The organism is Erythrobacter sp. BLCC-B19, assembly GCF_028621955.1.
GTDB lineage: Bacteria > Pseudomonadota > Alphaproteobacteria > Sphingomonadales > Sphingomonadaceae > Erythrobacter.
This window is the reverse complement of sequence record NZ_CP117516.1, coordinates 114785-172149: the sequence shown is the minus strand read 5'-3', so window position 1 is coordinate 172149 and position 57365 is coordinate 114785. Positions and strand designations below refer to the sequence as shown.

The 57365-nt window shown below is 66.4% G+C and carries 48 protein-coding genes (2 of these 48 running past the window's edge); 26 read left to right on the top strand and 22 right to left on the bottom strand.

Translation table 11 applies throughout. The features are described 5' to 3' along the window. The 6 genes from PS060_RS00710 to PS060_RS00685 form a co-directional block, all read right to left on the bottom strand. Positions 1 to 402, bottom strand: the 5' end (the start) of a protein-coding gene (locus tag PS060_RS00710; RefSeq protein ID WP_273984828.1) for a nitrilase-related carbon-nitrogen hydrolase. 660 nt of this gene lie to the left of the window's left edge; 402 of the gene's 1062 nt are visible here — the first part of the coding sequence; the start codon lies at positions 400 to 402; the stop codon falls past the left edge of the window. A gap of 79 nt (positions 403 to 481) precedes the next feature. Then, positions 482 to 2062 (bottom strand): FAD-binding oxidoreductase, encoded by a 1581-nt coding sequence (locus PS060_RS00705; RefSeq protein WP_273984827.1) that lies wholly within the window; start codon positions 2060 to 2062, stop codon positions 482 to 484. After that, positions 2062 to 3366 carry an MFS transporter gene (locus PS060_RS00700; RefSeq protein WP_273984826.1) on the bottom strand — a complete coding sequence of 435 codons (1305 nt, stop codon included), beginning with the start codon at positions 3364 to 3366 and terminating at the stop codon, positions 2062 to 2064. Before PS060_RS00700 ends, PS060_RS00705 begins: the two co-directional genes overlap by 1 nt. Beyond that, complete coding sequence (locus PS060_RS00695; protein ID WP_273984825.1) at positions 3363 to 4184, bottom strand: alpha/beta fold hydrolase; 822 nt, start codon at positions 4182 to 4184, stop codon at positions 3363 to 3365. Before PS060_RS00695 ends, PS060_RS00700 begins: the two co-directional genes overlap by 4 nt. Then, on the bottom strand, positions 4174 to 5244 hold the full coding sequence (locus tag PS060_RS00690) for a VOC family protein (RefSeq protein WP_273984824.1): 1071 nt from the start codon (positions 5242 to 5244) through the stop codon (positions 4174 to 4176). The genes PS060_RS00695 and PS060_RS00690 overlap by 11 nt, the downstream gene beginning before the upstream one ends. A gap of 37 nt (positions 5245 to 5281) precedes the next feature. Next, the gene (locus tag PS060_RS00685; protein WP_273984823.1) at positions 5282 to 7819 is read right to left on the bottom strand and encodes a TonB-dependent receptor; all 2538 of its coding nucleotides are present in this window, start codon (positions 7817 to 7819) and stop codon (positions 5282 to 5284) included. A gap of 191 nt (positions 7820 to 8010) precedes the next feature. Between PS060_RS00685 and PS060_RS00680 the strand changes: the two genes are divergently transcribed. Together PS060_RS00680 and PS060_RS00675 are read left to right on the top strand one after the other, a co-directional pair. Next, positions 8011 to 8691, top strand: coding sequence for a hypothetical protein (locus PS060_RS00680; RefSeq protein ID WP_273984822.1), 681 nt, complete (start codon positions 8011 to 8013; stop codon positions 8689 to 8691). Between the two features lie 166 nt (positions 8692 to 8857). Continuing rightward, complete coding sequence (locus PS060_RS00675) at positions 8858 to 11341, top strand: TonB-dependent receptor (protein ID WP_273984821.1); 2484 nt, start codon at positions 8858 to 8860, stop codon at positions 11339 to 11341. A 75-nt stretch (positions 11342 to 11416) separates the two neighbouring features. Here the strand turns inward: PS060_RS00675 and PS060_RS00670 are convergent, their stop codons facing one another. Beyond that, entirely contained in the window at positions 11417 to 12823 is a 1407-nt protein-coding gene (locus PS060_RS00670; protein ID WP_273984820.1) for a flavin monoamine oxidase family protein, read from the bottom strand. After that, positions 12823 to 13716 carry a DUF1838 family protein gene (locus PS060_RS00665; protein WP_273984819.1) on the bottom strand — a complete coding sequence of 298 codons (894 nt, stop codon included), beginning with the start codon at positions 13714 to 13716 and terminating at the stop codon, positions 12823 to 12825. The genes PS060_RS00670 and PS060_RS00665 overlap by 1 nt, the downstream gene beginning before the upstream one ends. Before the next feature lie 167 nt (positions 13717 to 13883). On the opposite strand from PS060_RS00665, the gene PS060_RS00660 reads away from it, so the two are divergent. From PS060_RS00660 to PS060_RS00640, 5 genes are read left to right on the top strand one after another with little or no spacing between them, the layout of a single operon-like run. Next, a complete protein-coding gene (locus tag PS060_RS00660) occupies positions 13884 to 14720 on the top strand; it encodes an HpcH/HpaI aldolase/citrate lyase family protein (protein ID WP_273984818.1) in 837 nt (278 codons plus the stop codon). Further along, positions 14713 to 15222, top strand: a complete 510-nt coding sequence (locus tag PS060_RS00655) for a MaoC family dehydratase (protein WP_273984817.1) — start codon at positions 14713 to 14715, stop codon at positions 15220 to 15222. The genes PS060_RS00660 and PS060_RS00655 overlap by 8 nt, the downstream gene beginning before the upstream one ends. 26 nt (positions 15223 to 15248) lie before the next feature. Next, positions 15249 to 16436 (top strand): acyl-CoA dehydrogenase family protein, encoded by a 1188-nt coding sequence (locus tag PS060_RS00650; protein ID WP_273984816.1) that lies wholly within the window; start codon positions 15249 to 15251, stop codon positions 16434 to 16436. A 14-nt stretch (positions 16437 to 16450) separates the two neighbouring features. Beyond that, complete coding sequence (locus PS060_RS00645) at positions 16451 to 17680, top strand: CaiB/BaiF CoA transferase family protein (protein WP_273984815.1); 1230 nt, start codon at positions 16451 to 16453, stop codon at positions 17678 to 17680. 27 nt (positions 17681 to 17707) lie between these two features. Continuing rightward, complete coding sequence (locus tag PS060_RS00640) at positions 17708 to 18808, top strand: CaiB/BaiF CoA transferase family protein (protein ID WP_273984814.1); 1101 nt, start codon at positions 17708 to 17710, stop codon at positions 18806 to 18808. A gap of 8 nt (positions 18809 to 18816) precedes the next feature. On the opposite strand, the gene PS060_RS00635 is transcribed toward PS060_RS00640, so the two are convergent. Next, positions 18817 to 19572, bottom strand: coding sequence for a GntR family transcriptional regulator (locus tag PS060_RS00635; protein ID WP_273984813.1), 756 nt, complete (start codon positions 19570 to 19572; stop codon positions 18817 to 18819). A 41-nt stretch (positions 19573 to 19613) separates the two neighbouring features. Between PS060_RS00635 and PS060_RS00630 the strand changes: the two genes are divergently transcribed. From PS060_RS00630 to PS060_RS00585, 10 genes are read left to right on the top strand one after another with little or no spacing between them, the layout of a single operon-like run. Then, positions 19614 to 20843 carry an MmgE/PrpD family protein gene (locus PS060_RS00630; protein ID WP_273984812.1) on the top strand — a complete coding sequence of 410 codons (1230 nt, stop codon included), beginning with the start codon at positions 19614 to 19616 and terminating at the stop codon, positions 20841 to 20843. Further along, complete coding sequence (locus PS060_RS00625; protein ID WP_273984811.1) at positions 20840 to 22138, top strand: MmgE/PrpD family protein; 1299 nt, start codon at positions 20840 to 20842, stop codon at positions 22136 to 22138. The genes PS060_RS00630 and PS060_RS00625 overlap by 4 nt, the downstream gene beginning before the upstream one ends. Then, positions 22138 to 23505: a phenylacetate--CoA ligase family protein gene (locus PS060_RS00620; protein ID WP_273984810.1), complete on the top strand. Its 1368-nt coding sequence runs from the start codon at positions 22138 to 22140 to the stop codon at positions 23503 to 23505. The genes PS060_RS00625 and PS060_RS00620 overlap by 1 nt, the downstream gene beginning before the upstream one ends. 8 nt (positions 23506 to 23513) lie before the next feature. Further along, positions 23514 to 24686, top strand: a complete 1173-nt coding sequence (locus PS060_RS00615; protein WP_273984809.1) for an amidase — start codon at positions 23514 to 23516, stop codon at positions 24684 to 24686. Between the two features lie 4 nt (positions 24687 to 24690). Then, positions 24691 to 24999 carry an REDY-like protein HapK gene (locus PS060_RS00610; RefSeq protein ID WP_273984808.1) on the top strand — a complete coding sequence of 103 codons (309 nt, stop codon included), beginning with the start codon at positions 24691 to 24693 and terminating at the stop codon, positions 24997 to 24999. Between the two features lies 1 nt (position 25000). Further along, a complete protein-coding gene (locus PS060_RS00605) occupies positions 25001 to 25804 on the top strand; it encodes an SDR family NAD(P)-dependent oxidoreductase (RefSeq protein WP_273984807.1) in 804 nt (267 codons plus the stop codon). Then, complete coding sequence (locus tag PS060_RS00600) at positions 25804 to 26691, top strand: polysaccharide deacetylase family protein (protein ID WP_273984806.1); 888 nt, start codon at positions 25804 to 25806, stop codon at positions 26689 to 26691. The genes PS060_RS00605 and PS060_RS00600 overlap by 1 nt, the downstream gene beginning before the upstream one ends. Beyond that, positions 26688 to 27443, top strand: coding sequence for an enoyl-CoA hydratase/isomerase family protein (locus PS060_RS00595; RefSeq protein WP_273984805.1), 756 nt, complete (start codon positions 26688 to 26690; stop codon positions 27441 to 27443). Before PS060_RS00600 ends, PS060_RS00595 begins: the two co-directional genes overlap by 4 nt. Beyond that, a complete protein-coding gene (locus PS060_RS00590) occupies positions 27443 to 28345 on the top strand; it encodes a hypothetical protein (RefSeq protein ID WP_273984804.1) in 903 nt (300 codons plus the stop codon). The genes PS060_RS00595 and PS060_RS00590 overlap by 1 nt, the downstream gene beginning before the upstream one ends. Then, entirely contained in the window at positions 28342 to 28653 is a 312-nt protein-coding gene (locus PS060_RS00585; protein ID WP_273984803.1) for a YciI family protein, read from the top strand. Before PS060_RS00590 ends, PS060_RS00585 begins: the two co-directional genes overlap by 4 nt. Positions 28654 to 28658: 5 nt before the next feature. On the opposite strand, the gene PS060_RS00580 is transcribed toward PS060_RS00585, so the two are convergent. Continuing rightward, complete coding sequence (locus PS060_RS00580) at positions 28659 to 29285, bottom strand: hypothetical protein (protein WP_273984802.1); 627 nt, start codon at positions 29283 to 29285, stop codon at positions 28659 to 28661. Between the two features lie 69 nt (positions 29286 to 29354). Here PS060_RS00580 and PS060_RS00575 point away from each other — a divergent pair, with 69 nt between their 5' ends. After that, positions 29355 to 30113 (top strand): hypothetical protein, encoded by a 759-nt coding sequence (locus tag PS060_RS00575; protein WP_273984801.1) that lies wholly within the window; start codon positions 29355 to 29357, stop codon positions 30111 to 30113. Positions 30114 to 30118: 5 nt separating this feature from the next. On the opposite strand, the gene PS060_RS00570 is transcribed toward PS060_RS00575, so the two are convergent. Continuing rightward, the gene (locus PS060_RS00570) at positions 30119 to 30592 is read right to left on the bottom strand and encodes an Lrp/AsnC family transcriptional regulator (protein ID WP_273984800.1); all 474 of its coding nucleotides are present in this window, start codon (positions 30590 to 30592) and stop codon (positions 30119 to 30121) included. 73 nt (positions 30593 to 30665) lie between these two features. Between PS060_RS00570 and PS060_RS00565 the strand changes: the two genes are divergently transcribed. Then, positions 30666 to 32141, top strand: coding sequence for an aminotransferase class V-fold PLP-dependent enzyme (locus PS060_RS00565; RefSeq protein WP_273984799.1), 1476 nt, complete (start codon positions 30666 to 30668; stop codon positions 32139 to 32141). 683 nt (positions 32142 to 32824) lie between these two features. On the opposite strand, the gene PS060_RS00560 is transcribed toward PS060_RS00565, so the two are convergent. Further along, positions 32825 to 33460, bottom strand: coding sequence for a TetR/AcrR family transcriptional regulator (locus PS060_RS00560; RefSeq protein WP_273984798.1), 636 nt, complete (start codon positions 33458 to 33460; stop codon positions 32825 to 32827). A gap of 100 nt (positions 33461 to 33560) precedes the next feature. Between PS060_RS00560 and PS060_RS00555 the strand changes: the two genes are divergently transcribed. Next, positions 33561 to 34913, top strand: coding sequence for an NAD(P)/FAD-dependent oxidoreductase (locus PS060_RS00555; RefSeq protein ID WP_273984797.1), 1353 nt, complete (start codon positions 33561 to 33563; stop codon positions 34911 to 34913). 45 nt (positions 34914 to 34958) lie between these two features. Here the strand turns inward: PS060_RS00555 and PS060_RS00550 are convergent, their stop codons facing one another. Both PS060_RS00550 and PS060_RS00545 read right to left on the bottom strand, forming a co-directional pair. Beyond that, a complete protein-coding gene (locus tag PS060_RS00550) occupies positions 34959 to 36071 on the bottom strand; it encodes a WD40/YVTN/BNR-like repeat-containing protein (protein WP_273984796.1) in 1113 nt (370 codons plus the stop codon). 223 nt (positions 36072 to 36294) lie between these two features. Beyond that, positions 36295 to 36636, bottom strand: coding sequence for a DUF962 domain-containing protein (locus tag PS060_RS00545; protein WP_273984795.1), 342 nt, complete (start codon positions 36634 to 36636; stop codon positions 36295 to 36297). A 108-nt stretch (positions 36637 to 36744) separates the two neighbouring features. Here PS060_RS00545 and PS060_RS00540 point away from each other — a divergent pair, with 108 nt between their 5' ends. Continuing rightward, positions 36745 to 38430, top strand: a complete 1686-nt coding sequence (locus tag PS060_RS00540) for a ribulokinase (RefSeq protein ID WP_273984794.1) — start codon at positions 36745 to 36747, stop codon at positions 38428 to 38430. Beyond that, positions 38427 to 39941 (top strand): hypothetical protein, encoded by a 1515-nt coding sequence (locus PS060_RS00535; protein WP_273984793.1) that lies wholly within the window; start codon positions 38427 to 38429, stop codon positions 39939 to 39941. The genes PS060_RS00540 and PS060_RS00535 overlap by 4 nt, the downstream gene beginning before the upstream one ends. Positions 39942 to 39954: 13 nt before the next feature. On the opposite strand, the gene PS060_RS00530 is transcribed toward PS060_RS00535, so the two are convergent. Further along, positions 39955 to 41934 (bottom strand): serine hydrolase domain-containing protein, encoded by a 1980-nt coding sequence (locus tag PS060_RS00530; protein WP_273984792.1) that lies wholly within the window; start codon positions 41932 to 41934, stop codon positions 39955 to 39957. A gap of 79 nt (positions 41935 to 42013) precedes the next feature. Between PS060_RS00530 and PS060_RS00525 the strand changes: the two genes are divergently transcribed. Continuing rightward, positions 42014 to 43354, top strand: coding sequence for an MFS transporter (locus PS060_RS00525; protein WP_273984791.1), 1341 nt, complete (start codon positions 42014 to 42016; stop codon positions 43352 to 43354). Here PS060_RS00525 and PS060_RS00520 read toward each other — a convergent pair. From PS060_RS00520 to PS060_RS00510, 3 genes are read right to left on the bottom strand one after another with little or no spacing between them, the layout of a single operon-like run. Beyond that, complete coding sequence (locus tag PS060_RS00520; protein ID WP_273984790.1) at positions 43335 to 44546, bottom strand: threonine ammonia-lyase; 1212 nt, start codon at positions 44544 to 44546, stop codon at positions 43335 to 43337. The two genes, PS060_RS00525 and PS060_RS00520, sit on opposite strands and share 20 nt — an antisense overlap. Continuing rightward, a complete protein-coding gene (locus PS060_RS00515; protein ID WP_273984789.1) occupies positions 44543 to 45853 on the bottom strand; it encodes a 2-oxo acid dehydrogenase subunit E2 in 1311 nt (436 codons plus the stop codon). Before PS060_RS00515 ends, PS060_RS00520 begins: the two co-directional genes overlap by 4 nt. Next, positions 45850 to 48216, bottom strand: coding sequence for a transketolase (locus PS060_RS00510; RefSeq protein WP_273984788.1), 2367 nt, complete (start codon positions 48214 to 48216; stop codon positions 45850 to 45852). The genes PS060_RS00515 and PS060_RS00510 overlap by 4 nt, the downstream gene beginning before the upstream one ends. 123 nt (positions 48217 to 48339) lie before the next feature. On the opposite strand from PS060_RS00510, the gene PS060_RS00505 reads away from it, so the two are divergent. After that, entirely contained in the window at positions 48340 to 50334 is a 1995-nt protein-coding gene (locus PS060_RS00505) for an alpha-amylase family protein (RefSeq protein WP_273984787.1), read from the top strand. Here PS060_RS00505 and PS060_RS00500 read toward each other — a convergent pair. The 4 genes from PS060_RS00500 to PS060_RS00485 are packed head-to-tail and all read right to left on the bottom strand — an operon-like array spanning position 50327 to position 55000. Beyond that, complete coding sequence (locus PS060_RS00500; protein WP_273984786.1) at positions 50327 to 50710, bottom strand: DUF4440 domain-containing protein; 384 nt, start codon at positions 50708 to 50710, stop codon at positions 50327 to 50329. The genes PS060_RS00505 and PS060_RS00500 overlap by 8 nt on opposite strands. Further along, positions 50707 to 52167, bottom strand: coding sequence for a M81 family metallopeptidase (locus tag PS060_RS00495; protein ID WP_273984785.1), 1461 nt, complete (start codon positions 52165 to 52167; stop codon positions 50707 to 50709). The genes PS060_RS00500 and PS060_RS00495 overlap by 4 nt, the downstream gene beginning before the upstream one ends. Next, positions 52167 to 53456: a serine hydrolase domain-containing protein gene (locus PS060_RS00490; protein WP_273984784.1), complete on the bottom strand. Its 1290-nt coding sequence runs from the start codon at positions 53454 to 53456 to the stop codon at positions 52167 to 52169. Before PS060_RS00490 ends, PS060_RS00495 begins: the two co-directional genes overlap by 1 nt. Continuing rightward, positions 53453 to 55000 (bottom strand): ABC transporter substrate-binding protein, encoded by a 1548-nt coding sequence (locus PS060_RS00485; RefSeq protein ID WP_273984783.1) that lies wholly within the window; start codon positions 54998 to 55000, stop codon positions 53453 to 53455. The genes PS060_RS00490 and PS060_RS00485 overlap by 4 nt, the downstream gene beginning before the upstream one ends. A gap of 96 nt (positions 55001 to 55096) precedes the next feature. Here PS060_RS00485 and PS060_RS00480 point away from each other — a divergent pair, with 96 nt between their 5' ends. After that, positions 55097 to 56512 (top strand): N-acyl-D-amino-acid deacylase family protein, encoded by a 1416-nt coding sequence (locus tag PS060_RS00480; RefSeq protein ID WP_273984782.1) that lies wholly within the window; start codon positions 55097 to 55099, stop codon positions 56510 to 56512. Then, positions 56509 to 57365, top strand: the 5' portion of a protein-coding gene (locus PS060_RS00475) for an amino acid deaminase (RefSeq protein ID WP_273984781.1). 388 nt of this gene lie beyond the right edge of the window; the window shows 857 of its 1245 coding nt (coding positions 1-857); its start codon is at positions 56509 to 56511; its stop codon lies off the right edge, out of view. Before PS060_RS00480 ends, PS060_RS00475 begins: the two co-directional genes overlap by 4 nt.

Sequence of the window (57365 nt, the reverse complement as noted above, 5' to 3'; positions counted from 1 at the left end):
CGCACCGGACGGGTCAATGATGAAGCTGGTCTGGAAGTAGAAATCGGGGAAGGCCGCGTCTGTTTCGTAAGCGTTGCCGGCCAGGAACATTCCGAGCCGTTCGGCCACCCCGCCCAGTGCCGCATATTCCGGCCCGTCTGCGGCAAAGCCGACCCGTGCGGCGAAGTCGGGGATGGAAATGCGTCCCGGATAGGAGGTGAAGAGATACTCCGGCAGCACCACCAGCTTCACCGGCTTGCCCGAATATTGCGCCACGAAGATCGCGCTGGTGCGGATCTGGCCTTCGAGTTCGGCGATATGCGCGAGGATCGCCGCGCGGGCGCTGGCGGTGTCGGGCAGGCGTTCGAGCGAGCGTGCGGTCAGTTGCATCGCCATCGCGGAAAATGAGGCAGTCTCGGTCACGGTGTCTCCTTGAGCGAAGGCGAGCGGCGCGCGGGCAAGAACGGCGGCGCCCAATCCTGCGGCAAGCGTGCGGCGGCGGTCAATCAGCGGCATCGCCGCCCAGCCCGAGCGCGCCGGGGTTCATCAGGCCGTGCGGATCGACCTGCCGCTTGAGTGCGCGCAGGATCGCCCAACCAGCCGGATCGTGGCGATTGCCGAGCGGATAGGTCCGCGCGATCTGCAGATGGATCGCCCCGAGGCTCTGGAAAATCGCGATTACCTCGCCCTTGAGCCGCTCGACCAGCGCGGTCGCTGCGGGGCTGTCGGCGAGCTTGGGCAGCCGCGCGAGGTGGTCGGCCTCGACCGCATGGGCGTGAAGCGGATTGTGCTCGCCCGGCCAGAAGAACACCGGCTCGATCAGGCAGGAGGAACGTCCCGTCGCCGCGATCAGCGCCCCGGTTTCGACCTTGAGGCGGGCCATCTCCGCCGCGTTCGCGTCCCACAGCGCCTGCAACCGCTCCCACGCCTCGACCAGCCGCGAATGGGGCAGGAAGCCGTGCACCGGTACCCAGCGCTCGCCGCCCGGGCCGAGCATCGAATTGGGCGGGGGAAAGGGGTTGGCGCGCAGGATCTTGGGGATCGAGTTTTCCACCATGCTCCCGCCATTTTCGCGCACGATCGCCTCGATCGCGCGCATATCGGCATCGACCGCGCCCTGATGTCGCCCCTCGGCGATGCAATGCAGACTGAAGGGCACCCCGTCGAGGAACGAGCGCCCCGCAAGCGCGACCTTCGCGCCTTCCTTCATCGCCTTGAAGATGCCGCCCGCCTTGGCCTCGGCCTTCAGCATATTGCCGAGCTGCTTGGCATCCTTGACCAGCGAATCGCGCTTCATCCGCTGCGCTTGCAGGAAGGGGTCGAAGGCGAAGCTCTCGGACGCGAGTTCGGCCCGGGCAATCGCGCTCATCGCGCGCAGCAGCGCATCATGGCGTTCGAAGCTGAACGAGCCATAGGCAAAAGCGGTGGCCTCGCGCACCAGTTTGAGCCGCACTCGCGCCTTGACCCCGAAGGCACCGCAATCGGCCGCGAACAGCCCGGTGAGATCGGGGCCATAGGGGCGGAAGAATTCCGAGCCGGTCGAGATGATCGTGCCATCGGCGAGCACCACGTCGAAGCTCACCGCGCTGTCGACCGCGCTGCCGCTCCGCGCGCCCCAGAAGATGCCGTTCTGGCTCATCCCGCCGCCGACCGTGGCGCGGATGCCCGAGAGCGTGCCCCAGGCCATGACGCGCAATCCGCGCGGGGCGAGGGCGCGGTGGAGCTTGTCCCAGCTGATCCCCGCTTCGACCGTGGCGACCATGTCGGTTTCGTCGATGGCGATGATTGCATCGAGCGCTTCGGTGTCGACCAGCAGGAACGGCCCGCCATTGTAGAGATAGCCGCCGGTGTAGCTCATGCCCCCGCCGCGCGGGACGATGGCAATCCCTGCGGCGGTCGCCGCGCCGATCCCGGCGGCGAGTTCCGCGACGCTGGCGGGCCGGAACACCGCAAGCGGGCGTGCGCCGCTGGTCAGCACGTCATGGCTGTAGAGCGACAGCGCGGCATCGTCGGTCAGCAACGCGGCGGGACTGACCGCGTGCCTGACCGGGGCGAGCGGATTGTCCTGTGCAAGGCTCGCCATCACGCCGGCTCCATCGTTACCGGGGCAGGTTCATCTTCGCCCGCGGCCTCTGGCAGGGTTTCCGGATAGCGGCCAAGCAGCAGCAGCAAAGCACCCCCGGCGATGAAGGCGCCGATGGCCAGCGTCAGCACCGGATCATAGCTGCCGGTGCGGTCGAACGCCTGCGCATAGATTACCGGTGAGGCGGCCGAGCCGAGGCCAAAGGGCATATACAGCATCCCGTAGATCCGCCCGTAATTGGCCATCCCGAAATAGCGGCCCGTGAGATAGGCGATCAGATCGCTCTCGGCCCCGGCAGCAAAGCCGAGCAGGAAGCCCGCCAGCGCAGCGAGCGGAAAGGTGATCGAGTCCCCCAGCAGGATCCACGCCGAAGCAGCCGGCAGGCACAGCAGCGGGAAGGCGACAAAGCCCTGCCAGAACCGGTCGAGCAAGGCTCCGGTGATGATCCGTCCGGCGAAGATGCCGATGCCGAGTATCCCCATCACGCTTGCCGCTGTCTTGGCGTCGACCCCGCGCAAAGCGAGCATGGTCGGCATATTGATGAAGGCGCCACCGAAGGCGGTGGCGATGCAGGCGATCGACAGCCAGATGATCCAGAAGCGATAATCCGCCAGCGCCTTGCCGAGTGTCACGCCGGTCAGCTGCCCGCTTTCGCTCTCGATCGCGCGGGGGCGTTCGTCGGCCCGGGGCTCGCGAAACAGGAAGAAAGCGACCGCCAGCGCCGCGAGCGGGAACAGCGCCACCGCAGCGAACATCGCGCGCCAGCCCTGCGCCTCGATCACCTCGACCGCAAAGCGCGGCACGACCATCGCGGCAAGGCTGGTGCCAAGCAGCAGGATGCCGAGCGCGAGGCCGCGGTTTGTGTAGAACCACAGGTTGATCGCGCGGCTCCATGTCACCGGGGTCGAACCGATCCCGACAAGGCCGATCACCGACCACAGGGCGTAATAGACATACAAGGCTGTGCGAGCGTCGCCTGTCGGGGTCAGCGCCACGGCGGCAAAGGACAGTGCGAAGGCAAGCAGTGACCACAGCGCGACCGGGCGCACCCCGAAGCGGTCGGCCATCCAGCCGAACACCGGGGCAAGCACGCTGGCGATCACCCCGAACAGTGTGATCGGCAGCACCGCCTCGGTCTGGCTCCAGCCGAACTCCTCGCGCAGCGGGCCGACCGTGAAGCCGATGATGTTGTAGGGGATCGGCGAGGCGCCGCACATCACCCCCAGCACTCCGGCCAGCAGGACTTTCCAGCCCTTGGCGAATTCGCCGCGGGTGTCTGCGGTATCGGTCTGGTCGGCGGTCACGCTGGCTCCTGTGGTGACGGATGATGGGTCATGCCGGCTGCGGGAAAGTGACGCAGGTGCGCGAGCGTGTCCAGCAACAGCCGCGCCGTGGCCTCGGGGCTGGTCAGCATCGCTTCGTGCCCTGTGGCAAGTTCGGCATAGCGCCACTCGGGATCGGCAGCGGCGATGCGGGCGAGGTAGGGAAACTGCGTCCCTGTCAGTGCCGGGGCGGTGCAATGGACATAGGTGCGCGGGATCCCCGCCGGGCCGTCATGCGCCAGTCGGATCGGGTCGAGCCACGTCTTCAGCGGATGCGGGGTCAGCAACGCGGCCACCCGGTCGTGTTGCGGATCGTCCGGAGGGATGCCCAGCATCGACGGCGGAAAGGCCGCCATCGCGATCCCGTCAGGTGCAAGTCCGCGCAATCCGGCCTCGGCGGCGGCAATCGCTTCTGCGGGGCGCGGCGCACCATAGGAGATCATGCTCTCGCCATCGCGGGGCAGGGCGGCATCGAGATAGAGGATGTGGGCGATCCTGTCCTTGAGGACGTCGGCCACCCCGGTGATCACCATGCCGCCATAGGAATGGCCCACCAGTACGAAGCCGGACAGATCGCGCGCGGTGATGTAGTGCGCCAGATCGGCAATGTGATCGGCGAGCGAGGTGTCAGCGGTCAGCTCGTCCGCTCGCTCGGCGAGGCCCGGCAAGGTCGGGGTGTGGACGCGGTGACCTGCTGCCTCGAGGCGTGCGCGCACCAGATCCCAGCACCACCCGCCGTGCCATGCGCCGTGCACCAGCACAAAGTCGCGCGGGGGCTGGCGGGCGGCCTCAGCGGGCATGGTAGAATTCCGTGAGGTTGCCGTCGGGATCGCGCACGGCGATGATGTCGGCGCTGCCGATCCCGGTGATCGCAATGCCCTTTGCCTCGTAGACCGGCGTCACGCCTTTCGCGGCAAGAAAGGCGCGATATCCCGCCAGATCGGCAACCGGGTAGCGCAACGCAAGGATCCCCCAGTTGGGCGGCGCGGCGAATTGCGACAGATCGCGCCCGGCAAAGCCTTCGAACTGCATCACCTCCACCCGGCCCGTCTCGCCCGGGAGCACCGGCTGGGCGACGGCGGCACGGCGCACCAGGGTGGTGGCGAGATTGGCGGGCACCGAGAAATTATTGGGCCGCGCCTCGGGATCGGTGAAGGGCGCATCGAACAGCACCCCAAAGCCGAGCCGGTCGCGGTAGAAGGCGAGCGCGGCGGGCTGATCCTTCACCATCCGCATCGCATTGAAGGCCTGGCTCAGGCGTCCGACGGGAAAGCCGTCAAACGGCGGGGCGTCGCGCTGGTAGAGCGCGTAATTGACTCCGTGCGGGCCGGTGATCACGACATTGACCAGATCCGAGCCGCCGAAGCGGAAGGCATAGGGCGGGCTTTCGGCCCACCATCCGCGTGCGATCGCTGCGTCGAATTGCGCGGCGACATTCTCGCTGCGCAGCATGATAGAGAAGATTCCGCCCGTGTCCCATGGCCGCGCGGCAAGGCGGATCGGGCGCTGGCCTTCGGCATTGTCGAAGCGGAGATAGCGGATGCAGCCGCTATCGGCGGCCGGGGCGCAGATCAGCAGGAAGGCGCCCGATACCGCTGCGGGCAAGCCCCAGTAATCAAGCTCCCCGCGCGACATTCGGCCGCGCACGATCTCGCGCCAGCCGCCATCGCTGACGAGCCATGCCGCGCTCGCATCGAGATCGGCCACACTCACCACCGCCTCGCTCCACGGCGCGACCCCGAAATCGGCCGCCGCCGTCGGCGCGGGTGCGTCAGCGGCGGCGGCAAGGCTGGGGAGGAGAGCCGCCGCCATGGCCAGCATCGCGGCGGGCAGGGCAGGAGCAGCGGTCAGACGCATCATGACGGCCCGAGGCGCCCCTCCTGCATTGCGAGGATCATCAGAAATCGTACTTCGCCCGCAGCACCCAGGTGCGCGGCGGGTTGAGATAGCTGAAATTGGCGAGCGAGCTTTCGACCGCCTCTTCATCGAGGCAGTTGCGGCATTCGGCGACCAGTGCCCAGCCGCCAACATGGCTGAGGGTGAGGCTGGCGTTGAGAATCCAGCGATCCTGGCTGAACGAGCCGGTGATCGGATCGATCAGATTGCCCAGACCCAGCGTGTTCGACGGGAAAACTGTTCCGGTCGGCCCGGTCACGTCCTGATCGTAGAAGGTGACGTTGCTGGTGCCGACCTCGCTCGAACTGCGCCAGTTGGCGTTGACCGAAGGCGTCAGCGTAACATCACCAAGCGCGATGTCGTAGCTGCCGCCCAGCGCGATGGTGAATTCGGGCGTGCGCACCGGCTCGGCAATCGAACCGTCAGGGGCGACGATGCCGACGCCGCAGGCGGGCGCATTGCTGGTGCCGCTCGCATTGGGCAGGCGGCCCGCGGCAAGCTGCGTCAGACAGGCTGCGCGCTGCGCGGCGACCGATTGCACCCCGTATTCGTCCAGCGCCGGGGCATTGGCATCGATGCGGTATTCATCGTCCTGATAGCCGAGCGAGGCGAACAGGTTCAGCCCCTCGACCGGCACGGTGGTGAATTCCACCTCAAGCCCCTTGTTGCGGTAATCGGCGAAGTTGCGCACCAGGAAGGCGAGCGATCCGTCCCCCCGCACGAAGGCCGACGGGGTCTGGAGATCGGACACGTCGAGCCAGAAAGCCGTGACGTTGAGCCGCACCAGACGGTTGAACAGATCGGTCTTGGCCCCGGCCTCGTAACTCCATGCGGTTTCGGGGCCGAAGGGCAGCAGTTCCCCCGGATTGGTGCCGCGAGCGTTCCAGCCGCCGGACTTGAAGCCGCGGGTGGCCGAGGCGAACAGCAGGACATCGTCGCTGGCTTGATAATTGACGGCAAAGCGCGGCGTGAACAGATCGACCGACTGGCGGGTCGGGATGGCAAGCCCGTTGGGGGCGGTGAGGTTGGCGGTGTCGATGCAGGTCGACGGCCCGAACTGCGCCGCCGCCTGACACAGCCCGCTGGCGAGCCGCGGACGGTTGTCGCGGATCGCGAAGGTCTTTTCCTCGTCGGTGTAGCGGATGCCCGCTGTCACCGTCAGCTGGTCGGTGAGGTTGAGATCGGCCTGCACATAGCCCGCCCATGCCTCGGCCTTGTTGTTGATCACGCGGTCGGCCAGCACCAGCGGGAAGGCGTTGCCGAGCGTGAAGATGTCGCCGAAGTCGGTGCGGTTGTCCTCGTGGAAGTAGAACACCCCGCCCACCACGTCGATCAGCCCATCGCCGAGCGAGCCGGTGAACTTGATTTCCTGCGTGAACTGGGTGTGCTCGCCTTCATTGACGATGGTGAACCCGCCGAAGGGGAAGCCGCGCACGGCTGGCACAGGGGTCGCCAGAGCGGGCAGGCCGCGCCCGTCGCCAAAATCGACCGCGAAGTCCTGATTGAGGTCGACAAAGCCGGTGATGATGTTGACGGCCCAGTCATCGCCCAGCTCGAATTCGAAATTGGACGCGATGAAATCCATCGTCGCCTCATTGCCGAGCCCGAAATTGGCCTTGCGACCGGTCAACAGCGCTCCGAGCGTGGGGCTGACGAAATTGCCGCCTCTGGTCAGGCCCGTGGTGGCAAAGCGGCCATTGCAATTGGCCGGATTGGCCGGATCGCAATCGAAATTGAGCGTGTTGCCCGCGCTCGATGAGGTCTTGATGTAGGAACCCGTCCAGCGCGCGCTGTCCGACAATTCGCCGCGCAGGCCCAGCCGCACGCCCCATCCGTCACTCTGGTTGTCGCGCTCGCCGGTGGTGGTGTTGATGGTGTAGCCATCATCGTCCTGCCAGTAGCCCGAAACCTTGATCGCGAAGCTATCGGCCAGCGGCACATCGAGCGAGGCGCGGGCGAGCTTCTGATCGTAGCTGCCGTAGCCGATTTCGGCATAGCCCGCGAAATCGTCGCCCGGCTCGTTCATGTAGACGTTGATCGCACCGCCGGTGGTGTTGCGACCGAAAAGGGTGCCCTGCGGCCCGCGCAGCACCTCGATGCGGTTGACGTCGAACAGCGAGAGGTTGTTGGCGTTCTGGCGCGAGAGGTAGATGTCGTCGACATAGGTGCCGATCGGTGGGTCGAAGGTGGCAATCGATTCGGTATTGCCGATACCGCGCAGGTAATAGGAATTGGCGGTGCCAAGGCCGGTGTTGTTGAGACCGACGAGGTTCGGCACGAACTGCGCAACGTCGAGCGCGCTGACGATGCCGCGCTGTTCGAGTTCCTCCTGACCGAAGGCGGTGATCGCGATCGGAACGTCCTGCACACTCTCCTGACGGCGCTGGGCCGTGACGATGATGTCGCTCACGCCGCCCTGATCGGCGCTCGGGTCAGCGGTGTCGTCAGCCTGAGCCATCGCCGGGGCGTGGGTTGCAAGCAGTGCAATCGCAGAAGTCATGCCGGCCAGCGCCGGAGTCAGCGAGAATCGGGATTTCATCGGGTGGGCTCCTTACCTGTTCCAAGGCTGGCCGCCTGCTGACGATCCAGATGTCCCTGTCCTGCGTGCACCAAATTTGTCCGGACAAAAGCTTGCCTGTCAAGCGCGGAAATGCAATTTGTCCGGACAACCTGCACGATTATTGTCGTGCCGCGTGCTGTTCGCGCAACAGTCTGACCCGGGAGCCTGCTGTGACCTTGTCTGCTTCTGCCTATCCGACACTCGTTTTTGCCCACCTGCTGCTGTTCGTGTTGTGGCTGGGGGCGGATGTCGGGGTGTTCGTGCTGGGCCAGCATTTCCGGCGGCGGACAGTCTATTCTCTCGATCAGCGGATCGCGCTGCTCAAGCTGCTGGTCGAGGTCGACATGGTGCCGCGCAGTGCCTGGGCGCTGATGGTGCCGCTGTCGCTGAGCGTGGCCGATCTGGGCCAGTGGTGGGATGTGCCCGGATGGCTCCTCGCCGGGGCGTGGGCAATCGGGCTGGTGTGGCTGTGGCTGGTGTGGGATTCGCACCATCACGACCAGACCCCGCGCGCCGCGCGCAATCGCCGGATCGAAGGCTGGCTGCGCTGGCTGATCGGCGGGTTCTACCTGTGGCTCGGCGGGCAGAGCCTGATCGTGGGTGCGCCACTCGAGCCTGATTGGCTGGCGGCCAAGGCGTTGCTGTTCGGCTGCATTTTCGTCGCCGCGATCATGATCGATGTGACCTTCAAGCCGGTCGGCGCGCAGCTGGCGGCGGTGCTGACGCAAGGGTCGAGCGATGCCACCGAGATCCCCCTGCGCCGCACCATGGACCGCACCCGCATCTGGGTGTGGGCGGTCTATCTGCTGCTGCTGGTGACGGCCTATCTGGGCAATGTGAAACCGTTCTGAGCCGCTCCGCACCCTGTGACAGCAATGCCACACAGGCCGCTGGCGAGCGACCGCACACCGCCGCGAAAAAATTTGTCTGGACAAATTTCTTGGCTACGTCAGAAATGAAGGCGGGACAAAGTTTGGGGCATCGCAGTTGCGAGGCTCGACGGGAGGCAGATCGATCATGAGACAGTTTGTTCGCACAATCCTGCTGGCAGCCACCATGCTCACGCCGGGCGCTTTGATGGCGCAAGACGCGGTTGACGACAGTGCGCAGCAGTCTGACGATGGCGTGACGCAGGTGAACGAAATCTTCGTCACGGCCCGCAAGACGCAGGAGCGCCTCCAGGATGCGCCGCTGGCGGTTGCGGTGGTGACGGACGAAGGGATCGACCGGCTCGGGTTCAACAGCGTGACCGATCTGACGCGTGCCACCGCCGGCCTGGTGTTCGACGACAGCTTCGGACGCGACGCCAACCGACCGGTGATCCGCGGGCAAGCCAATATTCTCGGGGACTCGGGCGTCGCCTTCTTCATCGACGGCATCTATTTCAACGGCTCGATTGCCGACTACGACATCGACTCCATTTCGCGCATCGAAGTGGTCAAGGGGCCGCAGAGCGCGCTTTACGGGCGCAACACCTATTCGGGGGCGATCAACATCATCTCCAAGTCACCCGCTGACCGCTGGGGCGGGCGGGTGCAGGCCGATGTTGCCGAAGGCCTGACCTACGACATCAGCGGCTCGCTCAGCGGGCCTCTGGCGCCAGGTCTCGGCCTGATTGTGGGTGGACGCCACTTCAAGAACGAAGGGCTCTTCACCAACCAGTTCGACCAGACGCCGATCGGGGTGCAGGAAACAAGCTCGGGCTTCGCGATGCTCAAGTACGACGACGGCGGCGCGCTGCGCGTCGGGCTGCGCGGGAACTACACCCGCACCCGCGACGGCCAACCGGCGATTTTCGCGACCGATGCCAATGAAAACAACTGCCTGCCCGATAACGGTGCCCTCTATGCAGGGCGTGGACGTTACTTCTGCGGGGTGATCCAGCCGCGACCGGTCAGCAGCGATTACAGCCGCCAGTTCGCCGGAGAATTCGTCGGCAATGCGATCGACACATGGAACGCTGGATTGAGCATCGATGTCGATCTGGCCGACAATCTGACGCTGACATCGCTGACGGGCTACAACCACCGCGAAGCCGTCCAGCGCACCGATGGCGACTATTCTCCCAACCGCTTTCAGGGGGTGATCTTCGCCACCATCCCGCTCGGTCCGCCGACGGCTCCGTCGGTGCCTTTCGGTTTTGCCAGCTCGCAGACCGATTTCTCGTTCTCGAATGCCTCCAAGCGCGAGGATTGGTCGCAGGAATTGCGCCTGCAATACACCACTGATCGCGCCCGCGTGCTGCTGGGCGGCTTCTACTGGGATCAGGACAGTGTCTCGCGCGACAATCGCGTGCTGCCCCCGGGTGCCCAGGCCGAGGCCAATGCCAATATGCTGGCCGCCCGCCAGGCGCGCTGCGCGATCACGCCGCGCTGCGGCTCGCTCAGCCCGGCCTTCCCGCTCGGTACTCTGGCCGAGAGTCGCAACAGCGCGATCGACAATATCCGCAACATGGCGGTGTTTGGCTCGATCAGCTACAACCTCACCGACGCGCTCTCGATCAGCGCCGAAGGGCGGTATCAGGAAGAACGCATCCGCACCCTTGCCCAGACTGCCACGGTGGCGGCAGGCAATATTGGTGCAGCCGTACCGGGCGAGGCGACTTTCCGCGAGTTCCTTCCGCGCATCACGGTCGACTATCAGCTGTCCCCGGATCACCTGCTCTACGGGGTCTATTCGGAAGGGCAGAAGCCCGGCGGCTTCAACGGCGCTGCGGCGATTTCGGTCGGCCGCGCAACCTTTGGGGCTGAGGATGTGAAGTCCTACGAAGTGGGCTCCAAGAACACCTTCTTCGACGGCGCACTGGTGGTGAACCTTGCCCTGTTCCACAATGAGATCGAGGGTTATCAGCTGACCCAGCCGGTCGAAGTCATCAATCCGCCGGCAGCCCCGCAGCAGGTGACCGCGATCAACAATGCCGGCGATGTTCGCATTCACGGCTTCGAGTTCGAGCTGACCGCGCGGCCTACGCCCGAGCTGACCCTTACGGCGAATTATGCCTATGCCAACAGCCGCTTCCGCCGCGGTTCGGACGAGAACCAGGGTGTTCTCAACGATGTGGCCGATGACGGTCTCGTCAACTGCTCGACCGGCGATCAGCTGCCCAACATCTCCGGGTGCCAGTCATTGTTTGGCGACATCACCGGCAAGTCTCTGCCGCGCGCGCCCGAGCACACGGTTTTCGTCGATGTCGATTATCGCCGCGATCTCGGCAACTCCGACTGGGAGATCTTCGCGGGGATCAACGCCTACCTGCTCTCGAGCAGCTTTGCACAGGTGCATAATCTTGCCGAAACGGGGGACTCGGTGGTTTCCGATGTCCGGTTGGGCGCGCAAAATGACACGTTCCGCCTGCAGTTCTATGTGCGCAACCTGTTCGACGAGACCGCGGTCAATCAGCTGATCCGCTACGCCGATGCCAATCGCGACCTGCGCCGCAACTTCATCGCCGGGCTGCGTCCGCCGCGTCGCTTCGGGGTGATTGCGGAGGTGCGCTTCTGACAGACCAGAGGGCGCTGCGCGGATAGTCAGGGGCGGGGGCGTTATGCTCCCGCCCTTTGCTTTTGGTGAAGCGGATCAGACCCGCGCAAGCACGGCTTGTGCGGCGGCCTCCCCGCTCTCGAGCGCGGCCTCCATCCCGCTCGCCGCGCGCCCGAAATGTTCGCCGGCAAAGTGCAGGTGTGCGCCTTGATGCGATAGCGCCGCGGCAAGATCGCCAGTCATGCCCGTGCCGATATGATGGTAGATCCCGCGCGCGCCCGGCGCTTTCTGCCAGCTATGGAAGCGCAGCACCCGCAGCTTGCCGCGCGCCGAGGGGCGCATCGCGGCAATGCGGTCGATGATCATTCGTTCGGCATCCTCAGGCACCAACCTGTCGAGCAGATCGGCTCCGGCACCGGTGGTCCACAGCTTGAGCATCGGCGGATCGGAGCCGAGCACGAAGACGCGCCCGATCAACGGGTCGTCCGTCCACAAGGTCTGCGGCAGACCGTCGGTTTCCCAGAACGGCTCGCTGGCTGCGAGATAGGCAAAGCTTGCGCGGGTGTAGGGCAACTCGGCGATCATGCGCGCCAAAGCAGGCGGCATCGCGCATTCGATCGGGATGTGGCGCAAGGCGGCAAAGGGGATGGTGCAGATCGCGCGGGCCGCGCGCAGGGTGCCGCTGGCAAGGTGAAGCGTCACCCCGTCCGCCTCCTCGCGCAGCGCGCGCACGGTTGCGCCCAGCCGCACATCGCCGCGCAAGCTTGCCGCCATGGCTTCGGGCAGCCGCTGCGATCCACCTGCAATGGTCGCAACCGGGCCGGGCTGGCTGGCGTAGATCGCAAAGGTGCGCGCCAGCGCGATCTGCGACATTCCGGCAAGGCTGTTGCCGTTGAAATTGGCCGCAATCAGCCGCAGCGCCTCTTCGCTGGCCCCCGCCTGCCGCAGGGCTGCGAGCACGGAAATGTCGGCCTCGGGCGACACGTTAAGCCAGGCGTCCGGGCTGGCAAGCCGGACAAAGGCGCGGGCATAGTGGCGCAGCAGGGCAGCAGGTTCCACTTTGCGTTCGCTTTCGGCGAGGCGGTTAGCGGCGCTGGTCGGCCAATCGGAAGGCGTGGCTGTCACGCTGTTCACGGCATAGAGATTGCCCGGCGCATCGGCGATCCCCGCGCCTGCGCCCCCGCCGCTCTCCAGTCCGACGCGGAGCGCGTCAGCGACCTTGCGCAGCCTCGTGTATCCCGCGCCGACCTGGATGCCGCCCGCCTCGGGCGCGCCGGGCAAATCGCGCAAGCTATGCAGTCGTCCGCCGATCCGCGCCTCGGCCTCGAGCACGACGACCCGCAGGCCCGCTGCCTCGCAGGCGCGCGCCGCATGGAGTCCGGCAAGTCCAGCGCCGATGATGGCGACATCGGCCTCGGTCCGGCTGCGGGCCAGAGCGGGGGCCGCGCCGGCAAGGATCGCGGCGCTCCCTCTGGCCAGGAAGGTGCGCCGCGTGCCGTTCATCAGTGGCTCTCGCCTGGCTTCTTGCTCCCTGCCGCAGCGCGTTCCTGATCCTTCAGCAGCTTGAACTTCGTCCAGGTCGTCTCGTTGGGCCGCATATCGTCTTTCGGCGGAGCTTGTTCATAGATCGGATAATTGGCGCGGATCTCGTTCTTGAGCACGGCGGGCAGTTCTTCGAACCCGCCGGGCAGTTTCCGGCCCATGGCATTGAACACCATCTGGCCCGGGCGGCTGCCCATCTTCATCCACGGCGCCCAGCCCGAAATCCGCACCCAGCTGACCATCGGATAGGCGGTCGGGGTGGTACTATCGAACAGATCGCTCTTGAGCGCGGCAAAATCGAAAATCTCCATCGCGTGATATTCGCCGCCGATATATTCCTGATAATCGCCCGCCAGCGGGTTGGGATAGAACAGCGGCGCCTCGAACGGCATGAACACGAACGGCCCGGCGTCGCGCATGGTGTCGAGCGTGAGCGGCTTGCCATCGGCGCCGACCGCGAAGTTCGGGCGGCCATTGACCGGGTCATTGTGGATCTGCATCACGTCCACGGTTTCGCCGGTGTAGGGATTTTCCCATTTCCTGAGCACTTCTCCGGTCTTGGGATCGAGCATGAGCATGACTTCGCGGCTGATCAGCCGCCAGCCCTTGCCACGCACCGGATCGTTGACTTCGACGCAGCGCCGGATGTTCATGCCTTCGCCCTTGAACAGCAGCTTGTCGCGGATTCCCGGACTGCGGCCATAGACGTTGCCTGACCAGTGATAGACGGCCGGCTGGTCTTCCGACGCACCGCATTGCAGGCGCTTGGAGATTTCCAGCGCGTCCTGCGGGTTGGCCGGGTCGAGCGTGCGTGCGTCGGCCGGCCCGCTCGCCAGCATCGCGCAGGCGGCCATAGCGGTCGCCAGGAGACCGGATTTCGTCGATGTCATCATTTCCCTCCAAACCAGCGGCATAATCGGTAATTGTCCGGACAATCGTACAATTCCTCCTTGACTTTAGATTTGTCCGGACAAATTGTGAAGCCTCAATTCTGACTGGTGCAATCCACGCCAAAAGGACCATGGAAGCAATCGTGTTCGTCGCTGCCAGCCTGCTCTTCGTTCCCGGATCGCGGCCCGATCGCTTTGCCAAGGCGCGCGCCGCCGGGGCGGGGCTGACGGTGATCGATCTGGAGGATGCGGTCGCCGCTGCCGACAAGGACAGCGCCCGCACGGCTGCGCTTGGGCAGGTGGCCGATGCGACTGCAGGCTGGGGTATCCGCATCAACGCGGTGCGCACGGCGGCCGGGATCCGCGACCTTGCCGCGCTGGTCGATGCGCCCGCGCTGCCCGAGGCACTGCTGGTGCCGATGGTCGAGGAAGCGGGCGATCTGGCGGTCATCGCTGGCGCGCTGGGTGACAGGTGCCCGCCACTCATCCCGCTGATCGAGACGCCGCGCGGCTTGCGCCATGCGCTGGCCATCGCGTCGCACGAGAAGGTCGGTGCGGTGATGTTCGGCGGGGGCGATTTTTCAGGCGAACTGGGCGTCGAACTGGCCTGGGAGCCGCTGCTCGCCGCGCGCCAGCTGCTGCTGCTCGCCTGCGCCGAAGCAAAGAAGCCTGCGATCGACGTGCCCTTCATCCGGCTCGAGGACGAGACAGGCCTTGCCGCCGAAGCCGCCCGCGCCCGCGCGATCGGCTTTTTCGCCAAGGCGGCGATCCATCCCGCGCAGCTGCCCGCGATCCACACCGCCTTCCTCCCGACCGAGGCCGAGCTTGCCGAAGCGCGCGAGGCGCTTGCCGCCTACGAGGCGGGCGGCGGGCGCGCGATCCGGTTCCGCGGGCGGATGCTCGAGGCGCCTTTCATCATCCGCTACCGCGCGCTGCTGGCGCGCCACCAGGAGCACAGCAATGCGTGATTCGTACATCGAGGTATCCTCCGGCCGCTTCCGCGAGGTGCAGGGGCGCTATTTCGAGGATTTCGTGGTTGGCCACATCTACGAACACCGCCCTGGGCGCACCATTACCGATGCCGACAACGTGTGGTTCACGCTACTGACGATGAACACGCATCCGGCCCATTTTGATTACGAGCTGTCCAAGGACACCGAGTTCGGCAAGCCGCTGGTGGTCAGCCCGCTCACCATCGCACTGATGACCGGGATGAGCGTCTCCGACACCAGCGGCAAGGCAATTGCCAACCTTGGCTGGGACGAGGTGCGGATGACGAAGCCGTTGTTCGTCGGCGACACGCTCTATTGCGAGAGCGAGGTGCTCGAAAAGCGCGAGAGCGCGAGCCGTCCCGAGCAGGGTATCGTCACCTTCAAGACCACCGCAATGAACCAGCACGGCGATATCGTCGCCCATTACAAGCGCACCGTGCTGGTATGGAAGCGCGGCTTCGGCGCGCTCGACAAGTAATCAGACCGACCGCAAGGATCATAGCCATGGCCACTGCCGCAGTAATCGCGAACCAGATCCGCAGCATCGAGCCCGAAGAGGAGCGCGCCTTCATGGACGCGATCGACCGCTGGCTCGAACGCGAGGTGATTCCTGTGGTCAAGCATCACGATCACAATGATCTGTGGCCTGCCGAACTGGTCGACCAGATGGCCGAGATGGGCCTGTTCGGCGCCACGATCGGGCAGGAATATGGCGGGCTGGGCCTGCCCGCGACGACCTATGCCAAGATCGTGATGCGCATTTCCAGCTACTGGATGGCGATCACCGGCATTTTCAATTCGCACCTCATCATGGCCGCGGCGGTCGAACGCTTCGGCACCGCCCAGCAGAAGGCCAAGTGGCTCCCCAAGTTCGCGTCGGGCGAGATTCGCGGCGGGCTGGCCCTGACCGAGCCCAATGCCGGCACGGATCTGCAGGCGATCCGCACCGTCGCGCGGAAGGATGCGAACGGGGATTACATCCTCAACGGCACCAAGACCTGGATTTCCAACGCCCTGAATGGCCAGTGCTTCGCTCTGCTGGCCAAGACCGATCCGGCGGCCGAGCCGCGCTACAAGGGCATGAGCCTGTTCATCGCCGACAAGCGCGACGGGCTTTCCACCGGCAAGAAGTTCGACAAGCTGGGCTACAAGTCGATCGACAGCGCCGAGCTGATCATGGAGGACTATCGCATACCGGCCGACCAGCTGATCGGCGGAGTGGAGGGGCAGGGCTTCTTCCAAGCCACCGGCGGACTGGAGCTGGGTCGCATCAACGTCGCAGCGCGCGGGGTCGGTCTGGCCGAGGGCAGCCTCCGGCTCGCCACCGAATATGCCCAGCAGCGTCATACGATGGGCAAGCCGATTGCCGAACATCAGGCGATCCAGCTGAAGCTCGGCGAGATGGTCACCCGCGCACGCGCCGCGCGGTTGCTGACGCTCGATGCCTCGGAAGCCTATGACCGCGGCGAACGCTGCGACAAGGAAGCGGGCATGGCCAAGTATTTCGCCAGCGAGGCTGCGGTGGAAAACAGCCAGGAGGCGATGCGTATCTACGGCGGCTATTCCTATTCCAAGGAATACGACATCGAACGCTATTATCGCGACAGCATGCTGATGTGCATCGGCGAGGGGACCAACGAAATGCAGCGCATGATCATCGCCCGGCAGCACCTCAAGGAAAACCCGGCCTGAGCGGGCGGCGCGCGATGGAACCGGCAACCGATCTTCCGCTCCGGGGCTTCCGGATCATCAGCGCCGAGCAATATGGCGCGGGGCCATACGGGACAATGTTCCTTGCCCAGATGGGCGCGGAGGTGATCAAGATCGAACCGCCCGGCAAGCCTGGTCCCGATGGCCAGCGGCGCGGCGGCGGAGACACCGCGCGCGCGGTCGGGCCGCATTTCCTGCGGCCGGGCGAAAGCGTCTATTTTCAGGCCTTCAATCTCAACAAGCGGTCGTTGACGCTCGATCTGGGGACAGATGGCGGGCAGGAAGTGCTGCATCGGCTGGTGGGCGAAAGCCATGCTGTGGCCAACAATATGCGCGGCGATCTGCCCGCGCGTCTTGGGCTCGATTACGCCGCGCTCGGCACGATCAACCCGGCGATCGTGTGTGCCCATCTGTCCGCCTATGGCCGCGACAACGCGCGCGCCAAGTGGCCGGGCTATGACTACCTGATGCAGGCCGAGGCCGGCTATTGCCAGCTCACCGGCGAGCCCGGCGGCGACCCGCAGCGCATGGGCCTGTCGATGGTCGATTTCATCACCGGCACGATCTTCTGCATCGGTCTGCTCGGCGCGCTGGTCGATGCGCAGCGCAGCGGCAGAGGGCGCGATGTCGATACCGACCTGCTCTCCGCCGCTGTCCACCAGACGAGCTATCCGGCGCTGTGGTACATGAACAATGGTGACGAAACACAGCGCACCCCGCGCAGCGCCCATCCCACCGCCACCCCCAGCCAGATGTTCCGCGCCGCCGACGGCTGGATGTTCGTGATGTGCCAGCTGCCAAAATTCTGGGACATCCTCCTCACCCGCATCGGGCGCGAGGATCTCGCCGCCGATCCGCGCTTTGCCACCAATGCCGACAGGCTCGCCAACCGCGAGGCCTTGACCGAAACGCTCGATGCCGAGTTCGCGCAGCAGCCAATGTCCTATTGGCAGGAGTTGCTCGGTGGACACGTGCCGGTCGCCCCGGTGAACCAGCTGGGCGCAGCGCTCGACAATCCCTGGCTTGAGGAAATTGGCATGCGCGACACCATCGCCCATCCCGATGCGCCCGCGCTCAAGGTGCTGAGGAGCCCGATCAAGTTCGACGGCAAGCGCTTGCCCAACCGCGCGGCGCCGCTGCTGGGGGCGGACAGCGACGATATTCTCGCAGGCCTCGGCTATGATCCGGACGAGATCGCCCGCCTGCGCGCCGCCGGCATCGTCTGACGCGCGCGGGGGAGGGAAGGCAGCACCATGGGCAAGCTGAGCGGCATCCGGGTTATCGACCTCTCGCAGTTCCTGCCGGGGCCGATGCTGACGGTGATGATGGCCGATCACGGCGCCGAGGTGATCAAGGTGGAACCGGCGGCGGGCGATCCGGCGCGCGAGCAGGCGCCCTTTGCTACCTATGACGGCGCGCGCCATTCGGTGTGGTTTGCCAATCTCAATCGCGGCAAGCAGAGCGTCGTGCTCGATCTCAAGAGCGAGGCGGGCAAGGCCAGCTTGCGCGAATTGGTCGCCGGCGCCGATGTCTTTGTCGAAAGCTTCCGGCCCGGCGTGATGGCACGGCTGGGGTTCGATTACGAAAGCGTCAGGGCGATCCGCCCGGACATCGTCTATTGCTCGATCTCGGCCTTCGGGCAGGACGGGGCACTCTCGCATCATCCGGCGCATGACATGGCGGTGCAGGCGCTCGCCGGTTTCCTTGCCGTCAATGATGGGGCTGACGGGACGCCGGTGGTGCCCGGCGCGCCGAGCGCCGATCTCGCCGCGGGCCTCACCGGATTGTCGGCAGTGCTGATGGCGCTGGTCGGGCGCGAACGGACAGGCGAGGGTGCCTATATCGACTGCGCGATGTTCGATTCCATGCTGCCGTGGTGCGCGCATATCGCCGGCAGCGCGATCGCGGGCGGGCCATCCCCGCGCTCGGCGCAGCAGCGCAGTCTCGGCGGGGCGGCCTTCTATCACGTCTATGCCACCGCCGATGGCAAGCACGTGGTGCTCGGCGGGCGCGAGTTGAAATTTGCACGCAACCTGCTGGGCGCGCTCGAACGCGAGGATCTCTATCCGCTGGCCGATGCACCAGCGGGTGAGCAGGGCGAACTGATCGCCTTCCTCTCTGAAACCTTCGCAACCCGCACCCGCGGCGAGTGGGAGGAATGGTTCGCCGACAAGGACGTCGCCTTTGCTCCGGTGCTCGATTTCCGCGAGGCATTCGACGCGCCGCACGTGGCTGAGCGCGGCTTGCTGGTGACAGGCGCTGCGGGGGGCAGCTTCATCGCGCCAGCGATCCGTTTTGCCGGTGAGGCGTGGACGCCGGGCCGGGTGCCGGGATTGGGAGACGGCGGCGCGTGATCCCCGCTTCAGGCCTCGACGTCGATATGCATCGCGTAGGCGAAGCGGTCACCGGGGTGGTGGCTGACCGAGATCTCGAAGATCCGTCCCTTCGGATCGAAATAGCAGCGCAGGATGCGCAGCACCGGGCTGCCTTCCTCGACTTCGAGCGCGGCGGCCATGGCCGCGTCCGCAGCAATCGCCTGAATGTCTTGCGTCACCTTGCCGATCTGCACACCGGCAAGCTGCTCGATCTGGCTGAACAGCGTCCCCGCGCCCAGATCGAGCGCGTCGACCGCCTCGCCGAGCATTTCATGGAAATAGGCCGCAGTGGCCGCAATCGGCGGGGCATCGCCGGCGTGGCGACGCACCCCGCGAAAGACCGTCCATTCGCCACCCGTCGGCTCGGCCAGCTGCACCGCGACTTCGGCCGGCAGCGGGCCGTGGCCCTGCCGCTCATACACCACCTCGCTGTCGCGGGCATATTGCAAGAGTTCGCCGACGTTGGAGAGCGGCTGGTGCAGCGCACCGCCCCGCGCCGCGGCAGGCTGCACCGTGGTGCCCGAACCGCGCCGCCGCTGGATCAGGCCTTCCGCCTCGAGCCGGCGCAGCGCCTCGCGGATGGTGTAGCGGCTGACATCGTATCGGGCGCACAACACCGTTTCGGTCGGAAACTGCCGTCCGCCTGCGAACTCGCCCTTCAGAATCGCCTCGCGCAGTTCGCCTGCCAGTTGCAGATAGCGCGGCAGACGCTGCGTCTTTGCCTCGGTGGCTTCAGTTGCCAAACTATGCTCCAAATCTCTCCCGGGCAGGCGGCGAGCGTGTGATGACCAGCCCGCTCCTGACCATGCTTGGCGCAAGGTTAGCGCGCCCTGTGACAAAAGGCGAGCGTCAGCGTGCGCGGTTGCACCTGCTCGACTGGCTGGCCTGCGTGGCGGGCGCGCGCGGCACCGAGGCGGCGGCGCTTGGGGCGACGATTTCCTTCAATGGCTGGGAGCGAGCGACCTACCTCGGCAACGTGCTGGAGATGGACGATGTCCACCGCGCGGCATTGCTTCATCCCGGCCCGGTGGTGTGGCCCGCAGCGCTCAGCATGGCGAGCGCCCCCATGGAGGCGCGGCTCGATGCGGCGGTGCGCGGTTACGAGGCGATGATCGCGATAGGGGTAGCGATGGATGCCCACCACTACGCCCGCTGGCACCCGACCGCGACCATGGGCGGTTTTGGTGCAGCGGCGGCGTTCGGCTCGCTGATCGGTTTTGCGCAGGTCGAGTACGCCCATGCGCTCGCCAATGCCGGATCGGTCGCGGGCGGGTTGTGGCATATGCGCCATGCGCCCGGCGTGTTGACCAAGCAGTGGCACATCCACCACGCGGTGCGCACCGGGCGCGATGCGGCGCTGCACGTCCACTACGGCGCGACCGGGCCGCTCGAATTGCTCGAAGGGCCGCAAGGCCTGTTCGCGGCGATGACGCAGGTGCCCGGCACACTGGGGGGCGGGGACGAGGACTGGCTGATCCATGCTGTCAGCTTCAAGCCCTTTGCCGCCTGCCGCCACGCCCATCCCGCGATCGACGCGGCGATGGAACTGCGCGCGCAAGGCCGGCTCGATGCCCCCTTCACGGTCGAAACCTATGCCGACGCGCTGACCTTCTGCGACCGGCCCGACCCGCAAACCGAACTCGAGGCGAAGTTCTCGCTCCAGCACGCGGTTGCGGTGGTGGCCGACGGGCGCAAGGCCGAACCGCAAGACTTTACGCCTGAAGCCATCGCCACGCTTGCCCCCTTGCGCGCACAGGTGAGCGTTACCGAAGACTCCACCTTCACCGCCCGCTACCCCGCCCATTTCGGCGCGCGGGTCAACGGGCTGGAACTGGTCGACACGCTGGGCGATCCCGAAAGGCCGGTCAGCGAGGCGCACATCGTCGCCAAGATGCACAGCCTCGCGCGCTGGGGCGGTCTGGCGGCGGGCGAGGCGGAGCGCGCGGTGCGGCTTGCGCTGGAGGGCGATGACGGCGCGGCGATCGACGCGCTGCTGGAGGACTGGATCCGGTGAAAGCGACCCGCGCCATCCTCGATTTCGCCGCTGCCGACCACCGGCTGCCCGCCAGCGTGCGCGCCGATACCGTGCGGCTGATCGCCGACACGCTGGCAAGCGGCGCGGCCGGAGCGCAGTCGCCCGAGGCGCAGAAGCTGAAATACGCCGTCCGAGCGCTCGGCACCGATCCCCATGCGCGTCTGCTGTGCGGCGGGGAGGCACCTGCCGCCTCGGCCGCCTTCTTCAATGGCTTTGCGATCCATTGCCTCGAATGGGATGCCGTCCATGAAGGCGCAGTGGTTCACGCGCTCTCGGCGGTGACCGCAGCGGTGATGGCGCAGGCACATGACAGGGGCGGGATCGGCGAGGAGAACGTGCTTGCGGCGGTGGCGGTCGGGGTCGATATCGCCAGCGGGCTGGGCCTTGCGGCCACCGGGCCGATGGCCTTCTTCCGCCCGGCAACCGCAGGCGTGATCGGCGCGGCGCTGGCGGCAGCGCGGCTGACCGACATTCCGACTGATCGCTATGCCGACGTGATGGGCCTTGCCTATTCCTTCGCCAGCGGGACGATGCAAGCCCATGTCGAGGCCTCGATCGCGCTCCCGCTCCAGATCGCTAACGCCGCGCGCGCGGCGATCACCGCGGTCGCGCTGGTCGAGGGCGGGATGACCGGCCCGCATGACGTGCTCGAAGGCCCGTTCGGCTATTCCCGCCTGATCGAGCCGCTCGACCTGTCGCGCTACACCGCCGATCTCGGCAAGGTCTGGCGGATCAGCGAGGTCGCGATCAAGCCGTTCCCCTCGGGCAGGGCGAGCCACGGCGCGCTCGGCGAGCTTGAGGCGCTGCATCGCGAAGGTCTGCGGCTCGGCGAGGTGGCGCGCATCGAACTTTACGCGCCGCCGCTGATCGAGCGCCTCGTCGGGCGGCCTTATCGCGCAGACATGAGCCCTGCCTATGCGCGGCTGTGCCTCGCGATCCTCGCGCCGCTGATGCTGCGCGACGGGGTGATCGACCCCGATCTGTTCGACGCCGCTGCGCTCCACACGCCCGAGCTGGTTGGGCTGGCGGGCGCGGTTGTGGTGCGGCTCGACGACAATCCCGATGGCAATGCGATGGCCCCGCAGCGGCTCGTCGTCACGCGGCGCGATGGCGGCGTGATCGAACGCACGATCCCCGTCAATCTCGGCAGCCCGGCCTCGCCGATGAGCGCGGCCCAGTCCGCCGCCAAATACGCCCTGTGCCGCCGGCTGGCTGGCCCCGCTGCCGACCCGCGCATCTTCGATGATCCTCTCTCGTTCATGGCGAATTCCTGATGACCTACCCGACTTATTTCGAAGCATTCGATCACCAGCAGCTGCTCGCCGACTATCCTATCGGCGAGGCCTTCACCGCGCGCTATTCGGGCATGAGCCGCGACGAATTGTTCGCCATTCAGGACGCGCAATTCCGCAAGCTGATGGTGCGCGGCTGGCAGGTGCCGTTCTACCAGCGTCTGTGGGGCGCAAAGGGGATCGAGCCGGGCGACATTCGGGGCCTCGCGGACATCACCAAACTGCCGGTCTACGACAAGAGTGACCTGATGGCCTCGATCGCCGACCATCCGCCCTTCGGCGACTTTCACGGGATGGACCCAGCCGAAAGCCGCGCACCCAGCATCTTCCACACCACCAGCGGCACCACCGGCAAGCCGCAGACGCTGATCTTCGGGCCCAAGGGGCGCGAGGTCGGCAATCTGCTGGTGGGACGGATGTATCGCTGGATGGGGCTGCAGCCGACCGATGTCGTCCATTCGGTCTATGGGCACGGCATGATCAATGGCGGTCACTATATCCGCGAGGCGGTGACGCACTTCACCAATTCGGTGTTCCTCTCGGCGGGCACGGGGATCGAAACCCGCTCGGTCAATCAGGTGCGGCTGATGGCGGATTTCGGCGTCACCGCGATCGTCGGCTTTGTCGACTACATCCGCAAGCTCGCCGAAACCGCCGAGGCCGAAGGGCTGTTCGATCGCATCAATATCCGCATGATCATCGGCCATCTCGGCACCGAGGATCGCGCCAGCACCGAAGCCGCGTGGCACGGGGCGAAGGCCTATGACTGGTATGGCGTCGGCGATACCGGCTCCATCGCGGGCGAGGGGCCGGAGCGCGACGGGATGTATGTCTGGGAGGACGCGCAATATCTCGAACTGCTCGACATCGAGAGCGGCGCGCCGGTGGCCCGGGGCGAGACTGGGGACATGGTCGTCACCTGTCTCTACAAGGACGACATTGCGCCCTGCATCCGCTTCAACACGCATGACATCACCCATGAGCTCGATGGCCGGGGCGAGATCGTGTTCAAGCGCATCGCCGGGTTCAAGGGCCGCAGCGACAACATGGTCAAGCTGCGCGGGATCAATGTCTTCCCCCATGCGATCGGGGCGATCATCGAGAACCGGCCCGACCTGACCGGCGAATATGTCTGCCATCTGCGCCGCGATGCGAGCCAGAAGGATCACATGACCGTGACGCTCGAAAGCCGAGGCGGGAGCGACGCGGGGGAACTCGCTGAATTGCTCCGCCGCGGTCTGGGGGTCGAGGTCGAGGTGGCGCTGGTGGCCCCGGGCGAGACCGCCGCTGCGACCGAGATCGACACCCGCCAGAAGCCCTTGCGGCTGATCGACAGGCGCGGGGTGTGAGCGGCCGCATGATCGACTTTGACGCCCTCGAAGCGGCCAACGCCCCGCTCAACGCCTTCACCGATTTTGACCGCGCGGCCAGCTTCGGCGAGGGGCCGCTCGCGGGAATGACCATCGGGGTGAAGGCCAATATCGCTGTCGCCGGGATGCCGTGGCACGCCGGGCTTGCCGCTTTCGAGACCCGGCTGGCCGAGCGTGATGCCGATACCGTGGCGCTATTGCGGCAAGCAGGAGCGGCGATCATCGGCGTGCTGGGCATGGAGGAAGGGGCGCTCGGCGCGAAGAGCGACAATCCGCATTTCGGCCCGGTTCACAACCCGCACCGCCTGGGCTTCTCACCGGGCGGCTCTTCGGGCGGCAGCGGAGCGGCGGTGGCGGCAGGGCTGTGTGAGGCGGCGCTCGGCACCGACACGATGGGATCGGTGCGCATCCCTGCGAGCCATTGCGGGGTCTACGGCTTCAAACCCGCCACCGCGAGCGTCAGTCAGGAGGGGTTGGAGCCGGCTGACCTGACGCTTGATGCGATCGGGCCGCTGGCGCGCGATCTTGCAACACTGGAGCGGGTCGCGCGCGTGATTTCGGGCTTCGGAGACGATCCGCTTGAAGGCGCGGGCGCGACGCTGGTCGAGCATGGGGTGGACGTGCATCCCGAGGTCGCGCAGGCCTTTGCGGCGGCGCTCGCTGCACTGCCGATGCCGCCCGTGCAAGTTGCGCTCAGCCACCCGCAATCGCGCATCCGCTTCGCCGGGTTCATCGGCGTCTCGCGCGAGATGGCAGCGCATCTGCGCGGCGTCGCCACTTCCGACAAGTTGGCCAAGCTGCTCACCTATGGCCCGCGCCGCAACCTTGCCGACTGGGCGGAGGACCGCGAAATCCTCGCCCGCACCCGCGCCGAGGTGCAGGCACTGGTCGAAGAGCACGGCTTCCTGATCCTGCCGACAGTGCCCAATCCGCCGTTCTCGCACAGCGATCCCGAGCCGCCCGCGCAGGCCGATTTCACCTGCCTTGCCAATATTGCCGGCCTGCCCTCCATCAGCTTTCCCGCGGGATGGACAGCGGACGGTCTGCCGATCGGGGTGCAACTGGTCGGCCCGGCGGGCGCAGAGGGGGCGCTGTTCGCGCTCGCGCGCCAACTCGATGAACATTTGCGGGCCTATCGCCCGCCCAGCCAAGGAGCCTGAAGCCATGCGCATCATCTGCCTGTTCAATCTGAAGCCCGGCGTCGATGTTTCCGAATACGAGGAGTGGGCCAAGACCCGCGACATTCCGACGGTCAACGGTCTCGGCTCGGTCACCAGCTTCACCGTTCACAAAGCAACCGGCGTGTTCGGCGACGACAGTGCGACGCCCGCCTACCAATATATCGAGGTGATCGACATCACCGGCATGGACGCCTTCATCGCCGATATCTCGACTGAGGATTTCCAGGCCGCAGCAGCGCCGTTCCAGGGCTTTGCCGACGCGCCGCAATTCATCCTGACCGAGGATCTGTAAGGTGGCGGGGGCGTTTGCGGGCAAGACCGTGCTTGTCACCGGATCGGGTAAGCAAAAGGGGCTGGGGCAGGGCATCCTTCAAGCCTTTGCCGACGAAGGGGCGAACTGCGTTGTCTCCGACCTTGTGATCGACGAGGAGGCAGAGAGTGTCGCCGAAGACCTGCGCGCCCGCGGAGCTGCGGTCGCGCTGATCGCCTGCGACGTGTCGAAGGCGGACCAGTGCCGCGCCCTGATCGAACAGACGGTCGAACGCTTCGGGGCGGTCGACATCCTCGTCAACAATGCCGGGATCGGTTTCAAGATGAAGCCGCTGCTCGAAGTCGATACCGCCGACGAATGGGATCAGGTGATCGCCGTCAACCTGTCGGGCGCGTTCTACTGCACCCAGGCCGCGGCGCGGGCGATGGTCGAGCGGGGGCAGGGCGGGCGGATCATCAACATCGCCTCGCAGGCCGCCAAGACCGGCTTCCCGCACCTGCCTGCCTATGTCTCCTCCAAGCACGGCATGGTCGGGTTGACCCGCGCGAGCGCAGTCGAGCTCGGCAAGCACGGCATTACGGTGAACGCCGTGTGCCCCAACCATGTCACCACCGGCCTCGGCGCCCAGCAGAACGAATACTTCAGCAAGTTGCTCGGCTTCGCGACGGTCGAGGACTATCTCGCCAACATGGCCGCCAAGAACCCGATGGGCCGCCCCGGCCTGCCGTCCGACACCGCCGCCGCCTGCCTGTGGCTGGCGAGCGATGCGGCCTTCTATGTCACCGGCGAGGCGCTCAATGTCTCGGGCGGGGAGGAGATGCACTGATGGCGCTCACCGAAGAACGCATCGACTGGCCGGGGGCTGCGAAGCTGGCGCTGTCGGTTGTCGTCAATGTCGAGGAAGGCAGCGAAATGACCATTGCCCGCGGCGATCGCGGGATGGAGCCGGTCGACGAGCTGGGCGTCTTCATCAAATCGAAGATGCGCAATTATTCCAATGAATCCAATTACCTCTATGGGATCAAGGCGGGTGCGCCGCGGATTGTGAAGCTGCTGAAGCAATACGACATCATGGCCAGCTGGACGGTCGCGGCGATGAGCCTCGAGAACCACCCGGAGATTGCTGCGGCGATCCGCGAACTCGGCCATGAACCTGTCAGCCACGGCTATCGCTGGGTGCACCAGTTCAAGATGGACGAAGAGCAAGAGCGCGACTTCATCCGCAAGGCTGTCACCAGCATTGAGGCGACCTGCGGTGTGCGCCCCTATGGCTGGCTGTCACGTTATCTGCTCACCGACAACACCCGGCGGCTCTTGTCGGAGGAGGGCTTCACTTATCACATGGACGATTACAGCGGCGACGTGCCCTTCTGGGATCGCGACACCGGGCCCGGCAAGCCCCCAGAAGGCAAGCCAATGTGCATCGTGCCCTATCAGCTCGACAGCAACGACATGAAGATGTGGACCGACCCGGCGCTGACCCCGCACCAGTGGCTCGACTATGCCAAGGCGAATTTCGATCAGCTCTATCGCGAGGGCGAAGAGGGCAATCCCAAGATGATGAGCTTAGGCCTGCACCTGCGCATCATCGGCCGGCCGGGGCGGATCTGGGCGCTGGAGGAATTCTTCCGCCACGTCCGCGCGCATGAGGGCGTGTGGGTGACGACGCGCAAGGCGATCGCCGATCACTTCATGGCGACGCACCCGGCATGAGCCTTCGCCTCACCCGCGAGGGCGCAGTGGCGCGCCTGCTGATCGACCGCGCGGACAAGCGCAATGCCTTCGACATGCAGATGTGGGAGGCGCTGCCCGTGCTCGTCGCCGAGGCGGTCGCCGATCCGGCGGCCAAGGTGCTGGAAGTGCGCGCGGCCGAACCGGGCACCGCCTTTTGCGCGGGCGCGGATATCCGCGAACTGCTCGCCAACAAGGATGACGCCGCATGGCGCGCGGCCAATCAGGCGGCGATCAACCGCGCGCAATATGAACTCGCCCGCGCCGATATTCCGACCATCGCCTTTGTCGAGGGCGACTGCGTGGGCGGGGGCTGCGGCATTGCCATGGCCTGCGATATCCGCGTCGCGACCCCGGCGGCGCGCTTCGGGATCACGCCTGCCAAGCTCGGCCTCGTCTATCCGCTGCACGACGTGAAGCTGCTGGTCGATCTGGTCGGGCCGGGGCAGGCCAAGCGGATGCTCTACACCGGCGAATTGCTGGGTGCCGAGGAGGCGCAGCGGATCGGGCTGGTCGAAATCATCGCCGACAGTCCCGAGGCGTTGACCGCACAGATCACCGCCGCTTCGGGCAGCAGCGCGCGGGCGATCAAGGGCTTCGTGCGCCGCGCGCTCGACGGACAGGTGGCCGATGATGCCGCAACGCTGGCGACCTTCGCCGCCGCCTTCACAGGCGCGGACTTTGCCGAAGGGACGGCGGCCTTTGTGGAAAAACGTAAACCGGAGTTCGGCTGATGACCCTCCCTCATGGCACGATCATGGGCGGGCTATCGGCTGTCCCCGATCTGGCGCAGTCGATTGCCGCCTATCGCGATGTGCTGCGGCTGGAACTGGTCGAACAGGGCGTGCTCGATGCCGGGCTCGCGGCCAGCTGGGGGTGTCCGGCGAGCGCGGGCGCGTCTCATGCGGTGCTGCGCCCGGCCAGCGGCGCGGCGTGCTGGTTCCGGCTGGTCGAACAACCCACGCACCCCGATTTCCGCCCCACCACCACCTATGGTTGGGCCGCGTTCGAAACCACGGTCGAGGATGTGTGGCGCTGGCCCGAAGCCTTGCCGCACGAGTTGTGGGAGATTGTCGGCCCGCCGAAGAAACTCGAAAACGTCGCGCCCTCCTTCATTCCGATGCAGGCGCTCGGGCCGGGACGCGAGATGATCTATCTCAACCAGGTGCTGTCCGACATGGGTGACCTCGATCTGCCGCGCGCCGCCGCGCCAGTTGACCGGATCTTCATCACCGTCCTCGCCGCCCCCGATCGCGAGGCGGCGCTGGCGTGGTATCGCAATGCGCTCGGGCTGGAGCGCGGGGCGGATTACACGCTGCCCTATTCGATGATCAACAAGGCCTTCGAATTGCCGGCCGAAACGCTCACGACCATTTCGATGGTGAGGGCTGGCCGGATGCCGATTGTCGAGGTCGACGATTACCCCCCCGCTGCCACCCCCCGCGCGCGCCATGCGGGGATGCTGCCGCCGGGCAATGCGCTGGTGACGCTGGCGGTGCGCGATCTCGACGCCTGCACGGCGAAGTGGATCGCGCCGCCCGCCGCCCGCGAGGGTGCCCTCTACGAAGGCCGCCGCGCCGCCACCGCGATCGGTGCGGCGGGCGAGCTGGTCGAATGTGTCGAGGTCGGCGCGTGAGGCTGTTCGCCTTCCGCTGCCGCGATAGCGAGAACGGCGCGGCCTTGCGGGCCGAGCTGCTGGCGGCGCACCTCGCCCATGTCGAGGCGCATATCGATTACTATGCCGTCGCCGGGCCATTGAGCGACGGGGAGCGCACCGTCGGCTCGCTGCTGGTCATCAAGGCGGAGGATGCGGGTGAGGCCCGCGCACGGCTCGAAGCCGATCCCTATTTTTCCGGCGGCGTCTGGGCCGCGATCACCTGCGAGGAATTCCGCGCGGTCGCCGGGGACTGGGTCGGCGGCGCGGCTTGGAAGGCTCCGGCCTGATCCGCCTAATCGCCGGTACGGGTGCAGCTGCCCTGCATCCAGCGCAGGTTGATCCCCACCAGCGTGGCATCGGGCGAGGCCCAGCTGTAGCTTTCGGCGCGTTCGGGATCGTCCTTGTGGACATAGAGCACCAGCGAGGGCTTGTTGCGGCTGCCCTTGGCCCAGGTGACATTGCGCAGCCGAATGGTCAGGTCGGGTGCCTCGCCGTTGCCGGGAATGGTGATCCTTCCGCCCTGATCGAAGCTCGTCAGGTTGCCCGCAAATGTCCAGTCAGGCGTTCCGTCGGGCTTGGCGGCGAACTTGCGCACCGAGACCCAGCAGGAGAACGGGCGGGCGCGGCGGATCTCGCTCGCGCCGATCTGCCAGCCCGACCCGTCCGCGCGCGCGGAGAGGCCGGGGATCGCGCCCGCCTGCCATTCTCCCTGCGCTGCGCCGAAGGCGTCGATAGCGCGCCAGCGGCCATCCGCGCCGACTTCGATCATCACCGTTGCAGGCTTCTCGCGCCCTTCCTCCTCGGCGAAATAGGCGTCCTCGGTGTTCGTCCAGATACCTGCGGGCAGGGTGTCCTGCGCGGCAGCGGCTATGGGCGCAGCGAGAAGGAAAACAGCGGCGAGCGGGCGGTAATGGTGCATGGTGCTTGCCTAGAGCATGGCGGCGTGGTTGAAAAGATGTCCGGACAAATTGCAGGCGGGAGACGGGATATGCGCGGGATCATGGCGGCAGCGATCATCGCTCTGACCGGGCTGTGGGCCGGGGCGGGCCATGCCGAACCGGCTGCGCCCGATCCGCGGGCGGTGATCGAACGTGCGGTCGCGGCGCATGGCGGGGCGCTGTGGCTCGATCCCGGCACGCTCGAACTGGCGGGCACCGCGACCTTCTACGATCCTGCCACCGGCGCGGTGCGCGCGCAGGCCGATGATTACCGGATGTGGCGCACCTTCGAAGAGGGGCGCACCGCCGCGCATGAAGCTTCGGGCAAGGTGCGGATCATCGCAAAGGCTGGCGACAAGGTGATCTTCGAGGTCGGCTATGACGGCGAGACCACCTGGACCGAGCGCGGCATCATGCCCCGCGCCGAGGCGGACGCCTATTGGGCGAGCAATTTCGGCTTCGGCATCATCCGCTCGGCGCTGGAAGATGGCTTCGCTCTGCACAATGCCCCGCCGCACGATATTGGTGGGCGACCGACTGCGATCGTGCGAATCCTCGATCCCAAGGGCGCGCAGACGCTATTCGGCTTCGACAGGGAAAGCGGCTTTGTCACCTATATGGGCTTCACCACGCCGCGCGGCTTTCACGAGCGGTTCTATGGTGATTTCGTCCGGCTCGCCAACGGCTGGGTCCAGGCGCGGCGGGTTACGCTGGCCTATGACGGAGTGATCGCCAACAGCGTGTTCTGGCGCGAGACCCGGGTAGGCGCGCCGCTCGATCCCGCGCTGTTCACACCGCCCGCGCCTTGACCGGTTCAGACGAGCGTGACCGGCCGCGAGGCGATCATCTCCTCCATCACGAAATGGCCGGTGACCACCGACAGATCGAACCCGTCAACCAATTGCTGGTAGAACCGGTCATAACCGCTGATCCCCTGGGTCACGACCTTGATGAGATAATCCCATTCGCCGCCGATGCGGTAGAGATCGACCACGCCCGGGATGCGTTCGACATGATCCTTGAAGGCGATGGCCCAATCTTTCGAATGGTGGGATGTCTTGATCATCACGATCACCACCAGATCAAGACCGAGCCGCGCCAGATCGACCACGGCCCTTTGCCCACGCAGCACGCCTGCGATTTCCAGCCGCTGAAGCCTGCGCCAGCAGGCGTTCTGCGACAGCCCGACCGCTTCGGCGAGCGACCGCTGGCTCAATGAGGCGTCGGCCTGAAGCGCCATGAGAATCTTTCGATCAATCGTGTCGATTTCGAGTGTTTCAGTGGTCATATGAACGATAATATAGCCAAATATTCTCAAGATCGGTAATGAAATCCCGCGCTGACTGGGCGAAACACTGCACATGATCAGTGCGCATCCCTGCTCCGACTCGACCGAGGCTCAAGGCCTGTTCGACGCCTTCCGCGCCGATGTCCGCGCCAAGCTCGCGCAAGGCGCGCTGGCGCAGTCGATCATTGGCAAGGGCAGGGTGGTCGAAGGCCCGCTGGGGCCGCAGCCGATGCTCTATGCCGATTATGCCGCATCGGGCCGGGCGCTGCGCGAGGTCGAGGATTTCGTGCTCGAACACGTGCTGCCAGTCTATTCCAATCCGCACACGCAGGCGTCTTACTGCGGACGGTCGATCAATGCCCTGCGCCGGGCGGCGCGCGCGGAAGTCGCCCGGCTATGCGGGGCGGGGGCGGGTGATGCGGTCATCTTCGTCGGTTCGGGTGCGACCGCGGGTCTTCAGAAGCTGGTGCGCCTGTTCGGGGCCGATCAGCGCGATGGCGCAGGGCAGCGTGCGCTTGTCTTGCTTGGCCCGTACGAGCATCATTCGAACTTGCTCCCCTGGCGCGAAAGCGGGGCCGAGGTGATCGAACTGCCCGAGGACGCGGCGGGCGGGCCCGACCGTGCGGCGCTTGCCGCGCATCTCCAGCGCGCGGCAGGCCGCCGGATCGTCGCGTCCTTCTCCGCCGGATCGAACGTCACTGGCGCGCTGACCGATATTGCGGACGTCTCGCGCATCGTTCAGGCCGCGGGCGGCAAGGTGATCTGGGACTATGCCGGAGCCGCGCCCTACATCACGATGCAGATGCGCCCGGCTGCCGACGTGCATATTGATGCGCTGGTGTTCTCGCCGCACAAGTTCGTCGGCGGCCCGGCATCGTCAGGCGTGCTGGTTGTGCGCCGCGACGCGTCCATGATCGACAAGCCCTCCTCGCCGGGCGGCGGCACGGTCAGCTTCGTATCGCCGGGCGGGCATGATTATCTCCCTGATCTGGCTGCGCGCGAAGAAGCCGGTACGCCCAACGTCATCGGCGACATCCGCACCGCTTTGGCGTGTATCGTGCGCGCTGCTATGACCGAGGCGGGTCTGGATGCCCGCGCAGCAACAAGGAGCCGCGCGGCGCTCTCTCGCTGGCGCTCGAACCCGCGGATCGAGGTGTTGGGCCGCGCGATGGAAGCACACCTGCCGATCGTCTCCTTCCGTATACGTGATGGCGAGGGCCGACTGGTCCATCACCAGCTCGTCACCCGTATCCTCAGCGACTGCTTCGGCATCCAGGCGCGCGGCGGCTGTGCCTGCGCCGGGCCTTACGTGCATCGCCTGCTCGGCATCGACGATTTGCAATCGCAAGCTATCCATCAGGCGATCCGGTTTGGCGCAGAGCTCGACAAGCCCGGCTTCGTGCGGGTCAATTTCTCGCCGCTGATGAGCGATGCCGAGCTCGAAACCCTGATCGCAAGTGTCGAACAGGTGGCTGAAAAGAGCGAAAGCCTCTCACGCCATTTCGTCGCCAATCCGGCCGCCGCTGTGTTTGAGCCGGTCGTCGCCTGAGCGCGCTTCCGGCACCGCCTTTTAGGGCACCCGCGTGCCGCGCGGCGAGACCCGAAACCGCACGTAGATGTCGTCAGTCCGGAATGAAGTGGGTCTAGGCGAGGGGCTGGAAGGATTCGAATGGGCCGCTCAGAAAATGTGTTGGAATGCAACTCAATGGAACCCCTTTCAGGAACACTCCTGCTACCCGAAATACGATTCTATATACTTCTTTGACCGATATGAAACTTGAAGGTGCGAATAGTTTTGCCGAGGCAATTGGTAAGATCGCCAGGCGCTGCGGCCGCCGCTTCTTCTGGTATGCAATGACGATCGCTGGAAGGTCACGATCATCGATGGTCCCCCTGCAGTTTTTGTCCATATCTGTCCGCATCAAGCCAATTGATTTGGGGGCAAATTAAGGGGCATATCTGGCAAAGGTGGGCAAATCTGTTTCTATAAAACAATCAGATAGGACGATTTTTCGAATCTCACCCTCCGCCAATCAATATTGATAACATTGAAAAATTTTACTTTTGACGCCGGCGCTCCCTAAACCGGTCCCCTATAGGGACCGCGCTCACGGTATCTCGCAATTGCCAGATCGCGATTGAACAACTCTGAAGATCGCCATTTCTTTCGCTGATGACAGGATGCCAGCGCAACCAAAGTCACAATTACTAATCGCCGTGCCTGCATGATGATTAACGTCGGAAGAGAGAGGTCAACAGTTTTACTAATTCTTGCGGCTCAGTCCAAGCCAGTTCGCTGATTGTGATACCATTGAGAGCAATTCCGTTCAGGCCGCCGATAAGGACTTGCAGGAATAGAACCGGATCGCCTTCGACGATTTCGCCATTTGCCTGCCCCTCCTCAAGCGCGGTCAGTAAGGGTTGCAGCCGATGAGTTATGTTGAAGCTCTCGACAAACAGGGCCTCTCCCCTTTCTGATCGATCCTCATTGAGAAACACCATCCGAAAATGGTCGGGGTTTTCCAACCAGTAGCCCGTGTATGCGCTCGCCATGGCGCAAACGGCTGCATGGCCTCTCTCCTTCTCGCCAGCCGCCTGAACCCGGCTGAGCAAAAGCTCAAATATGTCGGCCCAGATGTGCCTCAGGATATCGATCTTCGAAGGGAAGTATTCGTAGATCGTTGCCGTTCCAACGCCAGCATCCGCCGCGATTCGGCGCATTGATACGGCACCGAAGCCGGCATCCCTGAAAAGCGCCTTTGCGGCATCGACGATCCGCGCTCTCGTCTGGGCGACAACTTGGTCACTGAGCGTCGGGCGTCCGCGTGTACGCCTCGTGGTGGGCCTGTCTGGGGGCGTCGCATCCATGCTGACCGCTACCACGCCCAACCTTCGCTTGACAATTGCCGAACGCGTTCGGATAAATAAGTCGCGCTGATGTGCGCGGAGCGGTAAGGAGCAGTTTGCGGTGAACGATAATGTCCAATCATTCTGGCAATCCAAATTTGGCGCCTATCAGGCAAATGCACCTCTGGCGCGAGATCTCGATGTCGATGTCGTCATTATCGGAGGTGGCTTCACGGGTCTGACGGTCGCGCGCGAAGTCCTTCGCGATAGCCCGGGCGCAAGCGTGTGCGTGCTCGAAGCGGGTGTGGTGGGGTCTGGTGCTTCCGGCCGCAATGGCGGCTTCAGCATGACACTCTTCGGGGTCGAGCCAGAGATTACCGTCCTGCGCTGGGGGATGGAGCGAACCAGGCAGGCGCAGGCGTTTATGCAATCGGCTGTTCGGTATGTGCGCGATCTGGTCGAAACCGAAGGCCTTCAGTCGGACTATGTGCATTCCGGCATGTGGCGGGTTGCTTACTCAGATCGGCAGCTGCGCCGTTTGCGCAAGACCATGGCGCTTCTTTCGGATCTGTCCGGACCGTCGAGTTTCAGCTTTCTCGAGGCGGACGAACTGAGGCAGCACATTCACAGTCCGCGCATACAGGGCGCGATTGTCGAACCCGAGACAGGCATTCTTGATCCTTGCAAGCACGTGCGCGAGCTTAAGCGGCTGGCGCAGGCTCGCGGTGCACAGATCTACGAAAACACGCCAGTTCTCAGCATTTCTCAGCGCACGGGCGGGATCACAGCGCATTGCAGCAGTGGGAATGTTCGTGCCGCGCGCATGGTCGTCGCTACAAACGCCTGGAGCCACTGCCTTAACGGACTGCCCAAGATCAGAAGCCGTCAGCGACCCGCATGGACCTACCAGATCGTCACAGAACCATTGACCGAGGAAGAGTGGGCGATGATTGGCTGGCGTGGCCTCCAGTCGATCGAGGATAATCGGCAACTCGTCCATTACCTGCGCGTTACCAGCTGCGGGCGAATCACAGTCGGCGGCGGCGATGTCGTCACCAGCTACGGGACCAATATGGCCCGGGATTCAAGCGAGGAAATCTGGAAGAAACTTCACGCTCATCTGGGCTGGCTGTTTCCGGCCTTGAAGGACAAGCCCGTGCATTACAGGTGGGGCGGACCGGTATCAGTCAACTTGGACATGACGCCGGAGATTGGTTTCATTGGCGACGAGCGGATAATCTATGCCACCGGCTGCCAAGGACATGGCGTGTCGCTCACCCAGCTCAACGGCAGACTGATTGCCGATCTTCTCGCTGATCGCTCGACCGAACTCACCGACTTCTGGATCGTCAATCGCAAAGCGGTGCCGATACCGGGAGAGCCGCTTGCCTATCTCGGGCAGCGACTTGTGACCGGCATCCTTCGGGGCATCGACAGATGGGAGGAACGCCAGCTCGATCAGGCGAAAGCCTGACTCGCACTACGGCTCTGTGCTCTCGGATGCACTGACAGGCGATACTCAGTCGGTTGGCGGCGCGGCCAGATCAATTGCCTGTACCTCGGTGCCGATAGCGTAGAGGCGCACGCCCTTGTCCGTTGGCACTGCTTGGAACTTGTTCGCCGCCCTCGCGATGGGCGCGCGCTCCCACGTCTTGCCGCCGTCCTTCGTAGCAAAGCCGCCTGCTGCGGTGCCGACGAATCCGACATCCTTGCTGACGAAGCCGATCCCGAACTGGCGCGCGGTCTTGTCCTGCGCCATTTCGATCTCGCGCCAAGTTTTGCCCTTGTCGTCGGAGCGGATGACGAGCTGCGTCGCTCGTTCAGGATCGTAGCTTTGCACCGTGGCATAGCCGGTGTCGCTGCTCTCGGGAAAACTCGCTTTCCAGATCAGCTCGAGCTTGCGGCCCGAGCGGTAGACTTCGCGCCACGTCTTGCCGCCATCCTCGGTGCGCAGGACGAGACCCTCGGCCTGTGCGGGATCGGGGTGGGTGGCTGCAAACACGAGACCAGTGTTCTCGTCGAAGAACTTGACGTCGAGGATCATGCCGGCGTGCGGGGCCATGTCGATGACGCTCCAAGTGTCACCCCCATCTACAGAACGCAGGATGCCCGTTGGCCCGCCGACGCGCCCGGCGGCGTGGATCACGCTGCGCGGGACGAGTGTGCCCTGATAGATGCGGCTGACGCGCAGGATGTCGATGGCGCAGACGCCCTTGATGGTCTCCGCGCCGGTATCGACCGCCTCCCACGTCCGCCCGCCGTCACGGCTGCGATAGAGCGGCGTCGTGTCGGTGACGCCGGGGTAGTAGTCGGTGCCGATATTGCCGATGAAGCCGTTCTGACGGTCGACGAAGCCGACGGCGCGCACGAAGGTGCCGGGGCGGCTGGCGACCTTCTCCCACGTCGTGCCGCCGTCTGTCGTGGCGAAGAGATCGCCCGCCCCCGTGCCGTACCAGCCGTGGCTGTCATCGACGAAGCTGACAGAATCGCGCTTGCCGCGATAGGCCTCAGTGGTGAAGGTGCGCCACTCACCCGAAGCCGCTGCCGCTGTAGCGGGTGCGGGAGCATTTTCAGCCGCGAGCGGCGCGGTGATGGCTAGCACGGTGAGCGCAGCGGCAAAACGTTCAATCATGGTGAGCGATCCCTCGAATATGGCGCCGTCCGCCGGCAGATTTCCTGTCCGCCTTCGGGCATTTATCCATCTCTGCTGAAGCGATAGGCCAAGCTCGCTTCGTCTTGGCCTGGTCCTTCGACAAAGAGCTTTGTGACCTCTGCGAAAGCCGTGGAGCTCCGGCTGGTGCATCGGCTGGCACCAAGTCCGGCTTCGTGCCTATCGCGATGCCTTCGGCCTTTGATTAGCGCTGGCTGGCGACAACGCCCGCGCGCTCAAGCTGCGGGCCCAGCCTACCTGTCAGAGCGCAGAAGAACATCCGGTAGTCTGCAGCCAATGAATAGAGCGGGCGGGTGAAGGCGAGCGGCGTGTTGCCCTCGACGAAAAAGTGCCCGATCCAAGCCAGGCCATAGGCGCCGACAAACCCTGCCAGCAGGGCGAAGGGGTTGCCCGTGATTGCCAGAGCCGCAAGGCAGGCGATAGCCCAGCTGGACGCGGCGTAGTGGAAGCCCCGGCACACGGGATTGGCGTGGGCGCGCAGGTAGCGCAGCCAGAACTGGGCGAAGTTTTCCTCGGTGGCTTTCATGGGTTCCTCCATCCTCTGTTCGCCCTCTGACAAATTTCTGAACGGAACGCAATAATTCCGATTCGACTTTTGCGCTTCCATTCTGCTAGCTGCGCTGCGGGAGGGCCAATGGTGGACAACAAGGCGCAGCAACAGGCGGTTCTCGGGATCGATCTCGGCTCTTCGGCCGCGCGCGCGATGATTGTCGCGTCGGGCGATGGCCGGATCCTCGGGGAAGGCGAGGCCGCCTATGCATCCGGGATCGACGGCGTACTGACCGATCCCGGCGACCCGGATGTCGCGCGGCAGAACCCGTCCGACTACTTTGCGGCAGTCGCCGATGCCGTCGGCATGGCGATGACAGCGGCGGGAGCGGTCCGGGTCGCGGGCATTGGCGTGTGTGCCACCGGATCGACGCCCGTTCCGGTCACGGCGCGGATGCAGCCGGTCGCTTCCCTTCCCGGCATGGACAATCGCCCGGCGGCGCAGGCGTGGATGTGGAAGGACCACTCTGCCGCAGCCGAAGCCGAGGAATTCGCCGCCGCGCTGACCCGTGACGATCCCGCCCGGCTGGCGGCAACGGGCGGGGCGACGTCGTCCGAATGGTTCTGGGCCAAGCTGCTGAAGCTGCTTTGTGCCGATCCCGAGGTCGGGGCGCTCACGGAGGCCTTTGTCGAGTTGCAGGACTTCGTGCCCGCCGTGCTGTGCGGCCTTGGCGATGTGGCGGGGCTGGTGCGCGGGGTGTGTGCGGCGGGGCACAAGGGGCATTGGGATCCCGCGCAGGGCGGCTGGCCCGATGGCGCCATCCTCTCGAGCCTGCATCCCGACCTGCTTCGCGCCGCAGGGCCACTGGGCGAGCCATCCAGCCACACGCGGCCCGCCGGGGCGCTGAGTGCCGAATGGGCGGGTCGGCTCGGGCTCGAACCCGGCATCCCTGTCGCCGCCGGCCTGCTCGATGCCCATGCCGGAGCGTTGGGCGCCGGGGTGGCGTCGGGCCGGCTGGTGCGGATCATGGGCACGAGCAGCTGCGACATCGCCGTGGTCGGCGGCGCCGCGCGCGCGGTTCCGACCAGCGGTCTGGCAGGCGCGGTCGACGGTTCGGTGGTGCCGGGCCTTGTCGGCGTGGAAGCAGGACAGGCCGCGGTCGGTGACCTGTTCGCCTGGGCCGCGCGTCTGCTGCGACCCGGCGAGCCGACCGGGGCGGCGATTGCCGACTTGTCGGCTCTGGCCGCGCGCCTTGAGCCGGGCGAGAGCGGCCTCGTCGCGCTCGACTGGAACAACGGCAACCGCTCGGTGCTGATGGACCCGGCGCTTTCCGGTCTGGTGATCGGACAGACGCTGGCGACAAGGCCGGAGCACGTGTTCCGCGCCATGCTTGAAGCGAGCGCCTTCGGGGCGCGGCGGATCCTCGACCAGTTCGAGGCGGCCGGAGTGCCGGTGAAGGAGATCACCGTCTCGGGCGGGGTCATCACCCGCAATGATCTCGCCCGGGCGATCCTGGCCGACGTGCTGGGCGTTCCCATCGCGGTCTCGGGCGCCGGACAGGCGAGCGCGCGCGGGGCGGCGATCACCGCCAGCGTCGCGGCCGGTCTCCATCCCGATATCGCCGCAGCCCAGGCCGCCATGGTTCCGCCGCCCGAAGCGACCGCCGTGCCCGATCCGGCGCGGGCGGCAACCTATGCGCGGCTCTACCGCCATTACCTGTCCCTGCACGATGCCTTCGGGCGCGGTGCAGGACCGCTTTCCGGTGTGATGCGCGATCTGCGCGCGCTCCGGCAGGCGGCGACGTCATCCTCGCAAGGAGCACAAGCATGAGCGACACGATCCGCATCTTCTGGCCGGGCGATTACCGTGATCTGCCCAACCAGCTGGCCTTGCCGTTGCTGGAGGCGGCAACGGCGCAGCTCGAACGCGCGCTCGACCGGCTCGGGCACCGGCACGCGCGCGTCGAGGGCTTCCTGTCGCGCCCGCACGAGGCCATCGCGGCGCTCGGCCCGATCGACGAGCCGCTGATCGGGCTCTATACCCACTGGGTCTACGGCCCGCACACGGTCGACGGGGTGGTCGGCAAGACCAACCCGCTGCTGATGTTGTCCAATTTCTCGGGCACCTGGCCGGGATTGGTCGGCCTGCTCAACACCGGAGCGTGCCTGTCCGCCGAAGGGCGCGCGCACAGCCGGTTGTGGACCGCCGAGCCCATCGACGCCGATGACGAGACCATGGCCCGGCTTGAGGCGTGGTGCGAGACCGGGGTGATCCACCATCCCGATGCCTGCGTCCGCACCCCGCCGCCCGTGAGCGACGCCGCCGACACGCTGGCCGCGGAGGTTCATGCCGCGATGCAGGCCAAGCGGCCGCTGGTGCTGATGCTCGGCGATACCTCGATGGGCATGACCAATGGCTATTTCGGCGTGCGCACGCTGCACCGCCTCGGCTTTTCCGAGCACAAGGTCGATCAGGCGTGGATCATCGATTACGGTCGCCGCGTCAGCGACCGGCGGATCGAGGACGCGCTTGCCTTCGTCAAGGATCGCGGCGTCACCTTCCACTACGGCGCGGCCAATGCCCCCGACTTCACCGAACACGCCACGCGCGAGCAGTTGCGTGATTACCTCGCGGTGCTCGACATGGTGCACGAATTCGGCGCGGATGCGATCGGCTGGCAGTACCAGCTCGGCCTCATCCACCAGCGCCCGCCTTCAGACTTTGCCGAGGGGCTGTTCAACTCGACCTGCCGCCCCGAAGGCAATGGCGACACCATCGTCGATGCAACGGAAGCCGATCAGGGCAATGTCCTGCCGATGGAGATGATGAAGCGGCTGCTGAAGGCCAAGGGCCTGCACCAGAGCGTCGCTTTCCACGATGTGCGCTGGGGGATCGAGCACGAGGGGCGCTTCTTGTGGGTGCTGCTGAATTCGGGGTCAGCGGGCGCCTATGCCTTCAACCACGATCCCGCCACGCTTCAGGGCGTGCACAGCTTCCGCCAGCCTGCGCAATACTTCCCCACCCCCGGCGGCAGCTTTGCGGGCGAGAGCCTGCCCGGCGCGGTCACCTGGGCGCGGGCATGGCTCGATGATGGCGAGCCGGTGATGGATGTGGGCCAAGGCGAGGTGGTGAGCCTGCCGCCCGACACGCTGCGCGCGACGTGGGATGCGACCACGCCCGAATGGCCGATCATGATGGCCGATCTTGGCATCGGCCGCGACGGGCTGATGGCGCATTACCAGTCGAACCACATCGCGGTTTGCTATGGCGACATCCTCGGCGAGATGATCGCCCTGTCACGCCGGCTGGGGTTCCGCGTCCGCTACCTCTCCGACAGCTGAGCGGGGCGGGACGTCAGCTGACGTTCCACCCGATCAGGCCATAGCTCCAGAAGGCGAACAGCAGCGGGATCGCGCCGAGGCCGAGCAGCCGGAGGTGCCAGCGGCCGAGACCGCCGCGCCATCCTGCGATGGCAGGCTGCCGGAAGCCGAGCACGGCCAGCACAGCCAAGGCAAGCGCGCCGAGGGCGACGAGGTTCATCCAGATCTGGAACGGCACCAGATCCATGCTGGTGGTCTGCACATATTTGAGCGGTTCGACCGGCGCGCTGGCCCATGACCGGAAAAACAGCACCGGCGAGGCGATCAGCGCGAAGGGCATCCCCACCGCCAGCCAGCGCCCGCGGCTGCCCTTGGCCCAGAGCAGCGCCAGCAGGCCGGTCAGCAGCACCAGCGCACCGATCACCAGCGCCTTGTTCCACAGGGACGGGGCGGCCAGACCTTCGGCCTTGTGATAGACCGCGTCGGTGTATTGCAGGCTTGCGCGGGTCGGTTTGCCGTCCTCGTCGGGCAGGAACACGATCACGTCGCTCCAGCCGGAAGGCTTGTCGGGCTGGAGCGCCTCGCTGCGCCAGAACACGTTGTCGCCATGCGGCTTGAAGCCCTTGCTCGACCCCAGTTGCAGCGCGCCGTCGCCCGGCACACTCACCGGCATGGGGCCGCCGAGGAAGTTGGCCGAAAAGATCTCGCTGACCGAACGGACTTGGCGGCGCTGGCTGATGTAATCGCCGGCATAGGGGGCGAGGTCCGATGCCGGTGAGCCGACAGCGGCCGGTGCCCGCCAGCGACCGAGCAAAGCCTCGATCCCTGCGGAGCGGATGCCGCTCAGCGTGGGCAGGGGGCGACCTGCCTGCGCGGCGTCGGGTGCGGGGGCGGGGGGCAGGCCGAGCAGGCCAGCCAGCGGCAGCGTAACCCCGCCTTCGCCCGTGACGGCAACAAAGATCCCGGTCTTCCGGTCGGGCAGCAGGGTCATGTAGCTGCTTGTCCCGATGGTGCGGCCACCGTGCTCCGCCAGCCGGGTCCCGTTCCAGTCGTTGATCATGAACAGCAGGCCATAGCCCTGCACTGCCGGATGCGTGCCACCCTGCCGCGCGAAGGCGAGCGCGCGGCCCTGCTCGCCGAGGATGTCGGCGATGCCGAGTTCGGCGCTGCCGCCCATCAGCGCGATCATGTAATGCGCGGCATCCTCGCCCGTCATGGCGAGGCCTCCCGCCATGCGATTGATCGGATGGTTGGCCCAGGTATCGGGCAAGGGGCGCGTGCCGCCGTTGGCGTAGATGACCTGCGCCTGCGCGGCGTTCGGGATCGGCTCCGGCCCCTTGACCACCACCGCATTCGCCATCCGCGCCGGGCCGAAGACGCGCTCAGCAAGGTAGCGGTCGATCGGCATCTTCGCTGCGTCTTCGGCCATGAAGCCGAGCAGCCCTGCGCCGAAATTGGAGTAGTTGCTGCCGGTATTGGCGGCCACGATGTAGCCCGGGAGATTGTCGTCGAGATAGCCCGCGTCGATGGTCGGGAAGACGTCGCCCGCGCGCATGAACGGCTGGCGGCGCTCGGCAAAGCCGGCCTGGTGGGTCGCCAGCATCCGGATCGTGATCGGCGTGCCGCGATTGTCGGGCACCTTCCAGCGGGTGAGGTAGGCGTTGACCGGATCATCAATCGAGCGGATTCGCCCCTCGCGCATGGCCTGCGCCACGGCAACGCCGACGAGTGTCTTGGTGATCGAGCCGGTACGGAAGCGGGTGCGTGCGGGATCGACCGGGGTCTTGCCTGCAGCATCGGCATGACCATAGGCCTTGAGCGTCACGATCCTGCCGTCTTGCACCACGGCAATCACCGCACCGGTGTGGCGCACCGTGCCGCGCGGGCCGAACATCCGGTCGAAGGCGGCTTCCATCATGCCGATCCCCGCGGGCTGCGCGGGCGCTTGGGCGAAAGCCACCAGACTGCCTCCCAGCAACAAAACCCCGGCCATGACGCTCGCAATCCAACGCATCGTGCTCTCCTCTCGCTGGACAAAGGCGTAAAGTTATGTTCAGCAATCGACAAGAAGTTTCGGATTGGAAATTATTCTCGTGACCACCGCTCCTGCCAGTTCGGCCCTGCCGCAGCCGGCCATCACCCCGCTGCGCGCGTGGCTGACCGTTTTAATCCTGCTGACGGCGGCGATCATCTCGTTCATCGACCGCCAGCTGCTGAGCCTGCTGATCGATCCGATCAAGCAGGATCTGGGTGTCAGCGACTTCCAGATGGGACTGCTGGTGGGGCCGGCCTTCGCGCTGTTCCACGCGCTGGCGGGCATCCCCTGCGGATGGCTGGCGGACAGGGCAGGGCGCGGCAAGGTGGTGGCCGGGGGCATAGCTCTCTGGTCGGCCCTCACCGCAGCGAGCGGCTTTGCCGCGTCATACCCCCAGCTGTTCCTCGCGCGCATGGGCGTCGGCGTGGGCGAGGCGACGCTCGGCCCGAGCGCCCATTCGCTGATCGCGGACAGCTTCGACAGCAAGCGCCTGCCACTCGCGATGTCGGTCTATTCGACCGGCGTGGCGCTGGGGGCGGGGCTGGCCTTTGCTTTTGGCGCGCAGGCGGTGAGCCTGGTCGGCCATCTGCCCGACGACCTGCCGCTGGTGGGTGGCCTGCGCGACTGGCAGCTTGCCTTCGTGGTCGTCGGCCTGCCGGGACTGGCGGTTGCGCTGCTGGTGCTACTGGTGGTTCGCGATCCGCGTCCCAAGGGGCAGCAAGCCGATGGGAATGCGATCTTCGCGGGCCTCGGGCCGCTGTGGCGCGAGAACCGCCGGCTGATCCTCACCTATCTCGCCGCGATCAGCGCGCTGACCGGATCGGGTTACGCGAGCCTAACCTGGCTGCCAGCGCATTTCATCCGCAACTTCGGCTGGACGCCGCAAGAGGCGGGGCTGATGCTCGGGGTGATGCTGATGGTGGCGGGGGTGGCGGGCGCGCTGGCGGCCGGGGCGGCGGGATCCTTCCTCGCGCGGCGCGGAGTGCTGGATGCGCCGCTTCGCGTGATCCTTGCCGCGGCGCTGCTCCATGCGCCGCTGACAGCGGCCGTCACGCTGGTGGGATCGTCGACGCTTGCTGTCGTGCTTATGGCCCCCGCAACCTTCCTTTCGAGCGCCTTCGTCGCGCTCGGCCCTGCGGCGGTGCAGGCGGCAACACCGGTGGCCCTGCGCGGACGGGTGGCGGCGATCGTGCTGATGGTGACAAGCCTTGCCGGAATGGTGGCCGGCCCGGTCGGCGTGGGCGCGCTGACCTCCTTCGCATTCGGCGACGACAAGGCGGTCGGGACCGCTCTCGCGATTGTCGCGGGGGCGCTCTCGCTGGCCGGAGGTTTGTGCCTCCTCGCTGCGCTCGCACCCTATCGCGCGGCGATCGGGCGGATCAGAACCGCGACGGGTTGAGCCCGAGCTCCCCAAGCCGCGCGAGGATGCGCTCGGCCGCTTCGGGCTCAGGCACCTCGATTTCGAACTCGACCCGCGCCGATCGCGCCGCGATCTCGCCAAAGGCGCGGTCGTGCGTGACAGCATTGATGTTGCCTGACAGCGCCCCGATCTCGGCGCACACCGATGCGAGCGCACCAGCCTGATCGGACAGGTCGGCCCGCAGCCGGATCAGGCGCCCCTCGCGCGCCAGCTGGCGCTGGAGGATCGCGGTGAGGAGACGGTTGTCGATGTTTCCGCCGCACAGCACCAGCCCGACCTTGCGCCCGCGATAGCGTTCCGGCTGGGCCAGCACCGCGGCAAGCCCAGCAGCGCCGGCGCCTTCCACCAGGGTCTTCTCGATCTGGAGCAGCAGCGCGATGGCATTCTCGATCAGTGCTTCGGAGACGACCTCGATCCGGTCGACATGGGTGCCGACATAGTCGCGGGTGCGACGCCCGGGCTCGATCACCGCAATGCCTTCGGCAATCGAGACGCCCGGCCCGGCGGGCACGGGCCAGTGGCCGAAGTGGTGCGCCATGCCCGGGAAGCGCTCCGACTGCACCCCGACGATCTCGATTCCCGGCGCGAGGCCTCGTGCCGCGACGGCGATGCCCGAAATCAGCCCGCCGCCACCGATTGCGACGACCAGCACGTCAAGATCGGGCTGGTCGGTCAGCATCTCGAGGCCGACCGTGCCTTGACCGGCGATCACCACGTCGTCGTCATAGGGGTGAATGAAGGTCAGCCCGCGTTCCTCGACCAGCGCGGGGATTGCGGCGGTCGCTTCGGCAAAGTCGCGGCCGGTCAGGATCACTTCGGCGCCGAAGTCACGGGTGCGGTTGGCCTTGATCGCCGGGGTCGAGGTCGGCATCACGATGGTCGCCGGAATGCCGAGCTTGCCTGCGTGATAGGCGATCCCCTGCGCGTGATTGCCCGCCGAGACAGCGATCACGCCGCGCGCCCGCTCGTCCTCGGTCAAACCCAGCAGACGATTGAGCGCGCCGCGCTGCTTGAACGAGGCGGTGAACTGGAGGTTCTCGAACTTCAGCCAGATATCCGCGCCGGTCACCTCCGACAGGGTCGCCGAATGGAGGAAGGGCGTGCGGTCCACTTGCCCTGCGATCCGCGCGGCTGCCGCGTTGATGTCGGCTAGCGTGATCAGTGGTGTCATGCCAGCATCCGCCACGGGTTCTCGACCAGCGCCTTGAAGGCCGCCATGAAGGCCGCGCCGACTGCGCCGTCGATCACGCGATGATCGAAGCTGCCGGTCACGCTCGCGACCGTTGCAACCGTCACCGCGTCGCCAACCACCTGGGCCCGCCGTTCACCGGCCCCGATCGCGAGGATCATCGCTTCGGGCGGGTTGATCACGGCGTCGAATTGCTTGATCCCGAACATCCCGAGGTTCGACAGGCTGGCAGTGCCGCCGGTGTACTCGTTCGGCTGGAGCTTGCCCTCTTTGGCCCGCGCGGCAAGATCCTTCATCTCGGCCGCGATGGCCGAGAGCGACTTGCTCGCGGCATCGCGGATCACCGGGGTGATGAGGCCGCCGGGCACGGCCACCGCCACCGATATATCGGCGCGCCGGTATCGGCGAATGGCATCGACGGCCAAGCTGACATTGGCATCGGGCACCTGCATCAGCGTGATCGCCTGGGCCTTGAGCAGCATGTCATTGACGCTGAGCTTGCCCCCGTCCGCAGCGAGCGCCGCGTTGAGTTCCGTGCGCAGGGCCAGCAGCGGGTCGAGCAAGACGTCGACCGTCAGGTAGAAGTGCGGAACCTGCTGCTTGGATTCGGTCAGCCGCCGCGCGATGGTCTTGCGCATATTCGTGAGCCGCTCGATTTCGAACGGCGCATCGGTCGCGGACGGTGCGGGAGCCGCTGCCGCTTCAGGCGCGGCGACAGGCGGTGCGGGGGCTGCGGGCGTTGCCAGCACGGGCGGCGGCGCTGCGGGCTGAGCGGGGGCTAGCCCTGCGGCAGCGCTCACATCGGCCAGCGTCACCCTGCGCGCGGCCTGCCCTTTCGCAAGCCCCGCCAGATCGACGCCAAGAACGAGCGAGAGCTTGCGGCCCAGCGGCGTGGCATCGACGTGCGCGGCCTGCGGCGCAGGCGGCGGGGTCGCGCCGCGCTCGGGCAGCGGCTCGGACGGGAGCGGGGACATTAGGGCAGGGGAGGGTGCAGGCTCGGGCTTCGGCTCAGGTTCCAATGCCGGCGCAGGCGCGGGCGGTGCGGCTTCACCCTCCGCCGCCAGTCGCAGGATCACTGCACCCACGGCGATATCCTCGGTCCCGTCAGCGACGAGGATTTCGGCAACGATCCCCTCGTCGGCCGCCTCAAGTTCCATCGTCGCCTTGTCTGTCTCGATCTCGGCGATCACGTCCCCAGCCTTCACCGCATCGCCAAGCTTGACGTGCCATTTGGCGAGCGTGCCTGCCTCCATCGTCGGGGACAGGGCAGGCATGATGATTGCGGTCATCGCGCACCTCCGATCAGGCCCGCCGCGGCCTCGACGATAGCTTCGGCATCGAGGCGATATTCGCCATAGAGATCAGGCAGCGACCCGGTCTGCCCGAAACGGTCTGTTCCCAGCGGGTTGATCCGGTGACCGCGCACCCCGCCGAGCCATGAAAGAGAGGCGGGGGAGGCATCGCACACCGTCACCAGACCGGTCGAAACGGGCAACGCCGCCAGCAGCGTCTCGATGGGAGAGGTGGCATGGGCGCCCCGCTTCCAGATCGCCGCGCGCGCATCCGACCAGTCGCGGTGAAGCTTGCCCGGAGACGTGACTTGCAGCAGCCCGAGGCCCGGCATGTCCTCGGCCAGCATCGCGTGAGCCTCGAGCGCCTCGGGCATCATCGCGCCCATCGCCACGATAGCGACCGGCTGATCGGCGGTCGGCGCGATCCGCCAATAGGCACCGTCGATCGCGCCCTGCTTCCAGCTGTCGTCCGCACGGGCGGGCTGGTCGATATTGCGGGTCGAAAGACGCAGGTAGATGCTGCCGCCATCGGGAGCCTGAAGGTGCCGGAAAGCGTGCTCCATCAGCAGCGCGAGTTCATCGGCGGTGGCGGGCTCGTAATGGGTGAGGCCGGGCTGACCCATCGCGATCAGCGGCGGATTGATCGACTGGTGCGCACCCCCTTCGCCGCCCAGCGTCAGGCCCGAAGGCGTCGCCACCAGCAGGAACCGTGCGTCCTGATAGCAGCCGTAATTGAGCGCATCCAATCCCCGCGCGATGAAGGGATCATAGACCGTCCCGATCGGGATCAGCCGCTCGCCGAACAGCGGTCCGGCAAGCCCGGCCGCCGCCAGCATCAGGAACAGGTTGTGTTCCGCGATCCCGAGCTCGACATGCTGGCCTGCCGGATTGCCCTGCCACTTCTGCGGACTGGGCACGTTGAGTTGCCGGAACACATCGGGCAGATCCTGCCGCCGGAACAGCCCGCGGCTATTCACGAAGGCGCCGAGATTGGTCGACACGGTGACATCGGGCGAGGTCGTCAGGATCCGGTCGGCCAGCGGCGAGCGCCCCTTGGCGAGTTCGAAGAGGATCTTGCCGAAGGCGCCCTGGGTGGATTGCGACGCACCCTCGGGCACGGGAATCGCAGGCACGGGCACGCGCTCGGGCGCATGATCGGCGGTCTTCGTGGCAATCGGGCTCGTCTCGACAAAGGCGCGCAGTTCGGCAGCGGCATTGTCCCCGAGGCCCGCCCAAGGCTCCCATTCCTCGCCCGCCGCGATCCCGAGACTGTCGCGCAGTCCCTCGATCTGCCCGGGGGTCATCAGGCCGGCGTGATTGTCCTTGTGCCCCGCCAGCGGCAGGCCGTGGCCCTTGATCGTATAGGCGATGAACAGCGTGTTGCGCTCGTCCCTGGCGGCATCGAAGGCGGCGGTGAGCGTTTCGATGCAATGGCCGCCGAGCGTGGTCATCAGCTGCTGGAGCTGGGTGTCGTCATGCGCGGCGATCAACTTGAGCGTCTCGGGGTGATCGGCCAGATCGGCATTGAGCCGCTCGCGCCAGGCCGCTCCGCCCTTGTAGGTGAGGGCGGCATAATCGGCGTTGGGACAGGTCTCGATCCAGTCGGCAATCGCTTGGCCGCCAGGACGCGCGAAGGTTTCGCGCTGGAGCTTGCCGTGCTTCAGTGTGATGACGCGCCAGCCGCAGGTCTCGAAGATGTCGTCGAAGCGGCGGAACATGCGGTCGGCGGTGGTCGCGTCCAGTGACTGGCGGTTGTAGTCGACGATCCACCAGCAGTTCCGAAGATCGTGCTTGTAGCCCTCGATCAGGCACTCGTAGATATTGCCCTCGTCCAGCTCGGCATCGCCCATCAGCGCGATCATCCGCCCGGCCTGGTCGTGGCCGAGCAGGCCGTGGGCGATCATCCAGTCCTGCACGAGGCTGGCGAAGGCGGTGATCGCCACGCCGAGCCCGACCGACCCGGTCGAGAAGTCGACCGGGATCGCGTCCTTGGTGCGGCTCGGATAGGACTGCGCACCGCCGAAACCGCGGAAAGTCTTGAGCGCATCGAGGCTCTGCTGGCCGAGCAGATAGTGGATCGCGTGCAGCAGCGGGCCGGCGTGGGGCTTCACGGCCACGCGGTCATTCGGCCCCAAAGCATGGAAATAGAGCGCCGCCATGATCGCCGTCATCGATGCGCAGCTTGCCTGATGCCCGCCGACCTTGATGCCGTCAACGCTCTCGCGCAGGTGGTTGGCATTGTGGATCGTCCACGCGCTCAGCCACAGCAGGCGCTGGTCGAGCGCTTCGAGGTGGGCAAGCCGGTCGCGCGCCAGAGGCGCAGCTTCGGGCGTGGCGGTAGGCGCAGGTGTGGTGGGCATGGGCCCGGTCTCCATCTAGCTCTTTTCAGGCTGGGTGCGGCCTGCTAGCAGAATTCCAATCGGAAACGAAAGTATCTTTTTCGAAATAGACGGGAGAGGTCTGCCATGGGTCACGCGCAACAAATGGTCCTGCCTTGGCGGCAGGTCCATCTCGATTTTCATACTCCGGCCGCAGCCGGTGTCGTGGGGGCCGGGTTCGACGCTGACGCTTTTGCCGAGACGGTCTCTGCCGCCCAGGTGCAATCGGTCGTCCTATTCGGCAAATGCCATCATGGTTGGTCCTATTACGACAGCAAGGTCGGCGAGCGGCACCCGGGGCTCGGGTTCGATCTGCTTGACGCGCAGATCGCCGCACTGAAGCGCCGGGGGGTCGAAACGGTGCTCTATCTCTCGGTCGGCTGGGACGAGCGCAACGCGGCCGCCCATGTCGACTGGCGGCAGGTCGGGGCGGACGGGCAGTTCTTCTGCCTGCTCGGCAATCACCTCGATGCGGCGTGGAAATACATGTGCCTCGGGACGCCCTACCGCGATCACGTGGTCGCGCAGGTCGCCGAAATGCTGGAGCGTTATCCCGATGCCGACGGGCTGTGGCTCGACATCATCAAACAGGAGCCTTGCGCCTGCGTCCATTGCCAGCGCGCGATGACCGAGGCCGGGCTCGACTGGACCGATCCCGCCCACCGTCTGATCCATCGCGGCACGGTGCTCGAAGGCTACTTCAAGGCGATTGCCGAGGTGGTCGGCGACCGGCCGATCTCGCTGTTCCACAACACCTCGATGGTGCCGCGCGGGGACCGCAGGTTCTTCTCCTACCAGAGCCACGTCGAGATCGAGGCCCTGCCGACCGGGGGCTGGGGCTATGACCACCTGCTGATCTCGGCGCGTTATGGCGAAACCCTGGGGCTTGACCGGATCGCGGTGACCGCAAGGTTCCATCTGATCTGGGGCGAGCTGGGATCCTACAAGCACCCCGATGCGCTGCGTTACGAGACCGGCGCGATGCTGGCCAACGGCGCGAAGGTGTGCATCGGCGACCAGCTCGATTCCACCGGCGTGCTCGATCCGGCGGCATGGGATCTGATGGGCGAAATCTTTGCCGAGACCGCCGCCAAACAGCCGTGGTGCGAGGGATCGCAGGGCGTGGCCGAGATCGGACTGCTATCGAGCGTCGGGGTCTCGCAGCCCGGAGCGATCAGCCGCGAGGCGCGGCACTGTGTCGAGGATGAGGGCGCAGCGCGGATCCTGTCGGAATGCCATTTCCAGTTCGACGTGATCGACACCGAGGCCGATTTCAGCCGCTACAGGCTGCTGGTGCTGCCCGACAAGGTGCGCCTCGATCCGGCGCTGGCCGATAAGCTTCAGGCCTATGCCGACGAGGGCGGGCAAATCCTGCTGACCGGCGAGAGCGGCCTTGCCCGCGACACGGGCGCGCCGCTGCTCGACTGCGGCGCGCAGCTGCTAGGCCCGGCGAAATCCGACCCGCGCTTTGTCCTGCTGCGCGAGGATTTGCGGCCCAGCTGGACCGGCACGCAGCCTTTCGTGATCATGGCGCCCTCGCTGGCGATCAGGCCGCTCGAAGGGGCCGAGACGCTTGGCGAAAGTTATGATGCACTGTTCAACCGCCGCCCGCAGCACTTCTACGGGCACGTCCATGCCCATGCGGCGGCCTCGCCGTCAGGCCTCGCGGCGGGCGTGCGCAAGGGAGGGATTACCTGGCTCCCGTTCCCGCTGTTCACGCTCTACCGGATGATGGGCCATTCGACCCTGCGCCACTTCGTGATGGCGGCGATCCGCGATCTTCTGGGCACGCCGTTGATCACCGCCGAAGGCTTGCCGCCGACAGCGACGCTCAACCTGCGCGCACAGCCGGGCGAGGGGCGGCATGTCGTGCATCTGCTGCACGGCGAACGGCGGCTGAAGGGGAGCTATGTGCTCGGCCCGATCGAGGTGGTCGACGCGCTGCCCAATATCGGCCCGGTCGACCTGTCGCTGGCGCAACAGGTGAGCCGCGCCGAACTTGTGCCGCAAGGCATTGCCCTGGAGGTGCGGGAAGAGGGCGGGCGCTGGCACATCCACGTGCCCTCCTTTGCCGGGCACCAGATGATCGCGGTCAGCTAGGCGGACGGAGAATTTCGGCGAGGTTCTCGTCCTCCAGCCGGATTCTCCAGCCGCCGTCCACCGCCAGCAGCATGCCGGTATAGCTGATCAGCTCCTGCTGCCCGTTCGCGCGTTCCCACACGAACTGCCCGATGGCGAGGGCACCTTCGCTCCCGACCGGTTCGATCCGCAGGTCGCGCCAGGCGAAGCTGGTCGGGGGCTGCCACGCCGGGCCAAGATAGCGCTTGGTCAGATCAGCAAAGCTCAAGAGGCGCGGCACGCCCTTGCGCACCATCCATGCGCCCTCCGGGTGATAGCGCGCGAGGATGGCGGGCCGGTCGGCCGCTTCGAGATCGCGCGCATAGGCGGCGAACCAGTCGTGCAGAGCTGTCGTCATGGGTCGAGCGGCCATAGGGGGCGGGTGATGTGGCGGTAGGGCAGGCGGCGCGGGTCGTGATCGAGCACGCCCGGCGCATCGACGATCATGATCTCGTCGGCGAGGGGCTGGAAGGCGGCATAGAAATGCTGCGATGATTTGACGAGGATCACCCGCCGTGCGGCCGGATCGATGCCGAGCCGCGCGAAGGCTTCCGGAGCGAAGCACTGGGTCCGCTGCGAGCTGACCACCAGATACAAGTCCAGCGCCGGAATGTGCAGGCCCGCCGCCTTGCCCATCGGCCACTCGCTGCCCGCAAACGGCACGCTTGCCTTGTCCGATGTGGCCAGAACCGTGGCGGTCACGTCGAGCGGCTCGCCCGACAGGGCGCAGGCCTTGCCGCCGATGCGCAGGTCGATCCGTGCGCCGGGGCCAGCGGCCAGCGCGAGGTCGGTTGCGACCGGATCCCAGATGATGCCGGCGGCGAGGTTCCCCACGCCAGCGTCGCCAAGCGCCCGGAGCAGCCACGTGGAATCCGACGGTGCCCCGCCGCCCGGGTTGTCGGCGGTATCGGCCAGCAGCAGCGGCTTTGCCCCCCGATGCTCCGCCGCGCGCGCCACCGCCGTCTCCATCGCCACCAGCGGCGCATGGGTGGTGCCTGCCAGTGCACGCAGGGCCGCGCCAACCTCGGCAGCGATGCGGGCAGCGGCCGTTGCGTCATCATTGGTCGTGACGATCACCTTGGCGGTCGTGTCGGGCGTGTCGGCCCAGATGAAGCCGTGGACGATCGCAATGTCGAGCGCCTCGCCCCGCTCCTCGCGCGCCCGGCAATCGGCGATGAGTGCCTGCATCGGGCCGTGCATCGTGTGATAGACCGAGATCATGCGGCAATCATGGACCGCAAGGCGCGATATGATCTCGCCGCGCACCGTCGCCATCGCCAGCCGGACCAGCTTTTCAGCGCATTCGGCAATGTCGGTGTGGGGGTATTCCTTGTAGCAGACCAGCAGATCGGCCCCGTCCAGCATCGCCTGCGACAGGGTGCCGTGGCTGTCGAACAGCACGGCGATGGTCGCACGCGGACCCACGATCGCGCGCACGCGGGTGATCAGATCGCCGTCGCAATCGGGCAGGCCCTGCGCGCTCATGGCTCCATGTAGGCCGAGCACCACCAGATCGACCGGCCCCGCCTGCGCCAGATCGCCGAGCAGTTCGCCCGCCAGCGCCTCGTAGGTTGCCCGCGTCAGCAAGCCGCCGGGCTGCGCGCCTGCGACCATTCCCTCGACCAGAGTGATCTCGCCGGCTGATGCCATGGCGCGCAAGGGCGCCATCGGGGCGGCGATTAGGGGAACGTCGGCACCCAGCGTTCCTGCCGGATGATAGGACAGCGCAGCGAAATCGTGAAAGCCGGTCGCCAGCGGAGAGAAGGCGTTGACCTCGACGCCGAAGGCGGCCGCGAACACGCGAGGGCGAGACATCAGACACACCTCCGGAACAGCCGCCCGCGGAAGGCGAGGAAGGCCTCGCCGTCAGGAGCAAGGTGCAGCTGCTGGAGGGTGGGTATGCTGGAGCCGGGCAGCAGCGTCGCAAAGGCCCCGCCGCCGACAGGATGGAGCGCGACCTCGTAGGTCTCGGTCTGATCCCCGGCATCGGCGGCCGGGGCGAAGCGGGCAATCGCGTGACCCTCGCCGCGGCGGACCGAGATCCGGTAGCGCGGCGCGCGCCATTCTCCGAGCACCGGGGCAATGTCTTCGGGATCGGCGGGAGCGTCCGGGATGCGCGGCGGATCAGGCAGCGTACTACCCGCCAGCGCCGCGATCATCGGCGGCAGGAGCGTTTGCGCGGCGAGCCGGGCGTCGCCGCCCGCCACCATCAGCGCGACCGCGACACCCGCTCCCGGCGCGATCCTGAGAAAACTCGCCTGTCCGGGCACAGCTCCGTCATGGCCCCACACCGCGCCATCCGGGCTGAAGCGCATCAGGCCCGCCCCGAATCCGAGCGCGAAGCTGGCCGAGGGGGAGGGGCCCTCCGGCCGGGTCATCGCATCGAACAGGCCCAGCCCGTCCGGCGCGGGTTGCCACAGCGCCTCGGCCCAGCGGACCAGATCGCCGGCGCTCGCATAGGGGGTCGCCCCGGCGGGGCCGAGCGCCCGCAGGGCCGGATCGCCGGCCGGAACGCTGTCGGCCGGAGTGACCATCACATCCGGCCCGGATGCAGTCCGCCGCGCCATCGTGCTCGCAAGGCCGAGGGGCCCCGCAAGCCGCTCGGCAAATAGGGTTTCCCAGTCTTGCCCCAGCGTCACTTCGGCCAGCCTTGCGGCCAGCACGATGCCGGCGTTGCAATAGGAGGCCAGCGTTCCGGGCGGCACGGTCTGCTCGGCTCCGGCAAGGCGCAGAACATAGCGTTCGATGGCATCAGGCGCGGTGCCTTCGTCATCGAAGATGTCGCCGAAGAAGCCTCCCTGATGGATCAGCAGATGCCGCGCGGTCAGGCGCTCTGTCGCCTCGGGATCGGCGAGCCGGAAGCCGGGAAGATAGCGCCACACCGGCCGATCGAGATCAAGGCGCCCCTCGTGCGCAGCCAGATGAACCAGCGCGGCGGTGAAGGTCTTGGCGATCGACCCCATGCGGAACGGCAGGTCGGGCCGCGCAATGCCGAAACCCGCCTCGATAATGCGCCCCTCTGCCAGCACCGCCAGGCTTGCCGCTGTGACGCTCGCAGCCTCGCATGCCGAGGCGAGGGTCTTGTCCAGTCCGTCCAGCGTCACTTGCCGCGCTGCATCTGGCCGACAGGCAGGTTGAGGGCATCGAAGGGATCGATGGTGATCCCCTTGATATTGGGCCGCGCGGCGATCGTCATCACGGTTTGCGAAAGGTAGACATAGGGCACGTCGGCATGCGTCAGCCGCGCGGCCTGCTCGATCAGCTGGCGGCGGCGAGCGGGGTTCATTTCGCGCTCCGACTGGCGGATCAGCGCGGTCACCTTAGGGTTGCTGTAGCGCGCGGGGTTGGAAATCCCTGCGCGGGTCGGCTCGAACCAGGCGTTCATGATTGCCGAGGGATCGTTGAAATCAATCACCGCACCTTGCAGCACCATGTCGTAACTGCCGCGCGACATGCGGTCGAGATAGGCAGGCACCGACAATCGCTCGATCCGCACATCCAATCCGAGCGGCTTGAGTGTCGCCTGAATATATTGCGCGATGGTATCGGTCTCGGGAGAGACGCCGGGGTAGATGAAACGCAAGGGCCGCCCGGTCTTGTGCGACTGCGCGGCCAGACGTCGTGCCATGGCAAGGTTGTAGGCAAAGCGGCGGCCCGTGGCATGGCCCGGCATCGACGGCGGCACCGGCCCGGCAAAACCGAGCGCCGTTCCTCCGCGGATGTAGCGGATAATCCCTTCGACATCGATTGCGTGGCCGATCGCGCGCCGCAGCCGCACGTCCTGCATCGCCTTGCTCTGAAGGTTGAAGGCAAGGTTGTTGAAGGCAAGGATCGGGGCGCGGTGCAGCACCCCACGGCGCGAGCGTTGCAGTCGTTTCTGCTCCTGGCTGGGCAGCAGGAAGGCAATGTCGATCTCGCCTTTCTCCAGCGCCAACCTGCGGACGGTCGGATCGACGATTTCGCGATAAATGAGCCTGTCGAAGCCTCCGGCGCTGGGCCGCGGATCACCCTTCAGCGGTTGCCAGTAGGGCTGCTGCGTCAGGATGTGGATGCCGCGCTGACTGCCCGGCTGGAGCTGGAAGCGCCCCGATCCCGCGGTGCGGGTCGCCAGCCACTGGCTCCCCCAGCGGTCGCCCCGGATGCGGTTGGCGATCGAGGGGTCGATGATTGAGGTCATCCGGTCGCTGAGCAGCGCCAGCAGCGCGGGCGAGGGGTGGGTCAGCCTCAGCCGGACGGCATTCGTACCAGCAGGCTGAGCCGAGGCGATCAGATCGTTGAGCATGCTCGCATTGCCACGCCCGATCGCCCGCAAGCGGTCGAGCGTGAAGATCACCGCCTTCGCATCAACCGCCCGCCCGCTGGCAAAGCGGCGGCCGGGCTGGAGCTGGAATGTCCACACCAGCCCGTCGCGCGAGGTTGTCCAGCGGGCAGCCAAGCCGTTCCGGTATCCACCCCCCGGCGCGCTGCGCACCAGGGTTTCGTAAGCGGCGCGCACGGCAAGTGTCTGGTCAGCGGCAGGGGCGATGGCGAAGTCGAAGGGGCCGGCACGCGTGCTGAGCCCGACCCTCAGGGTATCCGCAGCGGCAACGCCGGGCACGAACGCAACCAGAGCTGCAAACAGCAGGGCAAGGAAGCCGGAACGAGCCATGTCGCTTGCGTAGCGAAGCACAATCGTTATGGAAATAGCGTTTCGTATCGGAATTATTCCGAAGGGGAGGAATCGTTGCACGCAGACCGGATCATCATGAATGCTGTTCTGGTCGATGGCACGGGTCAGGCGCCTTTCCACGGGTCGCTCGCGGTTACCGGCGACAGGATTTCCGCGGTCGGCAGGCTCGACGGGTGGACGGCCGACCGGGTCGATGATGCCGCGGGCAAGGCGCTCGCCCCCGGCTTCATCGATGCCCATACCCATGACGATGCAGCGCTGCTCGAAGGGCTGCTGGAACCCAAGATCAGCCAGGGCGTGACCACGGTTGTGACCGGCAATTGCGGGGTCAGTCTCGCGCCCTTGGCGCTGGCCCCCGGCGATATTCTGCCGGCGCCGCTCGATTCCGTTGCCGACCGCAGCTGGTTCCGTTTCGATCGCTTCGCCGATTGGCTCGCAGCGCTGTGCGATACCGGGACCAGCACCAATGTCGTCCCGCTGGTCGGGCATGGCACCTTGCGGGTCAAGGTGATGGATGACCTCTCGCGCCCCGCCAGCGACGCCGAAATCGCCGCGATGGAAGCTGAGGTCGACAATGCCATGGCGGCAGGCGCCTTCGGCGTGTCGAGCGGGCTGTTCTATCCTCTGGCTGCTGCTGCCCCCGCCGCGGAAGTCGTCCATCTTGCGCGCCGCGCGGCGGCGGCAGGCGGGCTTTACACCGCCCATCTGCGCGACGAAGCCGATGAGGTCATTGTCGCGCTCGAAGAAGCGATCGCGATCGCGGCCGAGGCGGGTCTGCCGCTGGTGGTGTCGCATCACAAGGTGTCGGGCCAGCGCAACCATGGCCGCAGCATCGAGACCCTTGCCCGCATCGCTGCGGCGGCGCGGCAGCAGCCGGTGTTCCTCGATGCCTACCCCTACACCGCCGGATCGACGACGCTCAACGAACGCTCGTGGGCCGCAGCCAGCCGGACCCTGATCACGTGGTGCGCCAGCCGCCCCGATCTTGCGGGCCGCGATCTCGCCGAGGTCGCGCGCGACATGGAGCTGAGCGAAGTCGAGGCGATCCGCGCGCTCCAGCCGGCAGGCGCGGTTTATTTCATGATGGACGAAGGCGATGTCGAACGCATCCTTTGCTGCCCCGACACCATGATCGGGTCCGACGGCATTCCCGCCGATCGCCATCCCCATCCGCGGCTGTGGGGCAGCTTCGCGCGGGTACTGGGGCACTATGCGCGCGATTGCGGCCTGTTTTCGCTCGAAGAGGCGGTGCACCGGATGACGGGCCTCACCGCGGCCCGCTTCGGGATCGAAGGCCGGGGCGTGCTGGCCGAGGGGGCCTATGCCGACCTCGTGCTGTTCGACCCCGACGCCGTCTCCGATCGCGCGACCTTCGCCGATCCCTGCCAGCCCAGCGCAGGGATCGACTGGGTGATGGTGAACGGGGAGAAAGTCTGGAGCGAGGGCCGACCCACTGGCGCGCGCCCGGGCCGGATCGCGGTGCGGGCATGATGATGGACCATCTCCACAAGTCCCTGCCGCCTTGGCTTGAGGCCTCCGGCGCGGTTGGCGCGCGGGTGCTCGACGGCGATCTGCTGTTTCCCGTGGCGGTGCTGCGCGAGGCGGCGGTCTCCTCCAATCGCGCTTGGATGAAGGCCTTCCTCGCGCATACCGGCGTCTCGATCGCCCCGCACGGCAAGACCAGCATGAGCCCCGAGCTGTTCGCGATGCAGATGACAGACGGCGCCTGGGGCATGACCGCGGCCACCGCTCACCACGTGCGCCTCTACCACCGGCTCGGGATCCGGCGAGTGATCCATGCCAACCAGCTGGTGGGTGCGGCAGACATCCGGCTGATGCTCGACCTGCTGGCAGACGACCCGGAGTTCGAGCTTTTCAGCCTTGTCGACAGCATCGCGGGGGCCGCACGGCTGGCCGAGGCGCACCGGGCGTCAGGTCTTGTCCGGCCGCTCAATCTGTTGCTCGAGGTCGGCGCGCCCGGCGGGCGCACAGGGGTGAGGAGCCGCGCGGAAGGCATGGCCGTCGCCCGCGCCGTGGCGGCTGCACCCGGGCTGGCGCTGTGCGGGGTCGAGGTGTTCGAGGGCGTGTTCCAGGGCCAGCCGGGCGGCGCGCAAAAGGTCGAGACGATGCTCGACGATGTCACCGCGCTCGCCGCGATGGCCGATGCCGAAGGGCTGCTGGCGGGCGAGGAGATCATCCTCACCGGGGGCGGATCGGCGTTCTTCGACCGCTGCGCCCGGCGTCTGGCCTTGCCCGGCCTGTCGCGTCCGGTCCGCACCGTGATCCGGTCGGGCTGCTACATCAGCCATGACGACGGGCTCTACCGCCAGCTCTTCGCCGATCT

Coding starts and splice junctions, on each gene's coding strand:
- PS060_RS00705 (WP_273984827.1), bottom strand. CDS start 2,062: ATGGCGAGCCTTGCACAGGACAATCCGCTCGCCCCGGTCAGGCACGCG.
- PS060_RS00695 (WP_273984825.1), bottom strand. CDS start 4,184: ATGCCCGCTGAGGCCGCCCGCCAGCCCCCGCGCGACTTTGTGCTGGTG.
- PS060_RS00690 (WP_273984824.1), bottom strand. CDS start 5,244: ATGATGCGTCTGACCGCTGCTCCTGCCCTGCCCGCCGCGATGCTGGCC.
- PS060_RS00685 (WP_273984823.1), bottom strand. CDS start 7,819: ATGAAATCCCGATTCTCGCTGACTCCGGCGCTGGCCGGCATGACTTCT.
- PS060_RS00675 (WP_273984821.1), top strand. CDS start 8,858: ATGAGACAGTTTGTTCGCACAATCCTGCTGGCAGCCACCATGCTCACG.
- PS060_RS00670 (WP_273984820.1), bottom strand. CDS start 12,823: ATGAACGGCACGCGGCGCACCTTCCTGGCCAGAGGGAGCGCCGCGATC.
- PS060_RS00665 (WP_273984819.1), bottom strand. CDS start 13,716: ATGGCCGCCTGCGCGATGCTGGCGAGCGGGCCGGCCGACGCACGCACG.
- PS060_RS00660 (WP_273984818.1), top strand. CDS start 13,884: ATGGAAGCAATCGTGTTCGTCGCTGCCAGCCTGCTCTTCGTTCCCGGA.
- PS060_RS00655 (WP_273984817.1), top strand. CDS start 14,713: ATGCGTGATTCGTACATCGAGGTATCCTCCGGCCGCTTCCGCGAGGTG.
- PS060_RS00650 (WP_273984816.1), top strand. CDS start 15,249: ATGGCCACTGCCGCAGTAATCGCGAACCAGATCCGCAGCATCGAGCCC.
- PS060_RS00645 (WP_273984815.1), top strand. CDS start 16,451: ATGGAACCGGCAACCGATCTTCCGCTCCGGGGCTTCCGGATCATCAGC.
- PS060_RS00640 (WP_273984814.1), top strand. CDS start 17,708: ATGGGCAAGCTGAGCGGCATCCGGGTTATCGACCTCTCGCAGTTCCTG.
- PS060_RS00630 (WP_273984812.1), top strand. CDS start 19,614: ATGACCAGCCCGCTCCTGACCATGCTTGGCGCAAGGTTAGCGCGCCCT.
- PS060_RS00620 (WP_273984810.1), top strand. CDS start 22,138: ATGACCTACCCGACTTATTTCGAAGCATTCGATCACCAGCAGCTGCTC.
- PS060_RS00615 (WP_273984809.1), top strand. CDS start 23,514: ATGATCGACTTTGACGCCCTCGAAGCGGCCAACGCCCCGCTCAACGCC.
- PS060_RS00610 (WP_273984808.1), top strand. CDS start 24,691: ATGCGCATCATCTGCCTGTTCAATCTGAAGCCCGGCGTCGATGTTTCC.
- PS060_RS00600 (WP_273984806.1), top strand. CDS start 25,804: ATGGCGCTCACCGAAGAACGCATCGACTGGCCGGGGGCTGCGAAGCTG.
- PS060_RS00595 (WP_273984805.1), top strand. CDS start 26,688: ATGAGCCTTCGCCTCACCCGCGAGGGCGCAGTGGCGCGCCTGCTGATC.
- PS060_RS00590 (WP_273984804.1), top strand. CDS start 27,443: ATGACCCTCCCTCATGGCACGATCATGGGCGGGCTATCGGCTGTCCCC.
- PS060_RS00580 (WP_273984802.1), bottom strand. CDS start 29,285: ATGCACCATTACCGCCCGCTCGCCGCTGTTTTCCTTCTCGCTGCGCCC.
- PS060_RS00575 (WP_273984801.1), top strand. CDS start 29,355: ATGCGCGGGATCATGGCGGCAGCGATCATCGCTCTGACCGGGCTGTGG.
- PS060_RS00570 (WP_273984800.1), bottom strand. CDS start 30,592: ATGACCACTGAAACACTCGAAATCGACACGATTGATCGAAAGATTCTC.
- PS060_RS00565 (WP_273984799.1), top strand. CDS start 30,666: ATGATCAGTGCGCATCCCTGCTCCGACTCGACCGAGGCTCAAGGCCTG.
- PS060_RS00560 (WP_273984798.1), bottom strand. CDS start 33,460: ATGGATGCGACGCCCCCAGACAGGCCCACCACGAGGCGTACACGCGGA.
- PS060_RS00550 (WP_273984796.1), bottom strand. CDS start 36,071: ATGATTGAACGTTTTGCCGCTGCGCTCACCGTGCTAGCCATCACCGCG.
- PS060_RS00545 (WP_273984795.1), bottom strand. CDS start 36,636: ATGAAAGCCACCGAGGAAAACTTCGCCCAGTTCTGGCTGCGCTACCTG.
- PS060_RS00540 (WP_273984794.1), top strand. CDS start 36,745: ATGGTGGACAACAAGGCGCAGCAACAGGCGGTTCTCGGGATCGATCTC.
- PS060_RS00535 (WP_273984793.1), top strand. CDS start 38,427: ATGAGCGACACGATCCGCATCTTCTGGCCGGGCGATTACCGTGATCTG.
- PS060_RS00530 (WP_273984792.1), bottom strand. CDS start 41,934: ATGCGTTGGATTGCGAGCGTCATGGCCGGGGTTTTGTTGCTGGGAGGC.
- PS060_RS00520 (WP_273984790.1), bottom strand. CDS start 44,546: ATGACACCACTGATCACGCTAGCCGACATCAACGCGGCAGCCGCGCGG.
- PS060_RS00515 (WP_273984789.1), bottom strand. CDS start 45,853: ATGACCGCAATCATCATGCCTGCCCTGTCCCCGACGATGGAGGCAGGC.
- PS060_RS00510 (WP_273984788.1), bottom strand. CDS start 48,216: ATGCCCACCACACCTGCGCCTACCGCCACGCCCGAAGCTGCGCCTCTG.
- PS060_RS00505 (WP_273984787.1), top strand. CDS start 48,340: ATGGTCCTGCCTTGGCGGCAGGTCCATCTCGATTTTCATACTCCGGCC.
- PS060_RS00500 (WP_273984786.1), bottom strand. CDS start 50,710: ATGACGACAGCTCTGCACGACTGGTTCGCCGCCTATGCGCGCGATCTC.
- PS060_RS00495 (WP_273984785.1), bottom strand. CDS start 52,167: ATGTCTCGCCCTCGCGTGTTCGCGGCCGCCTTCGGCGTCGAGGTCAAC.
- PS060_RS00485 (WP_273984783.1), bottom strand. CDS start 55,000: ATGGCTCGTTCCGGCTTCCTTGCCCTGCTGTTTGCAGCTCTGGTTGCG.
- PS060_RS00480 (WP_273984782.1), top strand. CDS start 55,097: ATGAATGCTGTTCTGGTCGATGGCACGGGTCAGGCGCCTTTCCACGGG.